Origin of the sequence: Rhodovulum sp. ES.010 (genome assembly GCF_900142935.1) — a bacterium.
Classification (GTDB): Bacteria; Pseudomonadota; Alphaproteobacteria; order Rhodobacterales; family Rhodobacteraceae; genus Rhodovulum.
On sequence record NZ_FSRS01000001.1, the window covers coordinates 1,669,368 to 1,721,865 of the forward strand.

67 protein-coding genes and 1 pseudogene (2 of these 68 only partly in view) are annotated in these 52,498 nt (G+C 70.3%); 14 read left to right on the plus strand and 54 right to left on the minus strand.

The annotated features are described in order from the left end of the window. The 39 genes and pseudogenes from BUR28_RS08245 to BUR28_RS08425 form a co-directional block, all read right to left on the minus strand. On the minus strand, positions 1–292 hold the beginning of the coding sequence (locus tag BUR28_RS08245) for a hypothetical protein (protein WP_074219686.1). Its footprint begins 581 nt before the window's first position; the window shows 292 of its 873 coding nt (coding positions 1–292); its start codon is at positions 290–292; its stop codon lies beyond the left edge, outside the window. 9 nt (positions 293–301) lie between these two features. Next, positions 302–433: a hypothetical protein gene (locus BUR28_RS20705; protein ID WP_256370880.1), complete on the minus strand. Its 132-nt coding sequence runs from the start codon at positions 431–433 to the stop codon at positions 302–304. Next, complete coding sequence (locus tag BUR28_RS08250) at positions 430–738, minus strand: hypothetical protein (RefSeq protein WP_074219687.1); 309 nt, start codon at positions 736–738, stop codon at positions 430–432. Before BUR28_RS08250 ends, BUR28_RS20705 begins: the two co-directional genes overlap by 4 nt. Further along, the gene (locus BUR28_RS08255) at positions 735–3,095 is read right to left on the minus strand and encodes a hypothetical protein (RefSeq protein WP_074219688.1); all 2,361 of its coding nucleotides are present in this window, start codon (positions 3,093–3,095) and stop codon (positions 735–737) included. Before BUR28_RS08255 ends, BUR28_RS08250 begins: the two co-directional genes overlap by 4 nt. Positions 3,096–3,110: 15 nt before the next feature. Beyond that, positions 3,111–4,967, minus strand: coding sequence for a hypothetical protein (locus BUR28_RS08260; RefSeq protein ID WP_074219689.1), 1,857 nt, complete (start codon positions 4,965–4,967; stop codon positions 3,111–3,113). Positions 4,968–4,975: 8 nt separating this feature from the next. Continuing rightward, the gene (locus BUR28_RS08265) at positions 4,976–5,413 is read right to left on the minus strand and encodes a DUF4376 domain-containing protein (RefSeq protein WP_083626535.1); all 438 of its coding nucleotides are present in this window, start codon (positions 5,411–5,413) and stop codon (positions 4,976–4,978) included. Next, complete coding sequence (locus tag BUR28_RS08270; RefSeq protein ID WP_074219690.1) at positions 5,400–6,248, minus strand: hypothetical protein; 849 nt, start codon at positions 6,246–6,248, stop codon at positions 5,400–5,402. Before BUR28_RS08270 ends, BUR28_RS08265 begins: the two co-directional genes overlap by 14 nt. A 7-nt stretch (positions 6,249–6,255) precedes the next feature. Then, positions 6,256–9,087 (minus strand): phage tail protein, encoded by a 2,832-nt coding sequence (locus BUR28_RS08275; protein ID WP_074219691.1) that lies wholly within the window; start codon positions 9,085–9,087, stop codon positions 6,256–6,258. Then, a complete protein-coding gene (locus tag BUR28_RS08280; protein ID WP_139307531.1) occupies positions 9,072–9,494 on the minus strand; it encodes a DUF6950 family protein in 423 nt (140 codons plus the stop codon). The genes BUR28_RS08275 and BUR28_RS08280 overlap by 16 nt, the downstream gene beginning before the upstream one ends. After that, on the minus strand, positions 9,479–10,006 hold the full coding sequence (locus BUR28_RS08285) for a hypothetical protein (RefSeq protein WP_074219693.1): 528 nt from the start codon (positions 10,004–10,006) through the stop codon (positions 9,479–9,481). Before BUR28_RS08285 ends, BUR28_RS08280 begins: the two co-directional genes overlap by 16 nt. Continuing rightward, positions 10,006–10,593, minus strand: coding sequence for a hypothetical protein (locus tag BUR28_RS08290; protein WP_074219694.1), 588 nt, complete (start codon positions 10,591–10,593; stop codon positions 10,006–10,008). The genes BUR28_RS08285 and BUR28_RS08290 overlap by 1 nt, the downstream gene beginning before the upstream one ends. After that, positions 10,593–12,503: a phage tail tape measure protein gene (locus tag BUR28_RS08295; protein ID WP_074219695.1), complete on the minus strand. Its 1,911-nt coding sequence runs from the start codon at positions 12,501–12,503 to the stop codon at positions 10,593–10,595. The genes BUR28_RS08290 and BUR28_RS08295 overlap by 1 nt, the downstream gene beginning before the upstream one ends. A gap of 7 nt (positions 12,504–12,510) precedes the next feature. After that, a complete protein-coding gene (locus BUR28_RS08300) occupies positions 12,511–12,705 on the minus strand; it encodes a hypothetical protein (protein WP_074219696.1) in 195 nt (64 codons plus the stop codon). Between the two features lie 86 nt (positions 12,706–12,791). Next, entirely contained in the window at positions 12,792–13,079 is a 288-nt protein-coding gene (locus BUR28_RS08305) for a hypothetical protein (protein ID WP_139307532.1), read from the minus strand. A 50-nt stretch (positions 13,080–13,129) separates the two neighbouring features. Beyond that, positions 13,130–13,600, minus strand: coding sequence for a phage tail protein (locus tag BUR28_RS08310; RefSeq protein ID WP_074219698.1), 471 nt, complete (start codon positions 13,598–13,600; stop codon positions 13,130–13,132). Next, positions 13,593–13,970, minus strand: a complete 378-nt coding sequence (locus BUR28_RS08315; protein ID WP_074219699.1) for a tail completion protein gp17 — start codon at positions 13,968–13,970, stop codon at positions 13,593–13,595. The genes BUR28_RS08310 and BUR28_RS08315 overlap by 8 nt, the downstream gene beginning before the upstream one ends. Then, complete coding sequence (locus tag BUR28_RS08320) at positions 13,970–14,482, minus strand: HK97-gp10 family putative phage morphogenesis protein (RefSeq protein WP_074219700.1); 513 nt, start codon at positions 14,480–14,482, stop codon at positions 13,970–13,972. The genes BUR28_RS08315 and BUR28_RS08320 overlap by 1 nt, the downstream gene beginning before the upstream one ends. Then, a complete protein-coding gene (locus BUR28_RS20590; protein WP_083626778.1) occupies positions 14,482–14,892 on the minus strand; it encodes a head-tail adaptor protein in 411 nt (136 codons plus the stop codon). The genes BUR28_RS08320 and BUR28_RS20590 overlap by 1 nt, the downstream gene beginning before the upstream one ends. Beyond that, a complete protein-coding gene (locus BUR28_RS08330; protein ID WP_074219701.1) occupies positions 14,892–15,461 on the minus strand; it encodes a head-tail connector protein in 570 nt (189 codons plus the stop codon). Before BUR28_RS08330 ends, BUR28_RS20590 begins: the two co-directional genes overlap by 1 nt. Positions 15,462–15,473: 12 nt before the next feature. Beyond that, the gene (locus BUR28_RS08335; protein ID WP_074219702.1) at positions 15,474–15,779 is read right to left on the minus strand and encodes a hypothetical protein; all 306 of its coding nucleotides are present in this window, start codon (positions 15,777–15,779) and stop codon (positions 15,474–15,476) included. A 64-nt stretch (positions 15,780–15,843) separates the two neighbouring features. Continuing rightward, positions 15,844–17,163: a phage major capsid protein gene (locus tag BUR28_RS08340; RefSeq protein ID WP_074219703.1), complete on the minus strand. Its 1,320-nt coding sequence runs from the start codon at positions 17,161–17,163 to the stop codon at positions 15,844–15,846. Between the two features lie 98 nt (positions 17,164–17,261). Beyond that, entirely contained in the window at positions 17,262–18,179 is a 918-nt protein-coding gene (locus tag BUR28_RS08345; protein ID WP_074219704.1) for a S49 family peptidase, read from the minus strand. Next, entirely contained in the window at positions 18,176–19,444 is a 1,269-nt protein-coding gene (locus BUR28_RS08350; protein WP_074221567.1) for a phage portal protein, read from the minus strand. The genes BUR28_RS08345 and BUR28_RS08350 overlap by 4 nt, the downstream gene beginning before the upstream one ends. Positions 19,445–19,449: 5 nt before the next feature. Then, on the minus strand, positions 19,450–21,108 hold the full coding sequence (locus tag BUR28_RS08355; RefSeq protein ID WP_074219705.1) for a terminase large subunit: 1,659 nt from the start codon (positions 21,106–21,108) through the stop codon (positions 19,450–19,452). After that, on the minus strand, positions 21,095–21,532 hold the full coding sequence (locus tag BUR28_RS08360) for a P27 family phage terminase small subunit (protein WP_074219706.1): 438 nt from the start codon (positions 21,530–21,532) through the stop codon (positions 21,095–21,097). The genes BUR28_RS08355 and BUR28_RS08360 overlap by 14 nt, the downstream gene beginning before the upstream one ends. A gap of 122 nt (positions 21,533–21,654) precedes the next feature. Beyond that, a complete protein-coding gene (locus BUR28_RS08365) occupies positions 21,655–22,059 on the minus strand; it encodes an HNH endonuclease (RefSeq protein ID WP_074219707.1) in 405 nt (134 codons plus the stop codon). Positions 22,060–22,183: 124 nt separating this feature from the next. Beyond that, complete coding sequence (locus BUR28_RS08370) at positions 22,184–22,900, minus strand: hypothetical protein (RefSeq protein ID WP_074219708.1); 717 nt, start codon at positions 22,898–22,900, stop codon at positions 22,184–22,186. Next, positions 22,897–23,475 carry a hypothetical protein gene (locus BUR28_RS08375; protein ID WP_074219709.1) on the minus strand — a complete coding sequence of 193 codons (579 nt, stop codon included), beginning with the start codon at positions 23,473–23,475 and terminating at the stop codon, positions 22,897–22,899. The genes BUR28_RS08370 and BUR28_RS08375 overlap by 4 nt, the downstream gene beginning before the upstream one ends. A 171-nt stretch (positions 23,476–23,646) precedes the next feature. Further along, positions 23,647–24,279, minus strand: a complete 633-nt coding sequence (locus BUR28_RS08380) for a hypothetical protein (protein ID WP_139307533.1) — start codon at positions 24,277–24,279, stop codon at positions 23,647–23,649. After that, positions 24,276–24,626: a hypothetical protein gene (locus BUR28_RS08385; RefSeq protein ID WP_074219710.1), complete on the minus strand. Its 351-nt coding sequence runs from the start codon at positions 24,624–24,626 to the stop codon at positions 24,276–24,278. The genes BUR28_RS08380 and BUR28_RS08385 overlap by 4 nt, the downstream gene beginning before the upstream one ends. Positions 24,627–24,628: 2 nt before the next feature. Next, a complete protein-coding gene (locus tag BUR28_RS20595; protein ID WP_074221569.1) occupies positions 24,629–24,901 on the minus strand; it encodes a DUF2312 domain-containing protein in 273 nt (90 codons plus the stop codon). A 93-nt stretch (positions 24,902–24,994) separates the two neighbouring features. Next, positions 24,995–25,270: pseudogene (locus tag BUR28_RS20600) on the minus strand (DNA translocase FtsK); the annotation flags it as partial. A gap of 1 nt (position 25,271) precedes the next feature. After that, positions 25,272–25,856, minus strand: a complete 585-nt coding sequence (locus tag BUR28_RS08400; RefSeq protein ID WP_074219711.1) for an MT-A70 family methyltransferase — start codon at positions 25,854–25,856, stop codon at positions 25,272–25,274. After that, the gene (locus tag BUR28_RS08405; RefSeq protein WP_074219712.1) at positions 25,856–26,152 is read right to left on the minus strand and encodes a hypothetical protein; all 297 of its coding nucleotides are present in this window, start codon (positions 26,150–26,152) and stop codon (positions 25,856–25,858) included. The genes BUR28_RS08400 and BUR28_RS08405 overlap by 1 nt, the downstream gene beginning before the upstream one ends. Then, positions 26,143–26,442 carry a LexA family protein gene (locus BUR28_RS08410; protein ID WP_074219713.1) on the minus strand — a complete coding sequence of 100 codons (300 nt, stop codon included), beginning with the start codon at positions 26,440–26,442 and terminating at the stop codon, positions 26,143–26,145. Before BUR28_RS08410 ends, BUR28_RS08405 begins: the two co-directional genes overlap by 10 nt. After that, entirely contained in the window at positions 26,439–27,398 is a 960-nt protein-coding gene (locus BUR28_RS08415) for a hypothetical protein (protein WP_074219714.1), read from the minus strand. Before BUR28_RS08415 ends, BUR28_RS08410 begins: the two co-directional genes overlap by 4 nt. Further along, positions 27,388–27,540, minus strand: coding sequence for a hypothetical protein (locus BUR28_RS20010; RefSeq protein ID WP_175566920.1), 153 nt, complete (start codon positions 27,538–27,540; stop codon positions 27,388–27,390). The genes BUR28_RS08415 and BUR28_RS20010 overlap by 11 nt, the downstream gene beginning before the upstream one ends. A 3-nt stretch (positions 27,541–27,543) precedes the next feature. Then, the gene (locus tag BUR28_RS08420; protein ID WP_254813713.1) at positions 27,544–27,861 is read right to left on the minus strand and encodes a hypothetical protein; all 318 of its coding nucleotides are present in this window, start codon (positions 27,859–27,861) and stop codon (positions 27,544–27,546) included. Further along, positions 27,858–28,067: a hypothetical protein gene (locus BUR28_RS08425; protein ID WP_074219716.1), complete on the minus strand. Its 210-nt coding sequence runs from the start codon at positions 28,065–28,067 to the stop codon at positions 27,858–27,860. The genes BUR28_RS08420 and BUR28_RS08425 overlap by 4 nt, the downstream gene beginning before the upstream one ends. A gap of 86 nt (positions 28,068–28,153) precedes the next feature. Between BUR28_RS08425 and BUR28_RS08430 the strand changes: the two genes are divergently transcribed. After that, entirely contained in the window at positions 28,154–28,807 is a 654-nt protein-coding gene (locus BUR28_RS08430) for a helix-turn-helix domain-containing protein (protein ID WP_074219717.1), read from the plus strand. Between the two features lie 41 nt (positions 28,808–28,848). On the opposite strand, the gene BUR28_RS20375 is transcribed toward BUR28_RS08430, so the two are convergent. Both BUR28_RS20375 and BUR28_RS08440 read right to left on the minus strand, forming a co-directional pair. Next, complete coding sequence (locus tag BUR28_RS20375; RefSeq protein ID WP_217693513.1) at positions 28,849–29,181, minus strand: hypothetical protein; 333 nt, start codon at positions 29,179–29,181, stop codon at positions 28,849–28,851. A 10-nt stretch (positions 29,182–29,191) separates the two neighbouring features. Beyond that, entirely contained in the window at positions 29,192–29,527 is a 336-nt protein-coding gene (locus BUR28_RS08440; RefSeq protein ID WP_074219718.1) for a zinc-ribbon domain-containing protein, read from the minus strand. A gap of 184 nt (positions 29,528–29,711) precedes the next feature. Between BUR28_RS08440 and BUR28_RS08445 the strand changes: the two genes are divergently transcribed. The 10 genes from BUR28_RS08445 to tcmP all read left to right on the plus strand — a co-directional run bounded on the left by BUR28_RS08445 (position 29,712) and on the right by tcmP (position 36,589). After that, complete coding sequence (locus tag BUR28_RS08445) at positions 29,712–29,942, plus strand: hypothetical protein (protein ID WP_074219719.1); 231 nt, start codon at positions 29,712–29,714, stop codon at positions 29,940–29,942. Then, a complete protein-coding gene (locus BUR28_RS08450; RefSeq protein ID WP_074219720.1) occupies positions 29,942–30,136 on the plus strand; it encodes a hypothetical protein in 195 nt (64 codons plus the stop codon). The genes BUR28_RS08445 and BUR28_RS08450 overlap by 1 nt, the downstream gene beginning before the upstream one ends. Continuing rightward, positions 30,133–30,402 carry a hypothetical protein gene (locus tag BUR28_RS08455; protein ID WP_074219721.1) on the plus strand — a complete coding sequence of 90 codons (270 nt, stop codon included), beginning with the start codon at positions 30,133–30,135 and terminating at the stop codon, positions 30,400–30,402. Before BUR28_RS08450 ends, BUR28_RS08455 begins: the two co-directional genes overlap by 4 nt. Next, positions 30,399–30,644, plus strand: a complete 246-nt coding sequence (locus BUR28_RS08460) for a hypothetical protein (protein WP_074219722.1) — start codon at positions 30,399–30,401, stop codon at positions 30,642–30,644. The genes BUR28_RS08455 and BUR28_RS08460 overlap by 4 nt, the downstream gene beginning before the upstream one ends. A gap of 99 nt (positions 30,645–30,743) precedes the next feature. Then, positions 30,744–30,938 (plus strand): hypothetical protein, encoded by a 195-nt coding sequence (locus BUR28_RS08465; protein WP_074219723.1) that lies wholly within the window; start codon positions 30,744–30,746, stop codon positions 30,936–30,938. Between the two features lie 161 nt (positions 30,939–31,099). Beyond that, on the plus strand, positions 31,100–32,722 hold the full coding sequence (locus tag BUR28_RS08470; protein WP_074219724.1) for a DNA cytosine methyltransferase: 1,623 nt from the start codon (positions 31,100–31,102) through the stop codon (positions 32,720–32,722). Positions 32,723–32,942: 220 nt separating this feature from the next. Further along, on the plus strand, positions 32,943–33,989 hold the full coding sequence (locus BUR28_RS08475) for a tyrosine-type recombinase/integrase (RefSeq protein WP_074219725.1): 1,047 nt from the start codon (positions 32,943–32,945) through the stop codon (positions 33,987–33,989). Beyond that, positions 33,970–34,410 carry a hypothetical protein gene (locus BUR28_RS08480; RefSeq protein ID WP_074219726.1) on the plus strand — a complete coding sequence of 147 codons (441 nt, stop codon included), beginning with the start codon at positions 33,970–33,972 and terminating at the stop codon, positions 34,408–34,410. Before BUR28_RS08475 ends, BUR28_RS08480 begins: the two co-directional genes overlap by 20 nt. 132 nt (positions 34,411–34,542) lie before the next feature. Further along, positions 34,543–35,367, plus strand: coding sequence for a DUF5131 family protein (locus BUR28_RS08485; protein ID WP_074219727.1), 825 nt, complete (start codon positions 34,543–34,545; stop codon positions 35,365–35,367). Positions 35,368–35,407: 40 nt separating this feature from the next. Then, entirely contained in the window at positions 35,408–36,589 is a 1,182-nt protein-coding gene (gene tcmP, locus BUR28_RS08490) for a three-Cys-motif partner protein TcmP (protein ID WP_074219728.1), read from the plus strand. Positions 36,590–36,759: 170 nt separating this feature from the next. On the opposite strand, the gene BUR28_RS08495 is transcribed toward tcmP, so the two are convergent. From BUR28_RS08495 to glpD, 11 genes are all read right to left on the minus strand, one after another. Next, positions 36,760–37,899, minus strand: coding sequence for an iron-containing alcohol dehydrogenase (locus tag BUR28_RS08495; protein WP_074221571.1), 1,140 nt, complete (start codon positions 37,897–37,899; stop codon positions 36,760–36,762). 4 nt (positions 37,900–37,903) lie between these two features. Continuing rightward, positions 37,904–39,388, minus strand: coding sequence for a glycerol kinase GlpK (glpK, locus tag BUR28_RS08500; RefSeq protein ID WP_074219729.1), 1,485 nt, complete (start codon positions 39,386–39,388; stop codon positions 37,904–37,906). A 4-nt stretch (positions 39,389–39,392) separates the two neighbouring features. Beyond that, positions 39,393–39,770 carry a hypothetical protein gene (locus BUR28_RS08505; protein WP_074219730.1) on the minus strand — a complete coding sequence of 126 codons (378 nt, stop codon included), beginning with the start codon at positions 39,768–39,770 and terminating at the stop codon, positions 39,393–39,395. Positions 39,771–39,777: 7 nt separating this feature from the next. Continuing rightward, positions 39,778–40,029: a hypothetical protein gene (locus tag BUR28_RS08510; RefSeq protein ID WP_139307534.1), complete on the minus strand. Its 252-nt coding sequence runs from the start codon at positions 40,027–40,029 to the stop codon at positions 39,778–39,780. A 126-nt stretch (positions 40,030–40,155) separates the two neighbouring features. Further along, positions 40,156–41,883 (minus strand): ABC transporter substrate-binding protein, encoded by a 1,728-nt coding sequence (locus BUR28_RS08515; protein WP_074219732.1) that lies wholly within the window; start codon positions 41,881–41,883, stop codon positions 40,156–40,158. Positions 41,884–41,974: 91 nt separating this feature from the next. Then, complete coding sequence (locus BUR28_RS08520; protein ID WP_074219733.1) at positions 41,975–42,247, minus strand: DUF2160 domain-containing protein; 273 nt, start codon at positions 42,245–42,247, stop codon at positions 41,975–41,977. Between the two features lie 484 nt (positions 42,248–42,731). Further along, positions 42,732–43,577, minus strand: a complete 846-nt coding sequence (locus BUR28_RS08525; protein WP_074219734.1) for a carbohydrate ABC transporter permease — start codon at positions 43,575–43,577, stop codon at positions 42,732–42,734. 3 nt (positions 43,578–43,580) lie between these two features. Beyond that, positions 43,581–44,450 carry a carbohydrate ABC transporter permease gene (locus BUR28_RS08530; RefSeq protein WP_074219735.1) on the minus strand — a complete coding sequence of 290 codons (870 nt, stop codon included), beginning with the start codon at positions 44,448–44,450 and terminating at the stop codon, positions 43,581–43,583. Continuing rightward, a complete protein-coding gene (locus BUR28_RS08535; RefSeq protein WP_074219736.1) occupies positions 44,450–45,538 on the minus strand; it encodes an ABC transporter ATP-binding protein in 1,089 nt (362 codons plus the stop codon). The genes BUR28_RS08530 and BUR28_RS08535 overlap by 1 nt, the downstream gene beginning before the upstream one ends. Before the next feature lie 11 nt (positions 45,539–45,549). Further along, positions 45,550–46,638 (minus strand): ABC transporter ATP-binding protein, encoded by a 1,089-nt coding sequence (locus tag BUR28_RS08540; RefSeq protein ID WP_074219737.1) that lies wholly within the window; start codon positions 46,636–46,638, stop codon positions 45,550–45,552. Between the two features lie 16 nt (positions 46,639–46,654). Beyond that, a complete protein-coding gene (glpD, locus tag BUR28_RS08545) occupies positions 46,655–48,253 on the minus strand; it encodes a glycerol-3-phosphate dehydrogenase (protein ID WP_074219738.1) in 1,599 nt (532 codons plus the stop codon). A gap of 279 nt (positions 48,254–48,532) precedes the next feature. Here glpD and BUR28_RS08550 point away from each other — a divergent pair, with 279 nt between their 5' ends. From BUR28_RS08550 to BUR28_RS08560, 3 genes are all read left to right on the plus strand, one after another. Continuing rightward, positions 48,533–49,294, plus strand: coding sequence for a DeoR/GlpR family DNA-binding transcription regulator (locus tag BUR28_RS08550; RefSeq protein WP_074219739.1), 762 nt, complete (start codon positions 48,533–48,535; stop codon positions 49,292–49,294). A gap of 70 nt (positions 49,295–49,364) precedes the next feature. Next, positions 49,365–50,660, plus strand: a complete 1,296-nt coding sequence (locus BUR28_RS08555; protein ID WP_074219740.1) for a 3-deoxy-D-manno-octulosonic acid transferase — start codon at positions 49,365–49,367, stop codon at positions 50,658–50,660. After that, the gene (locus BUR28_RS08560) at positions 50,653–51,633 is read left to right on the plus strand and encodes a threonine dehydratase (protein ID WP_074219741.1); all 981 of its coding nucleotides are present in this window, start codon (positions 50,653–50,655) and stop codon (positions 51,631–51,633) included. Before BUR28_RS08555 ends, BUR28_RS08560 begins: the two co-directional genes overlap by 8 nt. A 9-nt stretch (positions 51,634–51,642) precedes the next feature. On the opposite strand, the gene BUR28_RS08565 is transcribed toward BUR28_RS08560, so the two are convergent. Together BUR28_RS08565 and thpR are read right to left on the minus strand one after the other, a co-directional pair. Next, positions 51,643–52,125: a hypothetical protein gene (locus BUR28_RS08565; protein ID WP_074219742.1), complete on the minus strand. Its 483-nt coding sequence runs from the start codon at positions 52,123–52,125 to the stop codon at positions 51,643–51,645. Between the two features lie 42 nt (positions 52,126–52,167). After that, positions 52,168–52,498: the 3' portion of an RNA 2',3'-cyclic phosphodiesterase gene (gene thpR, locus BUR28_RS08570; protein WP_254813714.1), read on the minus strand. The gene runs 56 nt beyond the window's last position; only the last 331 of its 387 coding nucleotides appear in the window; its start codon lies beyond the right edge, outside the window — the gene reads right to left on this strand; it ends in the stop codon at positions 52,168–52,170.

The window sequence follows — 52,498 nt, forward strand, 5'->3', positions numbered from 1 at the left end:
GGTTGCGGACGAAGGGCCGAGCCGCGGCCTCGGTCGGGAATCTCGACGGCCACACCGCGCAGAGCCGCGCGGCCGTGGTGTAGCTTAAGTTCTCGCGCAGCGGCCGCATCCGCCCGCCGGTCTCGCCATGGGCGGTGGCCAGGATGTAGGCGGCCTGGGGCAGCGTGGCGCGGGCGCGCAGGCACTCGTCCAGCACGGCCTCCAGGCCGTCGACTTGGCGCTGGCTCAGCGACGTGCCGAACACGCCGCTCCCGCGACGCCTGAGCGCCGCGTAGAACGTCTTGCGGTCCATGGGACCCTCCTAGGGGGCGAGATACGTGAAGGTTTCGGGCGCGCCGCACCGGTCGAGCGCACCCGCGGCCAGCAGCGCGAGCCACAGCACGACGGCGCCGGGCAGGTAGAAGCGGTGCACGGCTTGCCGGACCCGCTTCACTTGCCTCTCCACTGGCGCAGCAGGTCGACGACGGCGGCAGGGTTCTTCTTGGCCAGCAGCAGGACGGTCGCGGCCACCTCCAGCACGAGCGGGCCCAGGACCGTCACGCCCACGAGCGTCAGCCGCTCGGGCGTGCCCAGCCACAGCGCCAGCTCGGACCCGAGGGCCAGGCCGGCCGCGGCCGAGGCGGTGATGACCCCGAGGCGGCCGATCACCGCCATTCCGTCGGTGCGGATCCAGACCAGGATCAGGCCGGCGAGGATGGCCAGCGCGGTCTTGGCCGCGGCCTCGGTCAGCTCGATCATGCCGCCTCCACCGGGCCCAGTGTCGGGCTCGCGGGCCGGGCGTCGCCGAGCATGTCGACCGGCAGCACCGATCCCGTCGCCGCGGCCTTCGCGGTCGAGGTCGAGCCGGGGCGCAGGATCACCGCCAGCGGCGAAGGCGTCGCCGCGCTGACCACCTTCGGCGGGTAGTGGTCCGGGTGCCGCATCAGGTAGGCGACCCAGGCCGTGCCGGCCGGCCAGTCCACGCCCGAGTTGTTCGTGATCGTCACGCCGGTCGCGCCGAAGGTCCACGTGGTTTCGCCCGCGTTGGTGCCGTAGACGCCGCCCGCGTAGTATTCGGCATTGCTCGACCCGTCCGCGACCCCGATCAGCTGGAGGCAATGCGCCCGCGTGTTGTCGCGGAAATAGCTGGCGTCGCCCTCGCTGTAGGGGATCGTGAACGTCCCGCCCGCGCCGCCGACCGTCGCCGCCAGCGTGCCGGTGTAGCGCTCCGCCACCGGCTGGACGCCGGCATTGTAAGGCGTGACCGTGTGCACCTCGGTGAAGGGCGCGAACTGCGTGTCGCCTCCGCTGGGGCCGGGCTCGTGCAGCAGATTGTGGGCCATCGCCACGGTGATCCCCCCGCCGGTGTTCTCGACCACTTGCGAGACCGGCACCAGTGCCGAGCCGCCGAACGTCTTGGCGTCGGTGCACTGGTTGACGAAGGCGCAATGGCGCATCGTGCCGTAGATATTCGCGGGGTCCGAGGCGGCCGAGGTCATCCCGATGAAGCGCGTGATGTCGGTGAAATCCGAATACCGCTGGATGTCGGGATGCACCAGGGAGAGGTTTCGCGCCGAGATGCCGCCCTGCCGCCAGGTGAAAATCTCGCCCGTGTGCGGCCCGGCCACGATGATGCCGTCCGCGCACAGGATATTGCCCTCGGCAATCGGCGTGACGCCGTTCTGCGTGCCGAAACCCAGCTGCCCCTCGACGTAGAACCGCTCCATGTTCAGGCGCGGGTCCACCTCGTCCTCGATGTCGCCCTCGGACCACAGCAGCGGGTCCGGGATCGCCCAGCGGATCGCGGGCTGGTAGAGACCCGTCACCCACGTCCTGCCGCCCGTCCAGCCGTCGGTGCCGACCGTCAGCGAGGCCAGCGTCGGGTGTCCCGAGCCGGAATAGAACGACGATCCGGCGACGTAACACGTCGCCGCGCCGCCGCGCCACGGGCCATGGTCGTTCGACTTGCCGTCCTTGACCCAGCCCGACCCCGCGTTCGGGTTCTGGGCGATGTCGGAGCCGAGGATCGCGAAGAACTGCCGGGTGCCGACATCGGAGCGCACGCCTGCCCCGCCGCCGAAAATGCCGTATTCCCGCCAGTCCCAGACCTCCGTCTCGTGCAGAACGCCGAGGATCGTGTTCGCGGCGGGGTTCGGGTTGCGGGTGACCGGGGAGACGCAGATCTTGAAGTTGCTGACCCGGCAGCCGGACAGGCACCAGTATTCGCAGGGCCCGTTCCGCGTGAACCCCGATGCAGGGACCTCCTCCGCGCCCCGGCCGAACTCAAAGCCGAGCGCCTGGACGCCTTCCATCCGCACCGCGTCCCACAGGCCACGGAAATGGATGCCGCGCGCCACGAAGGCCACGGTGCCCTCGGCGGTCGGCCGCATCATCTTGTTCATCTCGCGGATGATCGAGCCGTTCTCGCCGCTGACGGTGATCTCCGGCATGGTCTCCGCGCCCGGCTCGGTGTCGATGTAGATGGTCCTGAAACGGAAGCTGGTGGAAGCGCTGGCTCCCGAGACGCCCGAGCCGATGTCCTCGGTCCAGCCATCCTCCAGCATGATGCGGATATCGGTCTGGCCGTCGTCGGCCCGCATGTCGGCCCACGCCGCCGCGAAGCTGGCCTTGTCGATCGCACCGGCCACGGGGCACGCGCCGGGCGCGCCGACCCAGAAGGTTTCGGCCGGGCCGGTCGGGGCGAAATGCGTCTCGGCGCTGACAACCACGATGGGGTCGAAGGTGATCGTCACGGACTTGCCCGAGGACGGCTCCTCGACGGTTAGGCTGGGCGTCCACGACCCGGCGGTCTCGTAGACATGGGCCACTTCGGGGCCGTAGCCCTTCGTCGCGTCGCGCCACGCTTCGGGAAGGTTCTTGCCGGTGACGAACCGCCGGTTCGTGGTGCCGTCGCCGAAATCCCAGGTGAAGATAAGGTCGCGGCGGCGGGCATCGAACCGGGTGCCGCTCGGCGCGGGCGTGTCCCATCCCGAGAACTGCCAGGCCTCGAAGGATACCGAATAGGGAGCGACCGCCAGGTCGCTTTTCTGGATGCGCACGCCGACGGTGGGCGCGGACACGGCGTCGAGCGCGGTGATCCCGAGATCAAGCGGCATCGGACGTCTCCCTTCTCATGGCAGCAGCCCCTGCATGTGGGTGTAAAGCTCAGCCCGCTCCTGCGCGGTCGGGATGCCGGTGGACGCCAGCAGGAAGTAGGCTCGGCCGTCGAGATGGTCGCCGGCGTTCAGCGCGCCGAGGGTGTGCGGTGAGCCGGTGTTCGAGATCGTCCCGGCCGCATTGGCGGCGGACCCGACCTCGGCCAGGGCGACGGTCTTCCCGCCCCTGCAAATCTTGGCGAAGCTCGCATCGAGCCAGGCCATCACGATGACGTCCTCGCCCGCCACGATGGCCGTGGTATCCTGTGCGGTCACCCCCGCCTTCGCCCCGTCATAGCCGATGAACTGCAGCAGCCCGTCGCCGCCGAAGTTGATGTGGCGCAGCAGGAACAGCTTGCTCGGGCCGCCCGGCTGGCAGGCCAGGATGTGCTGGGTGGTCCCGGTCGTCGCTGGCCGGAACGCCGCGGCCAGGAAGAAGCCTCGGTTGTCGATCGAGGCGTCGAAGCCCCCGGCGGTGTCCAGCTTCTCGCCGGCGGCCCGGTCGAAGGTCACGAAGCCGGACCCGAGCTGCGGGCCGGCGGCGCCCGTGGCATCGTAGGACCCGACGCCGGACTGGCTGGCCCAGCCCTGGACGGTCTGGCCGACCGTGGCCGGGATGCTGAGGCCGGTATCGGTGTAGACCCCCGCGGCCGGATCGAAGACGTAGCCTGTGCGGCCGGCGAACAGGGCGGCCGGGTCGAAGCCCGCCGGGGGCACGTTGTTCGTCACCGCTTCGTCCGCCAGGTCCTGCAGCGCGTTGCCCCAGTCGTCGCGCAGGGTCCCGCCCGCGTAGTCGACCGCCAGGGTCTCGCCCGCCTGCACCGCGCCGCCGAAGGCCAGGACGACATCCGCCGACCCGTCGATGGTCACGCCGGTCACCGCGATCGCGCCGCTGGCCGAGCCGGTCACCGTCCAGTCGGCGGGGTCCTCGTCCCCGACGATGATGTCGTCGAAGGTCAGCGTGGCCTGCGTGCCGTCGAGGCTCGTCGCGGCCGAGACCAGGTCGGGTCCGTCCTCGTCCAGGTTGGTCACGGCCACCGTGGCGGTAGCCGCCTGGTTGTCGCCCCCATCCTCGCGCACGACCACCATCAGGCTGTCCGCGCCATTGCCCCCGAAGAAGTCCGACAGCGCCCCCGCGGCGCCCAGGGCGAAGTCGAAGCCCGGAAGGTTGCCGGCGTCGAGCACCGTGCCCCCGGTTCCGGCGACCGCCTGCGGCACGGTCGGCGCGCCGCTCGCGGACTGGTAGGAGACGACGAACAGCGTCAGCGGCTGGCTGCCGCCATAGGAGCCCGTGATCTCGATGCGCGGGATCGCGCCGTCCTGGCCCTCGACGAAGGTCAGCGCCGTGATTTCCAGCGTGTCGGGCACCACTGTGGCCCCCACCGTCACCGGGGCCGAGCTGGCCGAGAACGGGCCGGCCGGGTGGTCGGGGTCGGAAATGCGGATGGTCAGCACCTCGCCCTCGGCCGCCTCGTAAGGCGAGCCGAGCGAGGCATAGCCGCCGCCGTCCACGTCGATCTCCCAGGTCAGCGGGTCGTCCGGCACGCCCGCCGCGCCGCCCAGCACGGCCTCGACATCCGCGCCCGACCCCGGCTGGCCCACCGTCTGGCCGTCGACGACCGCGCCGAGGCTGACGGTCCGGCTCGGGGCCAGGCCGACCACGGTGATCGGCTCGCTCGTGAAGGTGGCGCTGTTGCCGTCGGTATCGGTGACGATCTCGCGGATCCGCCAGGTCTCGCCGTACTGCACGGTCCGCGCCGGGTCGAAGGCCTCCCAGGTCTGGCCGCCGTCGCTGCTCATCTCGCGCGTGGTGGGGGTGACGATTTCGGGCATGGTCTACCTCACGGCCAGTGATGGTCAGCGGTGAAATCGGCGGGGATGCCGCCCGGCGCGTCCTTCAGCGCCCAGGACGCCTCGTAGACGGCCTGCCAGTACGCGGCGGCCCGCTCCCAGAGGTCGGCGACCTGGTGCTGGGTGAACCGGTGGATCACGTCGTCCTCGTCGCGCCAGTCGGTCGTGGTGGCGCCCTCGCCCGCCGCGATCCGCGCCTGCGCGGTCGAGAATCGCGCCGCGAGGTTGAAGGTGGTCCGCTGGTCCCCGGCCAGCGTCACGTCACCATGCCCGGCCACCGGGAATGTGCGCGGCCCGTAGAGCCGGCGGTCGCGCTCGGCATTCACGTCGGCGCCCGTCGGGACCGGGGGCGGCGGCACCTCGCCGGGCCGCGGGGCGCGTATCACCTTCCGGCCGTCCTCCCAGACCACGACTCTATCCTGTGACATATTCGCGCCTCCGCAGCAGGGTGATCCGCCCCGCGTCGATCGACCCCGCGGCGAACCGGACACGGCCGCGGCCAATCTTCTGCGCGGCGGGGTGGGTCACGTCCGCCTCGGCCGCCGTCCACGCCCCCCCGCCGCCCGAGAACCCGTTGGAGAGTTGGGCGATCCGATGCACGAAGCCGATCTCGCGCGGCAGCACGAACTGCGCCGACCCGTAGAGCAGGACGGAACTGCTCGGTGCGCCCGTCTCCATCCTGATGCCGGAATAGGCGCCCGTGGTCTCCAGCCATGCCTCGATCAGCAGAGGGGTAGCGATGCTGTGGTTGTGGCTCAGAGCCTCGACTTTCACCGCGTATTCATAACCGTCTTCGAAGCTCGGCGTCTCGACCGACAGGACCGTGCCGTCGGTGGCGTGATCGTAGATCACCCCGCCCGCGCCGTCGCCGGGGCTGACCATGTCATAGGGGTGCCACGCCTCGATCGGCGCGGCGGGCGCGTGGGCCGCCACCGCCTGCGCCAGCCGCTGGCCGGAGACCTGCCCGAAGACCTGCGAGGTATCGTCGGCCGCCTGCGCCTCGCTCAGCTGCGCGAGGCCGGCGGGCGTGAAGGTGCCGGCGGCCTGGTCGAAACTGCCGATGGTGATCCAGCCGCTGTTCGCGGCGTTGCGCTGTTTCAGCGTGGCCGTCGCGGTATCGGCCCAGAACATGTGCGGATAGGTCTCGGCCGGGGCGGTCGCGCCGGAATTGTTGCTGGCGATCGCCTGCAGCACGGCCGAGAAGAAGCTGCGCGCCTGCGCCCTCGTCCGCGTCGGGTCGGTGATGTAGGTTGCCTGGCTCATCTGCCCCTCATGCTGCCTGCTGCGCGGTGACCGTCAGCGCCGAGACGCTGGCCACGTAGGCCGCGCTCTCGACGCTCAGGACCGCCCGGAACCGGAAGGCGCGCGCCTCGAAATCGGCCGCGTCGAAGCTCTGCCACGGGCCCCAGGAGGGGCTGCCCGCCGGGTCGTCGTCGGTGGCGCTGACCTGCATGTCGACATCGCCCGATGCCGCGTCGCCCAGCCACATCGGCGCGTCCCCCGGCAGCCACATCGCCGCGTCGTCGGGTTTCCAGAACAGGTCCTCGCGCTCGGTGAAGGTCACCGTCACGTCGCCGACCAGGCGCACCGGCTGGACCGCGCCCAGGTCGATCGAGCCCGCGAACCCGTAGACCGCCTCGGTCCCGCCCGGGTCGATCACCAGCGCGCCCAGCTCGACGCTGCAGCCCGCCTTGATCCCGGCGAATCCCGGCGCCTCGACAAGGCTCGCCACCGTCGCCGTCGGCAGGATCGAGGCGGCGCGCACCACCACCGCGGCCTCGGGGCCCGGCAGGCCCGTGGCGTCATAGGGGCGGGCAAGGTACGTGCCCGATTTCAGCGGCAGCGCCGCCTCGGTCGCGACGCCCGGCACCGCCCGGCCGATGCTGGTGGAGTTCTGCCAGCTCGCCCCGGCCATCGCCGAGGCGTGGCGAAACTCGATCCGGCCGCCCTGGCGCACGTCGAGGCTCGGGTGCTGCGTCCAGTGCAGCAGCGCCACGCCCGCGGCCTGCGCGGTCAGGCCCGAAAGCGCGGCGGGCGGCGCCGCCTCGCCCAGCACCGCGACCGCGCCCGACCAGGTCCAGTCCGACCAGAGGCCGCGCGCCGTCCGCCCGCGCACCCCGAAAACGTAGATGCCCGGCCGCACGTCCTCCAGCAGGTCCTGCCCAACATCGACCAGCGGCCGGACCACCGGCGCGTCGGTGCGCAGGTCGGTCTGCGCGACGCTGGAATAGGCGCCCCAGGCGGCCGCGTCGCCGACGGCCGCGCCCGCGGCCAGCGGCGCCAGAGACGGCGCGGTGCCGTCGATCTCGGCCGTCGCATAGGCGCCCCAGGCGGCCGCGTCGCCCAACGCCGCGCCCGCGGCCAGCGGCGCCAGCGCCGGCCCTTCGCCCAGGATCGCCGTGGCGATCCCGTCGACCCATTGCCAGGCGAACTGCCAGGTGGTGACAAACGGGTTGTCGGTGTCTGTCGACAGCTGCACCCGCGTCTTGACCCCGCCGCCGCCCCGCGTCTCGTAGAGCTCCTCGGCCATCGCCGGGGCCTGCATCATCGGCTTCGCCGTGGGGCTGGGCAGGCTCGGCACGCCGCCGGCGGGTTTCGGCGTCTCCTCGCTGGTGGTCCAGTCGAAGATCGCGGGGCCGGTCTCGATGCAGGTCAGGGTGATCCCGACGCCGTCGGGGGCGACCCGCACGCGGCGCGCCAGGACCTCGAAATTCTTCTGCGTCCAGCCCCGGCGCGGGATCGTCACCCTGACGTTATCGCCCAGCCGCACGTTCCACGCGGCCAGCGAGCAGGGCAGCTCCACCCGCTTCTGCCGGCGGCCCTTGAGCAGCGCCAGCTTCATCAGGCGCTGGCCGCGGGCGTGGCTGGTCTCGCCCGGCAGCTCCTCGAGGTCGCGCACCAGCTCCTCGCCATTGTCCTCGGCCCGGTAGGCCGCCGAGGACAGCACCGGCAGGTCGGTCGCGACATGCTCGGCCGCCGCATCGGCGAACTGCGCCTTGACGGTGTTGAACTGCTCCTCGAAAGGGCGGCGGGCGCGCACCCGGATGGGGGCTACCAGCATGTCCTCGGTGATCTCGACCGCCGGCTCCTCCCAGGCCGCGCCGCCCACGGTCAGGCGGCCGCGGTCATAGGCCCACCAGCCGCCCCAGGCTGCCGACAGCTGGTCCAGGTTGGCCCGCGGGCTGTCGGCGGTGTCCAGCGCGCCGCTGAACGCGTACCGCGCCTCGGTCCCGCCCCCGGCCAGCGGCACCGCCTCGTCGGCGATGTTGGCATGCGCGACGATCGCGGCGTCGTCGAGGTCGTCGGCCGTCCAGCCGATGCCACCGAAGAACTCCGGCGTCAGGGCATAGTCGCGCAGGGCGAGGAACGGGTTCGCCGTCCACTTCACCTGCCCGTCGCGCGGGTCGAGCACCCGCTTGCCACGGAGGCGCACCCGCAGCTCGGGCACGCCGCGCGGGAACAGGTCGCGGTCATAGTCGCTCTCGAAATAGACATACGCGATGCCGCGACCGCGGTGGTGCTCGGTCCACTCCCCGGCCTGGCTGACATATCGATCGACCGCCGCCTGGTCGGCCGCGCCGTCGCGCACCACCAGCCGCACCTTGCCCCGGTAGTCGCCCGCGACCTGCCCGGCCAGCGGGCCCTCGACGCCCGCGGCGATGTCCGTCTCGTACTGCGCGCGGGTCCAGACCAGCGTCTCGCCGATCCAGATTTCCTGCGCGCCCTCGATCTCGTGGCAGGCCAGCGTCAGCACGCTGTGATAGCGCTTGTGCGGCTTGCCTCCGACCGCCGTGGTCGACCGGGCGACGATCGAGCCGCCCACGGTGCGCTCGCCATAGACGATCAGGCCGGTGGTCACCGGCTGGATCTTGTTCAGCGTGATGTCGCTGCCGCGCGGGCCGGGCTTTTCCGGCTTCTTCTGCAGCGCCATCTGCACGCCGGCCAGCACGCCCGCAAAGATCGCTTGCGTCGCGATCGCGGCGGCCGTCGCCCCGCCCACCGCGGCGCCCACGCCCGCCACCAGTGCGGCACCGATGGGGGCGGCCTCGGCCGGCGCGGCCCAGCACAGGGCGGCCAGCAGCAGGATCAGCCGATGCGCCATGCCCGCTCCGCCCCGCTCACATCGCGCCAGACCAGCCCCTCCGGCCCCAGATGCGCGGCCCGCGCCCCGGCGACGACGCCGAAGGCCCCCGGCACCAGTCCGCCGCCCGGCACCATCACCCAGTCGCCGCGCATCGCCTGCGCCGGCGGGATCGATGCCAGCCGGTCGCTGACCATCGCCTCGACGCTGGCGAAGCCCAGCCGGCGCAGCCCGCGCGCCGCGCCCAGCTCGGTCGCGTAGGCCGGCAGGTGCGGGAACGGGTCCTCACCCGTCACCGCCACGGCCGCCGCCCGGCACATCGCCAGGCAGTCGTCTTGCGGCCCCCAAGCGAAGGCGCGCCCCTCCCAGTGCCGCAGCTCCTCGGTCAGCGCGCGCTCCCAGCCCGGCACCCTTACGCGTTGCCCCATGTGTCCTCGCGGTTCTGGATCGCCTGCACCAGGTCGAAGAAACGGTCGCCCGGGAACCGCTTCTGCTGGTCCTCGGGCAGGTAGTAGAACGGCCTGGGCCGCGCGAGATCGAGCGCACGCTGTTCGCAGGCCAGCGTGGTCTCGGCCGCCTCGGGGTCGTCGGTGCTGTCGAGGTCGTCGGCCAGCCCGTCGAACACCACGTCCGCGTCGACGATCTGCCCCTCGGCGTCGAAGAGCCCCAGCAGCACCGTCACCCGCCGGCGCTGGATCGGCTCCAGCTCGGCGAGCGCGAGGATCTCCGGGTCGAGCCCGGCCAGGGTGATTCCGAGACCCGGATTGCCCTCCTGGCTGGTGCTCTCGGACTCGCCGACGGACAGGGGCCGGGCGCCGGTGCCGATATAGGTCACCCCGTCCCACTCCACCGTGCCGGTCCCGGTGAACATCGCGAGGTCGCCGGAATCGAACCGGCAGCGGACCAGCAGCCCGACGCGCAGATCGCCGCTCGCGTCCATCAGATCGCCTCGACGATCTGCAGCGTGCGCGTGCGCACGCGGGACTGGCTGACCGCATAGCCGTTGGCGGGCCCGGCCAGCGCCCAGGTGCCGTAGGGCGCCAGCATCTCGACCGCCGCGCCCACGCCGGCATCGGCGCGCAGCCGCGGCCAGACCGTGACCGCCTGGACGCCGCCGCCGTCGGGCGCACCGGCCGAGGTGACGACATGCAGATGCCCGCCCAGCGTCAGCAGGTCGCCCGCGGCCGCGGCCTCGCCGGACTGCATCTGCAAGCGCAGCGTCTGCGCGCGCGCCGTGGCCGCCACGGCGACCGAGGGGTTCGCGCTCACCGTGCCGTAGGGGCCGTCATAGTCCGGCTCGCGCAGCTCGAAGGTGCCCGCGGGCCCGCCGAGCGAGGCGAGCCACGCCTCGATCGCGGCGTTGTCGGCGCGCTCGACATGGACGAGTTCGAGCTCGGCGCGCCACATGCCCCCCATGAAGTCATAGGCGGTGGACGCGAAGCTGTAGGGCGAGCGCGTGCGCAGGGCGCTGACCACCTGCTCGCGCCTGAGCGCGGCGATCTTCACGGCCGCCGGCGGGAACGCCATCAGAGCCCCTCGCGGCGGCGGCGGGCGTAGACCTCGCGCGCCTCGTTGCGCATCGCCGGGCGCAGCGCCTCCACGATGCGGCGCGGGTCGCTGCCGTCCTGCACGGTCACCGCGAAGCTTTGGTTGATGACCATGCTTCCCATGGCCCCGCCCCGCACATGGTCGATCACGGTCTCGTTGGGATGCAGGATCGCCGGAAACCCGCCCATGCCGTCGATCCCGCCCGAACGCGGCGCCAGCCCGGTGAACCCGCCGCCCGCGAAGGACGGGAACAAGGGCGTGACGGTCCCACCGCGGCCGGTGAACGAACCGCCGCCCATGCCCCCGAACAACCCGCTGGCGATGTTGCCGATGGCCTGGTCCAGCACCATGTCCAGCATCTGCCCGGCCAGGTCCGCCAGCGCCGAGCGCGCGTCCTGCGCCCCGGTGATGACCGACTTGAAGGCATTGCCCAGCGAAGACGACCACGATCCCGCCGCGTCGGTCGCGACGTACATCGCGTCGGTCGCGCCGTCCACCACGCCGCCCAGCTCGGCCCTGACCGCACCGGCACCGTCACCGATGCCGAGCCGCAGACCCTCCATCAGGTTGGCCCCAATCTCGCGAAACACCTTCGACGGCGACTGGATCCCCAGCTTGTCCTTGACTGTCCGGGTGATGCCCCCGCCGATCTCGGTGACCGAGTCCTTGACCGCCTGCCACCGCTCGGCGATCCCCGCGCGCAGCCCCTCGACGATGTCGCGCCCGACCTGCAGGAATGCCTGCGGCCAGGCCTGCGCCAGCGCCACGAGCTCGTCGAACTTGGTCTGGACAGTGGCCTTCACGTCGCCCCAGGCCTCGACGATGCCCTCGCGCACGGCCGCGATCATCCCGTAGAAGCCCTCGGCGAAGCGCAGGTATTCCTGCCAGACCGTGCCTGCGAACTCGACGACCCGGTCCTTCGCCTGCACGATCTCGGGCCAGAACGCGACCACCGCCGCGGTCAGCGCCCCGATCCCCGCCACCGCCGCCGCCACCGGCACCCCGACGGCGCCGATCGCTGCGGCCATCACGCCGAGGCCGACCAGCACGGGGCCCATGGCGGCGCCAAGCCCCGCGACCACGACCGCGAACCGCTTGGTCTCGGGGCTGGTCTGCTGCAGCCAGTCCACGACCGTCCGCAGGCCCTCGACCAGCGGCGGCAGGAACTCCGCGATCACCGCGCCGAACTCTTCCTTCAGGTCGCCCCAGGCATTCGCCAGCTGCTTCGCCTCGCCGCCGAAGGTCCTGACCGCGGCGGCGGCCTGCCCGCCATACTGCTTCGACAGCTCGTCGAGGATCACCGCCTGCGCCTCGGCCAGCCGCCCGGTCTCGGCCAGGGACTTGATCATCTCGCGCTGGTCCTCCGAGAACTGGATCCCCGACCGCGACAAGGCCGAGAGGTTCGCGACCGGGTCGTTCAGCGCCTTGCCCAGCTGGATCGAGGCCGATTTCAGGTCGCCGTCCAGCACCGTCGACAGGTCCAGCGCCGCCATCTGCGCCCGCTCGAAATTCTCGCCCGCGATGTTGGTGAAGGTCAGCAGCTGCGCGGTGGCGTTGGCCAGGATGTTCTCGTCGCCGAAGGTGGTGACGGCCTGCATTTCCGAGGCCAGCTTGCCCAGCTCGCCCGCGGTGTACCCCGCCGCGCCGCCGGTGCTTTCCACCGCCTGGCGCACCAGTGTCATGGCGCGCTCCTGCTCGTTGAAGAGGCCCACCATGTCGCGCGCGGCCAGCGCCAGCGGCGCGGTCACCCCGATCGACAGGCCCGCGCCGATTCGGCGCATCTGCCGCCCGACCTTCTGCAGCGAGGCGGTGGCGTCCTTCAGCCCGTTCTGGAACTGCGCGCTGTCGAGCCCAAGATTGACCCGCAGTACGCCGACGACGGTGCTCATCTGACGATTACCTCCTGTTACGTGCCAACGCCGCGCCCACCCTGTCCCAGGCGGCGGCCCAGCGATGCGCGGCGGCGGCCCGGTCGGGCGCGCCCGCGATCCATTCCTCGAAGGCGGGCAGCCGCTGCGCCCGGATCAGCGCGGCCGTGGCATAGGCCAGCTCGCGCACATCGCGCGCGCGTCGCTCGGCCGCGGCGCGCACGACCCTGTCAACTTCCCTAGGGGTCAGCCGCCAGAAAAGCTCGTATGGCTCGCCCGCGGACAGCCACGCATCGAGCCAAGGGCCGATCAGGCCTTTTCCAGCGGCCTCTTGGGGTTTTCGGTTTTTTCCGTGGCTTCGGGAAAAGCGGCGCGCACCGCCGCGCCCAGAAGTTCGCCGGCACGCTTCTGGCCGAGTTCGTCCATAAGGTCGCCGGCCTCGTCCTCGGTGAACTCGCCCTCCAGCAACAGCCGGAACAGGCCGCGGATCGTGCGGAAAACGCCCTTGGCGTCGGGCTTTTCTTCGAGACGGGAGAGCGTCTCGAACAGCCCCTCGTCCTCGGCCTCCTCCCACGCGACGATCTTGTTCGTGGTCAAGCGGAGCACATACTGCTTCCCGCCGACGTCGAACGGAACATTCCCACGCGTCACGAGATCACCCGGTCATTCGTCGCCTGCAGCTCGAAGATCTTCAGCGCGACGTTGACCATCGCCTTCTCGCCGACGGTGCCGCCGGGCGTGAAGTGGTTGACGTAACCGCGGAAGGTGCGCCGGATCGCCGGCGTGTCGCCGCCCGTGTTGAACTCGATCAGCACGTCCTCGGGCGTGCCCGCGGCGGACAGCGCGGCCAGCTCGTCCAGCAGCGTGTCGCCGGCATGCCCCGACCAGAACTGCTTGGCGAAGGAGGCATCCGCGGCGGCCAGCATGCCCGGCTTGGTCTCGCGGGTGCGGCCCGGCGACTGCTGGTGCGTCACGTCGATATCGTCGGGCACCTGCTCCGGGAACGGCAGGTCCTCGACCCCGAGAATCTGCGTCCAGGTCGTGGTCTCATCGACCGTGCGACCGATCCACATCTCGTATTGATAGGCGATATCCGCCTGGCTTGCGACTTCAGCCATCCTCGGCCCTCCAGTGTGTCATGAAATCGAGGCTGACCCGGAACAGCCGGTCGCCCCCGTTCGCGTCGTCGTCCCGCCCGTCCCGCGTCGCCACGCGGAACACGCCCCTGAACCCGCCCCCGCGGTGCCCGTCGAGCGCAGCCACCACCAGGCGGGAAAGTGCCTTGGCATCGCTGTAACGGCGCGCGTAGCAATCCGCCTGAACCCGTCCCGAGAACAGCCCGTCCGGCCCCTGCTGCGTCAGCCCCTCGGCTCCGCCGATCACGTTCAGCACCACGCCGGGCCAGCCCGCGCCCTGCGGATGCGCGCCCCAGTTGACCGGCACGCCCGCCAGCGCCGCCTGCAGCAGCGCGCGGAATTCCTCTTCCATCAGCGCAACCCCGCCCGGCTCAGCGCACGGCCGATCTCGTCGGCCAGCTCGACGCGCAGGCGGCCCAGCATGGCGTGCTTGTCCTGGTCCCAGGCGGGCCGCATGAAGGGCTGGGGCGGGTGGTTCACCGTGCCGAACTCCTGGAACAGCCCGTGGAAGACCTGGCGCCGCGGCCCGACATAGACCTCGACGAAGGCCGATTCCGCACGCGCCGCCTTCAGCGCCGCCACCGCCTCGCCGCGACTGCCGCCGCCCGACAGGGCCGCCGCGAAGGCCGCCTTGCCGGCATCCGCGCCCTTGGCCCTGGCCGAAACCTCGATCGACTCGCGCAGGTCGCGGTCCATGTTGAATGTCGCCGGATTGTCCGGCGCCAGCTGGCGTATCAGCCTGGCCATCGGCTCGGCGGCCGCAACCAGCGCCCGCCGGCCCGCACCCCGGGCCACGGCCTTCGACAGCTTGCCCAGCTCGCGGTCGAGCTCCTTGAACCCCGAGAGCTTGACGGTCTCGGCCATCAGTCCGCCCTCGCTCCCGCGGTGATCTCCAGCCACTGGCGGCGGCCGATCTCCTTGATCCCGGTGATCCCGTAGCTCACGCCCTCGCAGACCAGCCGGTCGGCCGGGGTGATGTTGCGGGTGAACGCGGTCGATCGCACCGTGAACCGCGTGGTCACATGCGCCGCGACCTCGCCCGCGCGCCAGCGCTCGCCATCGGCGATGTCGCGCTTGCCCGCCCAGACCGGCGCGCCGTAGGCCACGAACTCGCCGGCCGCGGTGGTGAACCCGTCATCGGCGGGCGCGTAACTCCCCCAGCTCGCCGCCCCGCCCAGGCTGTCGCCGGCCTCCAGCCCGACCAGCGCGGGGTCCTCGCCCTCGATATGCGACAGGCGCAGCACCTGCACGCGCCGGTCCAGCTGGCCGCCCATCAGGCCGCCGCCCACTCGCAGGGTCGGCGGTATCGCTGCTGCTGGATGATCCGGCGCGCACCGAACGCGACGCGCTTCTGGACCATGTCCTCGGTCGCGATGCCGGCATCGTACCAGTCCTTCGCGATCAGGATCACCGCCTCGGCCAGGTGGCGCGGTACCGCGGATGCGCCGACCGTCGCCGTCACCTTCAGGGCCGCCCCGTCGGCCACCCCGTCAAGGAACCCGGCGGGCAGCACGAGCTGCGGCTCGTCATGCCCGGCTTCCAGCCAGGCCAGCGCCGCGTCCAGGTCGGCCCACGCCCCGCCGACCTCCTGCCAGGCGATCGCCGAAACCGCGCTGACGGGCGCGACCGGGAACCACCAGCGCAGCCCGCCGACCGCGCGCGGATGGAACTCGACCTCGCGCGGGGTCATCGGGCGTCGCGTCGCCGCCTCCACCAGGTCCTGCGCCGCGGACAGGCAGGCCCCGATGCGAAGATCGTCTTCCACATCGTCCGGCCCCATATGCACCGCCCGCTTGAACTCGGCGGCGCTGACGGCCTGCGGGGCCTGCCCGATCACCTTCATCGCCCGGGCGCCTTACTTCGCGCCCTGCTTCGGCGGCGCGCCGGCGGCCTTGCCCTCCGCACCGTCGGCGGCCAGCGCGGCCTCGCGCTCGGCCAGGGCGGCCGCGCGGGCCTCGAGCGCGGCTTCCCGCGCCGAGAGTGCCGCGATGTCGTCGGGCGCCGCCGCGATCTTCTTCTCCGCCTCCGGATCGTAGGGCCGGGCAGGCGCGGCATCGCCCGCGGTCAGCTTCTTCGCCGTCACGGCGTCGAAACCCGCGATGTCGCCCTTGATGTAGCGTCCGTGGCTGCGCACGAACTTCACGATGACCTTCTCGCTCATCGGGTGGTCCTTTCTCGGTCAGGGAATGGGGGCCGCCCGGCACGCGCAGGGCGGCCGCGACGCGTCAGAGCGACCAGGCGACGGCGCGGAAGCCCGCGATCGCCTCGTCATGGGCCGGCGCCAGGTCGTGCTCCGAGGTGGCGCGCATCAGCGTCAGGTCGTTCTGGAACGCGCTGATCGTGTCGCCGTTCGTGTCGACATAGGCCGCCTCGGTCGAGACCGCGAGCGTGATGCGCATCGCGTCGCCGATCATGATCTCGTTGAAATCGGCGAAGTAGATCTCGGTCTCGTTCGACCCGGTCCCCAGGTTGTCGGGGATCTGCGAGGTGGTGCGGATCGGATAGCCCTTGAGCGTGCCGGAGGCCTCGATCGAGGGGAAGATGTAGTTGCCGTTCGCATCCCGCAGCGAGGCCAGGTAGTTCTTGGCGCTCGCCCGCATGATCCAGCCGGGCCGCACCATGCCGACATCGGAATCCTCCACCGCGTCGACACAGCGGCGGATCGCCGCCTCGGCCGCGGCCGCGTTGGCCGCGACATCCGCCGTCCAGTGCGCCGACGGCGCCCAGTTCAGCAGGCCGACCGGGTCGTTCGACAGCCCGTCGCCGCGCAGGAACGCCAGGTCCTCGCGCAGCCCCATCACCTTCAGCAGGTCGTCGCGCGCGACCCGCGCCATCTCGACGCTGGAATGGCGCAGCAGCGAGTTGGACATCGGCACCAGGGCGCGCAACAGCTTGAAGCTCTTGTCCACCTTGTCGAAGGTCAGCTCGCTCTCGGCCACGGCCGTGGTCTCGGCCCCGTAGGTGGCGGTCGCCGATCCGCTCTGGCGGGCATGGCGCAGCTCGCCCGCGGGCATCGGCATCGTCCGGGCGCCCGAGGCGCGCACCGCCACCCGCGGCCGCAGGAGCTCGATCAGCTCGGACGACTGCGCCTGCGGGATGGTCACCCCGCCCGCGCTGTCGCTGGCCCCCGACATGATCGCGGCGACGCCGGAATGGCCCGCCTCCTCCAGACGCTGGGCCGCGCGGTCGCGGTCGCCCTTGGCGCCCGCCAGCGCGTGCAGCATGAAGCCCACCTCGACGCCCTTGTCCTCGGGCTTCGCCGCGCGGGCGGGATGCGGGGCCTGCCCGGGTGCGGCCGGCGTCTCGTCGCCTCCGGACGCGGCCGCGGCCTGGGCCGCCTCCACCGCCTCGGCACGCTGGACGGCCGCGTTGGCGGACTCGAACGCCGCCTGCGCCGCGGCAAAGGCGGTTTCGGCCGCCGTCATCGCCTCGGCATCGGGCGCACCCTCGCCATCCTCGAGCGCGGCGATCGCGTCGGCGCACTCCTGCATCTTGTCGGCCGCGGCCTTGCGGTCGCGGCGCAGGTCGTCCAGGTCTTTCGGCATCTCTGCTCTCCTTTGATCCGTGACCGCCTCGCGCGGGCCACAACGAAAAGGCCCCGCCGATGGCAGGGCCGCTCAACGCGCCGCGAGGGCGTCGTGTCTCAGGTCCGGGCCGCCGCGCCCGCCGCCGCCGCCAGCGCCCTCCGCCCGCGCGACGCCTCTCGCCGGGGCTGCGGCGCATGGGCCGCGAAGACGCGGTCATAGAACGCCGCCCGGGTCTCGATCCGGTCGGCCAGGCCGCGGGCCACCGCCTCGTCCGGATCGAAACACGCGCCGCCGTCGGCTGGATCGTCGGTCACCGACAGCCGCGCGGCCAGCGCCCCGGGCTCGATCCCGCGGCCCGCCGCGATATCGGCGTGGAACCTGGCTTCCCAGGAATCCAGGTCGCGCTGGATCTCGGCGCGGCCCGCCTCGGTCTCGGGGTTCGGCACCTTGGCGCGGGCGTGGGACGATACGAAGATCGACCACTTGTCGCCCATGACGTCGGGCGCCACCGGCCAGACACCCATGCGCACCGTCCCGATCGAGCCGACCATGGAGCCCGGGGTCATCACGATCTCGCTCGCCTGGCTGGCCAGGTGATAGCCCATGCTCGCCGCGAGCGGGCTGACCAGGGCGTAGACCGGCTTCGCCGCGGCCAGCGCGCGGATCGCCCCGACCGCGGCCGCGCCGCCGAGGATCAGGCCGCCGGGCGTGTCGAACTCCAGCACCGCGGCCGCGACCTCGTCATTCGCCGCCAGCTCGGCACAGGCGGCTTCCACGCCCTGGTGCGTCGCCCAGCCCATCCAGCGCTCCAGCAGCTCCGAGTTCGGGGTCAGGATGCCACGCACCGGCATCACCGCCACGCCGCGGGCGACGGCGTAGCGCTCGCCCCGCGCGATCTCGACCGGCCCGGCCGAAACGGCGCCCGGCATCTCGGCTTCCGGAACCGGCATCGCCAGCAGGCCCCGGGCGTGCCGCTCGTCCAGCGCCGCGACCGTCCCGGCCAGCAGGGCACCGATGGTGCAGGGCGTCGTCATTCGTCGGTCTCCTCGTTCTGGGCCGCGCCGTCGTCGCGGGTCATGTTGGGCGCGGGGTTCAGCCGGTCGCCGCCGGGGATCGGGCCGCGGCCGTCCACCTCACGCGCCTCGTCGGGCGTCAGGAAAGGCCCGCCGACGGCTTTCTGCAGGGCCTCGTAGCGCTCCTTCGTCGTGGCCTGCATCAGCGCATCGTAATCGTGATGCAGGAACAGGCCCCGCCGGCGCTCGCCCGCCGTGAGGACCCCCAGCGTCAGCTGCGCGCCGACGAACTGCCCCCAGTGCAGCAGGCAGTCCGAGCGGTAGTCGATCGCCTGCTGCTCGCCGTTGGCCTTCACGCCGTGCTCCAGCATCTGCAGCTTGGACGGCGGCACCCGGTAGATCGCCGCGATCTGCTCGCGGTCGAACTTCCGGCTGTCCAGCAGCTCCCTGTCTGCCGGCGATATGTCCAGCGACTTGATGTCGTCGCCCGCACCGATAATCGGGACACCGTTGGCCTCGGGGTCCTCCAGCGCGTTGCGCACGCGCCGCGCGTTGCGCGTCCAGGCCTCGTCGTCCTCGTAGACATCCTCCATCTTCATGACGGCGCGCAACTGCACGCCCGATACCGCCCGCGCCGCCGCTTCCTGGCCGGCCAGCGCCAGCCCGACCGACTCGGCGGCCACCTGCAGCGGGCTGCGGCCGGTCCAGCCGTCCTCGGCCATGTAGCGCAGGTGCACCATGATGCGGCCGGGCGCCCGGCGCGCCACGCCGGCCCCGTCCTCGAAATCGTAGAACCGCTCGCGGCCATATGCCGTCTCGGCACAGCGGTCGGGGCGGATCACGTCCAGCAGCACGATCTCGCCGGCCCCGTCCCGCGGGGCGTAGGCATAGGCCCGCCCGCGCAGGCAGAACGCGTAGGCCAGCGCGAATCGGGCCACGTTGGCGGGCACGCCGGGCGAGGCCTCGACGTTCAGCAGGTAGTTCGCCGGATGCTCCCGCACCGGCTCGATCCGGCCGCCCGGCAGCCGCTGCGACACGGACAGAGGCAGTTTCGACAGGTCGCCCGCGATCACGTTGCAGCAGGCAAAGACGGTGGCGTGCCGCTGGGCGATCACCGGCGTGACCACCGGCAGCGACCGCACGCGCGACTGCGGACCGCCCCAGAAATCGCGGAACCAGGGCGCCGGGTCCACGGTCCCCGAGGCCTCTGCCGCCGTCATCGGCGGCTCGACCCGCACCGGCGCCGCGGCCGGGCGGCCGCCGCGGCCCATCAGTCTGCCGATCATGCCCGTCATACCGTCGCCACGTCCCTTGCCTTGCGCCTGCCCTCGGCCGCCACCGCCCGGCCCACCGCCATGATCGCCGCGACCGCGGGGTCGATCCGCCCGGTCGACCGCCGCTTGTTCGGCTTGATGTTCTCGGCCGGGTCCTCGTCCCGGAACACGTTGCCCACCGCCCAGGCCAGCACAGGGTTGCCGCCATGGCGCAGCCGGCCGTTCATGACCCGCCGCTCGAACTCCTTCATCGGCGCCGACATCGAGGCATAGCCCTGGCCGTGCTCGACCAGCGGAATCTTCCGCGCGACCAGCGCCTTGACGATCGAGCGCATGCCCCAGCGGTCATAGGCCAGCTCGCGCAGGTCGAAATACTCGGCGATCCAGGCGATCCGCTCGACGATGGCGTCCTCGTCGATCGACCCGCCCCGGTGCACCTCCAGCCAGCCGCCGTCGCGCCAGGCGACGAACTCGCGGTTCTCGGTCTGGGCGCGCGCGATGAACCCTTTCGGCCCCTCCGGCAGGAAGGTGTAGCAGACCAGGTGGATCAGACCGTCCACCGGCACCGCCACCACGATCGCCGTGGTGTCTGTCGTGTTCGACAGATCCAGCGCCGCCCAGGCGGGGCGTCCCCTGAGCATGGCCAGATCGAAGGGCTGACCGCCCCTGTCCCAGACGTCCCGCGCGATCCAGCCCTGGGCGCCCTCGGTCCACAGGTTCAGGTGCAGCCGCCGGAAGTTCGGCATCTTGCCCTGGATCGCCTCGGCTTGGGCGTAGAGCTGCGCGAAATCCTCCTCCCGGAACGCCACCCCGAAATTCGGATTCGCCATGCGCCACGCCACCGGGTCGGCCGGGTCGCAATCGGCCGGCGGCTCGGCGATGAAGGCGAAGAAGCTGTCATCGGCGACCTCGCCCTTGAGCACCTTCTCGCCGTAGCGCCTCAGTTCGCCGCAGACGCTCGCGATGTCGGCGCCGGCGGTGGTGATCGCCCAGTCGATCGGCTGCGACCGCGCGAGCATCGAGTTGACGATGACCTCGGCGAGCTCCCGGTCGGTCCAGCGGTGCACCTCGTCGCGCGCGGCGAAATGCGGGTTGATCCCGTCGGCCGACTGGCCGTCGCGGCTCAGCGCCTTGATGATCCCGTTGGTCGGCGGCGTCTCGATCGAGCCGCGCCAGACGTTCATCAGCTGCATCAGCGCCGGGCTCGCCCGGACCATCCGCTTCAGGTCCTCGAACAGCAGGCCCGCCTGGTCGCGGGTCACAGCCGCGCAGTAGCATTCCGGGGTCTGCTCCCCGTCGAAGAGCTGCGTGTAGAGCGCGGGCACCGCGGTGTCCGTGGTCTTGCCGTTCTTCTTGGCCACCTGGTGATAGGTGGACCGGAACCGGCGCCGCCCGTCCGCCTGCTTCCAGCCGAAGACCGATCCGTGGCGGAACGCCTGCCAGGGCTCCAGCGCCAGCGGCGCGCCCGCCATCGGCCCCTTTGTGTGGCGGATCATCTTCGCGAAGTTCAGCACCCGGTTCGCCGCCTCGACGTCGAACCACAGGCCCCGGTCGCCGCCCTCCTCGAGGTCGCGCAGGTGCCGCTCGCAGGCCAGCCGCACCAGCTCGGCCGCGACGATGCGGCCCTCCACCACGTCGATCGCATAGCGCGAAACCGGGTGGTCAAGCGGATCCATTGAGCGACTTCTCCAGCTCGGCCAGCAGGTCGAACTGGCCGTTGCTGGCCATCCGTTTCTCGTCCACGGGCGAGAACCCGAAAAGCGCCGACAGCCGCGCCATGGTCGCGATCGCTTCCTGCCGCTGGCCCCAGGCGGCGCGCTTCTTCTCCTGCTTGCCGTTGCGGGTCTTCGTCTCGAAATACTTGCCGAACGCGGCCAGGTCCCCGGTGGCCTCGACGAAGGCGGCGACGGCTTCGCAATAGGCCGCGAAGAGGTCTTCGAACTGGGGCTCCAGCCGGTCCTTCGCGATCAGGATCGGCGCCAGCCGATCCCAGGCCTTGCGACCCTCGTCCGACAGGAAGTCCGGCGCGTCCGGCACCGGCCGGCGCACGTCGCCCTTCATGGGCACCACGTTGTCCAGCCTCGGTTTCGCGCCTCGCATGTCCTGTCCTCTCTGCCACCGCCGCCCTGCCCGCGACCTCCTATCCACTTCAACCCAGTGGCTTTTTTCCCCAATTCCCCCCGCACAAAAACATAGGTTTGCGCGCCGGTCTCCCGTGGGGGTCAGGGATTTTGGGACACCCCCCGGTCCCCGTGGAACACCTCGCGGGCCGTCTTGCGGCTGTGGCATCTCTTGCACAGCGCCTGCCAGTTCGACCGATCCCAGAACTTGCGCACGTCGCCGCGATGCGGTTCGACATGGTCGACCTCCTCGGCCTCGACCACCAGGCCGAGGTCGCCGCAATCGACGCAGAGCGGGTGGCGCCGCAGATACGTCTCGCGCGCCCGCCGCCAGGCCGCCGTCTTGTAGAGCGCCGCACCCTTCCGGGCTACGGCCGAGTCCTTCGCCCGTGCCTTCCGCGCCCGCGCCCGCGCCGCGCGCTCCGCCGCGTGCTCGTCGCACAGCGCGCCGCCGGGCAGCGCGAGCTCGTCGCAGCCGGGCGCCCGGCAGAGCTTGCGAATGGTCATGACCTGTTCGGGAGCGGAAACGAAAATGCGCCGCGACGTTCCCGCCCGGCGCACTTTCCGATGATGTCACTATTCGCACCACAGACGAGGCAACCCGTCAAGGGGGGTCCCCCCGAAATTCCCCTCAGAGATGGATCACCGCGATGTCAGGCCGCCGCCTGGGCCCGGCCATCCGGTCCAGCGCCTCCGCAAGCGCCGAGCGCAGCAGGCCCCGCACGCGCGCGTCCGCAGCCCAGCCATGCCGCCGCAGAACATCGCTGAGCGTCGCATCCTCCAGGCAGACCATGTCGACCAGCGCCCGATCCGGGATCGCCACCCGCGCGCCCCGCTTCGACGGCCGGACCTTGCGCAGCGACAGCGCCTCGCCCTCGCCGATCCGCGCGCGCAGCCGGGCGATCGCATCCCGGTCGCGCAGCACCGCGTCGATGAACGACCCGCCACCGCCGGACGAGGCCCGCAACGCCTCGACCGAGGAACAGCGCAGGCCGGCAGCCGCGTGCCGTTCGACCAGCGTGCGGTACCACCGGCCCATCGCAACCTGGCCCGGCGTGAACGGCGCCGCCGCCTTGCGCCGCGCCGCCTGGGCGGCCATGACGTCGAAGGCATCGGCGACCTGCAGCGCGGCGCGGCCCATGTGGCCCGCGGGCTTCTGCTCCCAGTCGTTCTCGCCGTTGGGATACAGCGCCATCGGCCGGAACGCCCGCACCGGGCCGCGGGCGGGCGCCTCGGGGATCTCCGGGCCGCAGTCGGGCGGGACATGCCCGCGCGCACGCACCTCCGCGATGCGCGCCTCCTCGGCGGCCCTGCGCGCCAGCGCCTCGAACTCCTGCAGCCTTCTCATGCCGTGCGCTCCCCTGCCTGGACGATGTCGAGCACGCGCGCGCGGGTGGCGAGGTAGCCGTCCAGCCAGTCGCGATCGGACGGCGCCACCGCGCCGTCCTCGGCCAGCTCGGCGATCCGCCGCCGCCGCCGGGCGTTCTCTTCCGCCTCGCGGCGGATGGTGTGCCAGCCATAGTCGCCGATCGGCGGCTGGCCGAACTTCTTGAGGTAGAGGAACAGCTCGACGGCATAGCCGCCCTCGGCCGCCGCGCGCCCGGCGGCCGATTGCAGCATGCTGCGCACCAGGCGGCTTTCCGAGGCGGGCGGCGGCTCGATCCGGCGCGCCCAGTTGCAGATCGAGACCTCGGCGGGCCAGACGTTCCGCGCCTTGCCCTCGGCGTGGCGCTCGACCACCTCGGCCAACGCCGCCAGGCCGTCCTCGGTCATGTAGGCCAGCCGCGCCGCCAGCCGGTCGAGCGCACCCTCGTGCTCGGCCAGCGTGACCCGCGCCCGCCGGACCATGCCCCGCGCCTCCAGCGGCTCGACCAGCCACGCCCGTACCCGGGCCTTGCCCTCTCTCAGCGCCTCGCCTTCCATCTGCGCCTCCTTCTCTGCCAGACCCCGTCTCGGGGGTTATCCACAGGCCCCACCGGGCCGAACGGCGATGTTCCTGTCTATTTCCCTGTCCCTGTCCCTGTCGTGGCGGACAGTCTCAGACTGTCCGAAGACTGTCCCGGACTGTCCGGCGGACAGTTCCGGACAGTCCGCCTAGGTCTCGGCGGGGCCTCTCCTCCGGTGCAGGGAAAATGCGTGGTTCGACCAGGCCGCGATCGCGCGCTCGTGCCACTCGGCGCTGCGATAGGCGCAGCCCTGGTCGGTCAGCCAGTCATCCATCCACAGGATCGCCGCGTCGTTCTTGGCCAGCTCGGGATGGAAGCCCGCGACCCGCTCGCGCAGCCGGCGCAGGCGCTTGGCGGCGTTCGCGGCCTCGTTCTTGGCGCGGTTGTCCTCGCGCCGCGACACGGCATCGAGCACCATCTTCAGCACCCGCGGGTGGAACAGGCGCACCTCGTCGCCGCAGCGACAGCGCTGCCAGCGATGCAGCGGGCCGAATGCCCCGTCGCACATCCGCCTGAGCCGCGCGAGGTCCACCATCAACAGCTTGGCCAGCTGCTCGATATCGTCGGGCAGCGTGCCCACGGGCTTCTGGTCCTGGCTGATGCAGATCAGGTCGAAATAGAGCGCCCGCGCCTCCTCGGTGCCCTTGAGCCGCATCTCCGAGTTCAGCCATTCGCGATGGAACCAGGCGATGAAGTAATGCCCGTGCAGATCGTCGCCGACCGCCAGCGGATAGTCCGGCAGGTCGTCGACCTCGACGGGCTGGAGCAGCGCGGCGGTCATGCCGAACCCTCCCCGTCATCCAGGACGGCGTCGATCAGCCCGTCGGACGCCACCGCGTCCAGCAGGCGCGCGGACAGCTCCGACACGGACAGGCCCCGCGCCTCGGCCGCGCGCTCAAGCTTGCGCCGGGTCGCCACCGCAACCCGCACACGCAGCCAGCATTCACCCGGCCGGGGCCGCGGGGCGGTGTTGAACCGCGGGATCGCATGGCCACCGCGACGCGCATCCTTGAGGATCTGGTAGATCGCCGAGACCGGCGCGTCGAACTCGGCGGCGATCTCGCCGGGCCGCTTGCCGGCCTTGGCGGCGGCGATGGCGGCGTCTCGGAACGGGGCTGCCGGCGGCATCCTCACACCCCCAGCGCTTCGCGGTAGAGCTGCAGGACAGCCTCTTCCTCGGCGATGTCGTCGCGGTCGCGTTTTCTCAGCGCGATCACCTTGCGCAGCACCTTGGTGTCATAGCCCCGCGCCTTGGCCTCGGCCATCACCTCCTTCATCTGGTCGGCGATGTCCTTCTTCTCGGCCTCCAGCCGCTCGAAGCGCTCGCAGAAGCTGCGCAGCTCGTCGGCGGCGACCCGGTAGACGCCCTCGCGCACCTCGGCATCCTCGGCCGTCTCCTTCATCGGCGCCCGCCCGTTCGACGCGGCGGCCCCGACCATCGCGCCGATCCCCTCCGCCACGCGGAACGCGCCCGGCAGCTCGTCCACCGCGACCTCGCGCTTTCCGACATGGTTGGCGGCCGTCACCACGCCCTCGGCCTCCAGCGCCTCCATCAGCGCCGAGGCGCGAGCATACCCGATGCCGAACTGGCGCTGCAGCCCGGTGACCGAGGCCTTGCCGGTCTCGACGACATGGCGCGCGGCCGAGACCGTAAGCGCGTCCAGGAACCCCGCTGCCGCGCGCTCCAGGTCGCCGCCGGTGAACGCCACGCTCCGCCCGTCGGGACCGGTGATCTCCATCTGCACGTCCTTGGGCATGTCCTGCCTCCCCATGTCACGCCGCCTCCCCGAACTTGCCGGCCTCGTCGCCCCAGACCGCCCAGCCGGGCCGGTCGGTGCGGCTGAAGAGCTCGATCCGCCGCGCCCCGGGCATAAGCGCCTCGGCCGCCGCGTACGCCTCGTCGGGCTTGCGGGAATGCGCGCGCGCCGCGCCCTCGATCACCGAGCGGACGCTGCGCGTGGTCCTGGGCGCGCCGCGCACGCCGACCAGGTAGGGCTCGCCCGCATTGCGAAAGATGTAGCCGGTGCCGAAGGCAAGCTTGCCGGTCGCGGGGTTGCGCTTGGACCAGTGCCCGGCGGCCTTGTACTCGAACGCCCAGGCGTCGAGCACCGCGAAGGCCTCGCGCAGCATCGGGTTGGTGGCCCAGAGCCACAGCAGGCAGTTCTCGGCCGCCAGCACGCTGACCGGCAGCGCCTCGATCCAGCCGAGCGGCGTGCAGGCGTAGTGCGCCTTCGCGTTCTTCGCCTCGCCCGCGGCCGACCAGTTGTCGAAGGACCAGGGCGGATCGGCCATGATCAGGTTGAAGCCCCCGGTGGGCCTGAGCGCGATGAACTCCTGCACCAGCCCGCGCCCCGCCATCACGCCGCCCCCGCCGCGAATTCCGGCCGCTCCGCGACGCGCGCCGCGCCGATCCCGGCCTGCCACAGCGCCTGCAACGCCTCGCCGTCGATCCCGGCCAGCGCGCAGACCATGTGGAAATCGCGGCTCCCGATCCAGGCCGCCGCCTGCGCCCGGGCGACGGGGCCGAGGCCGGCGCCGCGGCCATGGGCGTTGCACCACCCCTCCCACAGCACCGCGCACCATAGCGCCCGGCAGGGCTCGACCCTGGCCGGCGGCGCCAGCTCGGCCGACAGCTCCGGCAGGCTCATCTGCATGCCCTGTCCTCCATCGGCACCAGCCGGTCGCCGCAGGGCGACCGCGCCACGCGAAAGGCCCGCGCCGGGCGCAGGTCGCGGGTCCGGCCGGGCACGCGCGGTTCGATCAGGCCCAGCCGCTCCAGCCGGGCGACCCGCCAGCCGATGGTGCCCCGCGAGGCGATGCCGCAGGCGCGGGCCAGCTCGGCATAGGTCGGGCCGGTGCCGGTCGCGCGCAGGTGCCGCGCGATCGCGGCGACCAGGCGCCAGTCGGCGGCGGTGGGGATGGCGTGGGGCGATCGTGCGGTCATGCGGCCTCCGTCGCGCGGCGGCGCAAGGCCGCGATCAGCGCCTGCTGTTCGTCCAGTCCCTTGATCGGGCACAGCGCGTTCCAGCGGTCGCGCGCCTCTTCCCGCGCGACGCCCAGCCGCTCGGCGGCCAGCGACAGCCCGTCGCCGCGCACCAGAGCGTAGGCGAGCGCCAGGTCGGCCTCCGGCGTCCAGGGCGCGGCATGCCCCAGCGCGTCCAGGTGCGCCTCGACCTGCCGCGCGGACAGCGGCGCCCGCGGCGCGCCGCCCTCCCCGCCCAGGGAGGAGGGGCGGGCGGCAGGCCGAGGCGGCGCCGCCCGAGGGACCGTCGCCGGTATCGGGGCGGGTTCGGATGCCGGCGGCGCCTCGGCCGCGCCTTCCATGCCGTTCTCGGCGATCCACTTGCGCAGCTTTGCGCACTTTACGCTGACCGACTTGCGCGAGCGGTGCGGCACCGCCTCGGCGACCTCGGCCTGCGTGCCCCCGCGGGACAGGATGCCCACGGCGGTCTGCAGCTCCTCGTCGGTCCAGTCGCCCGGACGGCCGCGCGACCGGGGCGCGCGGGGCCGAGGTGCCGCCGGGGCCTTGTCGGCCTTCTCGGCGGCACCCTCCTGCCCCTCGGACGCCCCCGCCGCCGGATCGACCGCGCCACCCGGGGGAAAGTCGGGCTGCACGTGCCGGGCGGCGGGGGCTTGTCCCGGCGCGGTGCTGCTACCTCCGGCCGGGATCTCGGGTTTCGCGGTCTCGACCGCCGCGGCCCCGGCCACGGGCCGGAACTGCGACAGACCTGCAAGCGGCAGGCGCAGCACCAGCGCGTCGCCGCAGCCCTCCAGCTCCACGGCATGGCCATCGGCACGCAGGGCCTCGGCGGTGCTGCCGACCAGACCCACCGCACGAACCCAGCGGTCGGCCTCGGCCCGGAGCCGATCGACAGCGGCCTGCAGCTCGTCATGGGTCATGCGGCGTATCCAGCTTTCTGGTCAAAAACTTTTGCAGCGCCGCCAGGCGCGCGGCGGCGCAATACGCCGCCGCCGAGACGCCAAGGCAGCCGACAATCGACACGGTCACCATGGCGCGCAGCGCCCGATATGCCTGCCTCACGGGTCATCCCTCCAGGTGCTCGCTCATTTCCGGGCCGTGCCGCAGGAAGGCGAGCGCCACCACGTCACCGCTGGGGCGGTTCAGCCCGTCCCACCAGTTCAGGGCGGTCTGGTAGCGAACGCCGAAATTGACGGCGACCTCTTCGGGGTTGCGGTAGTTCGCCCGCAGGAACTCTGAAAACCGGGCGGCGAAGACCGCGCGAAAGCCGCGCGGATCAAGAACTTTGGGCAATGACTTTTGCATCCCTTCTCCCTCATGCTGGGTGCGTGGAGAAGGCACCGGCTGAAACTGGGAGAAGGAGCAGGGGGGCGTCGCGGTCATGCGGCGTCCTCACGGCGTTCGGGGGGCGGGTTCGCGGCCATGAACTCGCGCAGCCGGTCGACGACCTTCATCGTCGGGCTCGACCGGCCATCCTTCCACGAATCCCACTGGCCCCAGCCCGCGCCGATGGCATCGCGCAGCACCTTCTGCGGGACCTTGTCCCAGGCGGCGGCGTAGGCTTCGACTTCGGCGATCAGCTTGTCCATGCGGCGCACTATGGGAATTTATTCCGCATTTGGCAAGGGAATTCATTCCGCTCGCACCAAGGACTCGCGTGGCGGACCTTGGGGCAATGGCGAAAGACCCTTTCATAGAGGGCCTGCGGCGCGTTTTCGACGCGGACCCGGACCTGAAGCCCGCGACCGTCTCGGCCCGCGCGGGCCTGGACAAGTCGACCATTCGCAAGATGCTCGACCGCCCCGAGCATTCGCCGCGCCACGCGACGGCCGAGCGGATCGCCAACGCCCTCGGCATGGCGGTGGCCGATATCACTGCCCTCGGCGGCGGGTTCGCGTCCGCGCCGACCGAAACGCACTCGCAGGGCTTTGGCGAGCCCGAAGTCGCAACGCTGACCGCTATTGGCCAGCATTCAGCGCGACTGAACGAGGTGGCCCGCGCCTTGGCGCCCGACCTGCGCACCCACGCCTTCTACGTCGTTGGCCGCCACCTGCCCGAGCTGCTGCTGAAAACCGGCGACGTGCTGGTCTGTGACCTGAACCCGCCGCCCGACCCCGCGCCGGGCACCATCGTCCTGGTCAACGTGGCCGACCCCGACACCGGCAGCGCCCAGACCCTCGTCCGCCGCCTCTACCCGCCCTTCCTGGCGGGCGACCCCTCGAACGGCGACACCCCCGCCCGCTTCGACCCCGAAACCATGGCGATCATGGGCGTCGTCGTGGCGTCCTTCCGGCTGAACACCCGACAGCAGGCACCGGCCGAGGCCTGACCCCTACTCGGCCGACAGGATGTTGAATCAGCCGCGGGCGCCTAGCGCAGCCCGAACTGTGCCTTTGAAACCAGCGCGTCGTTCTGGAACATCGCGTTCATGTTCGCGCCGAAGCCGCGCCCTTCCCACATGAACATCGTCGTCACGATACCCGCCATATCCATGTGCGACATCACCACCCCGTCGCAGCCCAGAACCGCGACGGCCTCGGCATAGCTCATGCCGGTTCTCAGGGCACCGAACTGCGCCAGGCTGACCTTGCAATCGCTCGCATGCAAAACGCCGGCGCTCGACGCCACCGCCACACCGACCGCCGCGGCCGTCAGAACACGCTTCACGCGGCCGGCCGCCTCGAACACACCTCTTTCACCCATCGCACTCTCCCTACTTGCTCGGCCGCGTCAGCAGAACCAGCAGGCCCAGAACCACGTCGCCCATCGCCCACAGGGCCAGCAGCATGCCCATGCCGATCGTCCCGCCCACGAAGGCGCCCGCGCGCTCGGCCTCGTCCGTCAGCCCGGCATTCATGTCGCTCAACACGCCGATATAGCCGATCAACCACAGCAACATCACGATGTTGAAGACGATCAGCAGCCCCTTGAAGATCGTTCCAAAGAGCCCGCGGCGCGGCTTGCGCAGCGGATGCCCGCAATGCGGGCAGTCATAGGCCTTTCGGGACACCTCTTTTCCGCAGGACGGGCAGGCAACGGTCTTGGGCACTGGTTACGCTCCTATGTCTTCGACGTGGTGAAATTCAACGCCCCGACGCCCCGCCTGGCAAGGTGATTCTGCGTCGCGCCCGGAATTCATTCCGCTCGAATGTGGGAATACTTTCCGTTTTTTCTTGACGTGGGAATTTCTTCCTATACTGTGCCTACCCATCGCAACCCGATGGGAGACCACCATGGATATCGGCCCCCGGCCCCAGCAGATCGCCCAGGCGCTGCGCATCGCGACCCGCGCGATCGACGCCGCCGACCAGCCCTCGATGCGCCTGCACGCCTGGGCGGTCCTGAAATCCGCCCGCGGCCAGTCCGTCCGCTACGATCGCCTGCGCCGCATGCAGGGCAACCCGCCCCGCAACCGCGCCCCGGCCGCGATCTCCGGCACCCCCGAACCGCAGGGGGCCGCGTGATGACCGGCATCAGCACCCGCCCCGTGCCGCAGGCCGACCTGGACGACGCCCAGCACGCTCTGGCGCTGGCCTCCTCCTCGGCCCAGGACGACCGCCTGCGCGCCGCCGCGAAACACGCCCGCCGGGCGGCCGACGCCTTCGAACGCCTCGCCAACGCACGCGACCGGGCCGAGATGGACCGAGGCGCGGCATGAACCCCGAACCGATCCAGGACGAACACCCCCGGTTGATGAACATGCTGGCCCACGCGATCGACGAGGCGTTGAACGGCCCGCGGCAGCCGGGCATCCCGCCCCGCATCGGCTTCGTGTTGCTGGTGTCCGAATTCGGCCAGATCGAGGGCGGCAGGGTCAACTACATCTCGAACGGCGAGCGCGACAGCATGCTGGCCATGTGCCGCGAATACCTCGCGCGGGCCGAGGGCCGTTATCACGAACCGAAAGAGGGGCTCGCCCAATGACCCGCCCGCTCGACGAGGTGGTCGCCCTGACCCCGCACGCAAGCGTGCCCCGGCTGACCACGCGCGGCACCCTCTACGCCGCGCTGCTGGCCGAGGGCTACGCCCCGGCCGTCGCCATGGGCTTCGCCATGCGCGCCCCCGCCGGCGAGGGCCGCGCCGAGCACGGCCCCGACGACGTGCGCGCCTGGTGGACGGGCGCGACACCCGGGAGTTCCGAAACGCCCCGGGCGCGCTGCGCCTGAGGCTGGCCGGGGGCCGCCCGCGCATCCCCACCGCGCGCCCCTTGCACCACTCACCCTCGCCGGCGGCGGCCCGGCCGGGACATCACACGAGGCACGAGCATGCTGACACTTTCCGACATCTTCGTCGCGCTGGGGATCCTCGGCGCCTGCAGCCTGGCGCTGTTCCTCGGCCTCGGCATCCGCCGCGAGGCGCGCGCCCTGCTGAAAGACGTCCGCCGGAACCGCGAGGCCACCCAGGACGACCCGCGCCTCGCTCAGTTCCGCCTGTGGGAGGGCGTCGACCGCGATGGGTGACCGCCGTGCCCCCGCATGGCTCCGCCGCCTCCGGCGCTGGCTGAGCGCCCCGCCCCGCTGCATGCGCTGCGGCCGCGCCGACATGCCGCTCTTCACCCCGCCCGACGGCGGCCCCGGCGGCCTTTGCCGCGATTGTCTCGACAGGATGGAGGGCTGACAGGATGGACGGCAGCGGGCTCGACCTCGGCCACATGCAGACCCCGCCCGACAGCAGCGCGCCGCTGATCGTCGACAGCTTCGCCGGCGGCGGCGCGGCCAGCACCGGGATCGAGGCGGCGCTGGGGCGCGGGCCCGACATCGCGATCAACCACGACGCCGCGGCGCTGGCGATGCACCGGGCGAACCACCCCGCCACCCTGCACCTGAATTCCAACGTCTGGAATGTCGACCCGGCCGAGCTTTGCCGCGGCCGCCGCGTCGCGCTGGCCTGGTTCAGCCCCGACTGCAAGCACCACTCCAAGGCCAAGGGCGGCAAGCCGGTCAAGCGGAACATCCGCGACCTCGCCTGGGTGGTGGTGCTCTGGGCGCGCCGCGCCCGGCCCGAGGTGATCCTGCTCGAGAATGTCGAGGAATTCCGCGATTGGGGCCCGCTGACCCCCGACAGCCGCCCCTGCCCCGAGCGGCGCGGCCAGACCTTCCGCCACTGGGTCGGACAGCTGAAGCGGCTGGGCTACCGGGTCGAGTGGCGCGAGCTGCGCGCCTGCGACTACGGCGCGCCGACGATCCGCAAGCGGCTGTTCCTGGTGGCCCGCTGCGACGGCCGCCCCATCGTCTGGCCCGAGCCGACCCACGGCGCCCCCGGCAGCCCGCAGGTGATCGCGGGCACCCGCAAGCCGTGGCGCACGGCGGCCGAGATCATCGACTGGTCGCTGCCCTGCCCCAGCATCTTCGACACGTCCGACGAGATCATGGCGAAGCACGGGTTGCGCGCCGTCCGCCCGCTGAAGGAGGCGACCCTGCGCCGGATCGCCCGCGGCGTGATGCGCTACGTGATCGAGGCGCAGGAACCGTTCCTGGTGACTTACGCCCAGCAAGGGGGCGCGGTGCGGTCAGGCTTCGACCCGCTGCACACGATCTGCGCCAGCATGAAGGACTACAACGGCATCGTCGTGCCGACGCTGGTGCAGACCGGCTATGGCGAACGCCCCGGCCAGGCCCCGCGCGTGCCCGGCCTCGACAAGCCGCTCGGCACCGTCGTCGCGGCCGGGGGCAAGCATGCGCTGGTGGCGGCCTTCCTCGCCCAGCACAACGCCGGCGCCCGGATGGAGCGGAACGCGGGCCGCCCGGCCGTCGCGCCGCTCTCGACGCTGACCACCCGCGGCACCCAGCAGCAGGTGGTGGCCGCGCACCTGATGAACCTGCACGGCACCACCCGCCGCGACCAGGACCTGCTCACGCCCCACCCGACGATCTGCGCCGGCGGCGGCCACGGCGCGCTGGTCGCCGCGTTCCTGCAGAAATACTACGGCCAGGGGCTGGGGCAGGATCCGCGCGGCCCACTGCACACGCTCGGCACCCGCGACACCTTCGGCCTGGTCACGGTCGAGATCGACGGCGCGACCTACGCGATCGCCGATATCGGCATGCGCATGCTGACCCCGCGCGAGATGTTCCGCGCCCAGGGCTTCCCCGAAAGCTACGAGATCGACACCGGCCCCGACGGCCGCCGCTTCACCAAGACCGAACAGACCCGCATGTGCGGCAACTCGGTCTGCCCGCCGCTGGCCGAGGCGCTGGCGCGGGCGAACTGCGCCCACATCGCGAAAGAGGAGATCGCCGCGTGACCACCCACGCCCTCGATATCCTCACCTCCGAGCTGCTGACCACCGACGAGGCGCTGGCCTGGCTGGCCGCGCGCGGCGTGCGCACCTCGCGCGGCGGGCTTGACAGGGCCTATGCGGCGGGCAGGCTGACGCGGGTGCGGGTCTCGGGCCGGGTGCGCATCCTCTACCGGCCGGCGGACCTGGCCGCCGCCTTCTTCCTGGGCGAGGAAAGGACCGAGCCATGCTCCGAAAGTTCCAGCGCAACGGCATCTGGTACCTGCGCGGCACCGTCGCGGGACAGCGCGTTTACGAAAGCACTCGCATTGGCGACGAGAAAGCCGCCGAAACCCTCCGCATCCGGCGCGAGGCCGAAATCCTCGAACGTGTCACGCTTGGCCGACGCGCGACGGTCACCTTCGCCGAGGCCGCGCTGACCTACCTGGAATCGGGCGGCGAGGGCCGGTTCCTCGCCCCGATCCTCGCCCATTTCGGCCCGCGCTTCCGCCTGGTTGACCTCGACAACGAGGCGCTGAACGCCGCCGCCCGAGCGCTCTACCCGACGGCCGCGCCCTCGACGATAAACCGCCAGCTCGTCACCCCCGTCTCGGCCGTCTACCAGATGGCCGCGGACGACGGGCTGGTGCCGCCGCGCCGGTTCCGCCGGCGCAAGGTCGACGACGCGCGCCTGCGCTGGCTGACGCCGGACGAGGCCGAGCGGCTGATCGCGGCGGCCGACGCGCGCACGGCGGTGCAGATCGAGTTCCTGCTGGGCACCGGCTGCCGGGTGGGCGAGATGATCGCGCTGCAGCGCGCCGATCTGCACCTCGACACGGGCGAGGCGTGGATCGGCCGGGCCAAGAACGGCCGGCCGCGCATGGTGCGCCTGCCGACCCGCACCCGCCGCCTGCTCGCCGCCACCGGCCTGCCCGAGGCCGGCGCCGTGTTCCGCACGCCGAAGGGCATGCCCTACGTCCAGCGCGCCAACATGGGCGGACAGATCCAGGCCGCCTTCAACGCGGCCCGCGACAAGGCCAAGCTCGAGGCCAAGGGCCCGCGCCGCGTCACCCCCCACACCCTGCGCCACACCTGGGCGACCTGGTACTACGCCCAGACCCGCGATTTCGGCGGGCTGATGGACCTGGGCGGCTGGGAAAAGGCCGACATGGCCAACCGCTACCGCAAGATTGCGCCGGCCTGGCTGGCGGACGAGCTGCGGGCGAAGGGGTGGGTGTTCGATAGCGACCATAACCAGCCGGAGGACACGACGAATGCCAAGCGGACGGGATGATCAGGAAACGGAACATGAGCGGGCCTGCAAGGCCGCCGACGAGGCCCTCAGGCGCCTCACAGCCAATTTGCTGCGCGTGACCCGAGGTGCGGGGAAACCCTGGGAGATCGTCGGGCATGCCGCCGAATTCGTGCTCGCGGTGGAAGCTGCGCAACGCACCTCGGAATTCGGCTACAGTCCCGAGCGCGCCTCCGCGGCGCTTCGCCTTGAGCACTTTGCCTTTGACCGAACCCGAGAAGACATCGAGATGCGCATGAAACTCGACGCGGAACATCGCATCGTCTGCGGCGCCCTGCAGATCGCGGCATCCGATCTCCTCGGGCAGAACACACATCTCCAGCGGGGAGCGACGGAGATGAGTGACGGGATTAGAGACCTGGAGGATGCCAGGGCCGCGATCCGGCAAAAGTACCTGCGCTAGATTTCGCAGATGCATCGGTCGGGCTGAGGAACACATTGCAAAGGGTTGGGCGTTCGGCGATTCTGGCGGCAGAGGCACCCCCGCCGGACAACAGGCGCGAACGTCGGCCGGCTGATCGAGCAGGAGGACGCCATGGGCGAGAATTCGAAGATCGAATGGACGACGCACACCTTCAACCCCTGGTGGGGCTGCGTGAAGGTGTCCGAGGCCTGCAAGCATTGCTACGCCGAGGCCTGGGCCAAACGGGTGGGCCAGAAGGTCTGGGGCCCGACGACGGATCGCCGCTTCTTCGGCGATGCGCACTGGAAACAGCCGGAGACATGGAACCGCCGACTCGAAGGTACCGGCCAGCGTGCGCGCGTATTCTGCGCGTCGATGGCCGATGTGTTCGAGGACCGGCGCGACCTTGACCCGCACCGCGTGCGGCTGTGGTCGCTGATCGAGGCGACCCCGAACCTCGACTGGCTGCTGCTGACGAAGCGTCCGGATGTGGCGGCGCGCCTGAACCCATGGGGAATGACCTGGCCCGCCAACGTCTGGCTGGGCACCACGGTCGAGAACCAGCAGCGCGCCGACGAGAACCTGCCCCACCTGGTCGGGATCGCTGCGCGCGTCCGGTTCATCTCGGCCGAGCCGCTGCTGGGCCCACTCGACCTGTCGACCTATCTCGACCGACTGGACTGGGTCATCACCGGCGGCGAAAGCGGGCCCAAGGCCCGACCGGCCAGCCCGTCCTGGTTCCGCCAGCTGCACCTCCAATGCATGGCGCATGAGGTGCCGTTCCATTTCAAGCAATGGGGGGACTGGGCGCCGGGCGACGGGATCAACCTGCCGCGCCGACGCACACAGCAGGCCCACGACGGCACCCTGATGGTACGGCTCGGCAAGAAAGCCGCCGGCCGCGAGCTGGACGGTGCGACGCACGACGGTTTGCCCGAATCGTCTCGCGCGATCTAGGCTCCATCCCCAACGGTGGCATCACCATGTGGGGTAGAGAGTGACCGATCCATACCATGGCCGGCCTCAAAGCTGGGCCAAGCACGAAATTCTTAAACGCTACCTAGGCCCATTCTCGCAGAAGGTGGTACGCGGGCTGAAGAACTTGGAAACGCCGATCGACGAACTGGTATTTGTCGACGGATTTTCCGGCCCATGGGACACGGCGACTGACGACTGCTCCGACAGTTCTTTCATGATCGCCATCGCAGAGCTGCGCCAGGCCCACGATGCACTCAGAGCCAGCGGCCTGAAAATTCGCACCCGAGCCCACCTGAACGAAGCCAACCGAAAAGCCTACAGGCGCCTGGTCGATCTAGTCGCAGAGTCATCGGATCCAGCCTCCGATTTCATAGTGGAAACGACAAACCTTCCATTCGATAAGCTGGCGGCGGAAATCGGTGCGGCCAGCGCCAGAGAGTTCCGCCTGGTATTCATCGACCCCAAGGGCTGGAGCGGCTACCCACTCGCGTGCCTCCGCAAGCTTGGCCAGGCGAATACCGAACTCCTGATCAATTTCATGCGCTACCACGTGCATCGTTTCGTCAAGAGCAGCGCAGAGGGCGACACGGAGAGCGAAGATCGCCAGTTCTCGGCATTGCTGGGCGAGGACTGGAGAGAGCGAATTGGACCAAATCCATCAGGCACGGCCGCGCGCGATCTATTGCGGGAACGCCTACGGGACGATATAGGCTTTCGCTTCGCGCCTGTGATGGAGATCGGTATGGCGCGACGCGAGCAAGTCCATTTCGACCTGATCCTTGCAACACGCTCACCAGTCGCGGTGGACCTTGCGCGGAGCGTCGAAAAGAAGGTGATGGAAGACTACGAAAAGCGCCGAATTCCATCCGACCAGATGGACTTGTTCGAGGGCGACCCCGACTATGCGAGAGACTGGTTCATTCGCCGGCGACGAGAAGCGCAGACAAGCTTTTTCGACAAGCTTCAGCAGACCTTGAAGGGCCGACGCCGCAGCATCGAGTTCAAGCCGGTGTGCGCAGACATTCAGGAAGACCTACCGCTGACAAAAAGCGCCATCGCGCGGCAACTCGTGCAACTGGCGAAGGAAGGGCGTGTCGAGGCGACCTGGACGGAACGCGGCGCCAAACGACCGGGAGACTCCGACCCGATCAGGATAGTGCAAAACTCGTGCAGACCGGACGGTCAGTCTACACTTTTCTAATACATTTCCGCTTGTTATCGGAGCTGCCAGAAACCCTTAGCAGGGGAGCGCCTTCGACCACTCGGCCACGTCTCCGCTGGCCTGTCTATGGGTCCCAGCCTGCGAAAACAAGTGGAAAATCCCCGCATGATCCGCCGGGCCCGGCCCGTCCGCTGCACGCGATGGGCGGCTCAGCCTGCCGCGACGATCTCCGCCAGGGTCGTGCGCGAAAGGGCGATGGGGTTGGCCTTCATCGACGAGGCCTGCTCGGCGTCGCGGGCAAGGAAGTCCGCCTCGAGCGGCCGATCCGCCATCTCGGCGAGCCGGGGCAGGCCCGCGGCGTCGATCCACGCGGCGAAGCGGTCGAGCCCGTCCTTGTGGGCGCCGCCGAAGGCGGCCGCGAGCCAGGCGATCACCTCGTCGATCCGCCCGGTCTGTCCGCCGGACCCGGCGAGCGCCGCGCGGTTCGCCCGGAGGACCGGCACCAGCAATCGGCCGCAGATCGCGCCGTGGGCAAGGCCGTGGCGCCCGCCGATCACCCCGGCCAGCCCGTGGACGGCGCCCAGCCCGGCATTGGCCAGCGCGATGCCGCCGACCAAGCTGACATGGGCCATCTCGTCGCGCGCGGACGCGTCCTCGGCCTGCATCAGCCGGAGCAGCGCGGCGATCCCGCGCGGAATCGCATCCCGGCAGAGCGCATCGGTGAAGGCATTGGCGCGGACGGAGATGTAGGGCTCGATCACCTGGGTCAGGGCATCGAGGCCCGAGGCCAACGTCACGTCCCGCGGGCAGCCATCGGTCAGCGCGGGGTCGACAAGGGCGAGCGCCGGCACCATGCGATCGTCGCGCAGGCTGACCTTGCGGCCATGCGCGGGCACCCCGATGACCGCGTTCTTCGTGGCCTCGGCGCCCGTGCCCGCGGTGGTGGGCAGCGCCGCGAAGGGCAAGGGCGGGGCGGCGAGCGGAAGGCCCTGCCCCACCACCTCCAGATGGTCGAGCGGCGGGCGGCCGGAGGGGATGAGCGCCGCCAGCGCCTTGCCCAGATCGATCACCGCGCCGCCGCCGATGGCAACCACCGCCTCGGGGACGAAGGCCCGCGCCTCGCCCAGCGCGGCCTCCAGTCCCGGCAGGTCCGGCTCCCCCCGCCCGCGGACCGGCAGCACCGCCGCGCCCTCGGCTTGCAGGTCCGATATCAGGCGGTCGGCGAAGGGCACCGATCCGCCCCGCACCAAAAGCACGCGCCGGCCCATCGCGGCGATCCGGGGGCCCGCGCCCGTGGCGGTGCCGCGGCCGAAGACGATCCGGCTCGGCATGAGGATCTCGAAGCGCATGGAATCAGAACGCCTGCGCCGCGGCGACGGCGCGCTGCCAGCGGGCATAGCGGTCTTCCCGCTCCTCCCCGTCCATCGCCGGCGCAAAACTCTTCTCCAGCGCCCAGGTGCGCGCGAAGCCCGCCATGTCGGGATAGACCCCGGCGCGCTGCCCCGCGAGCCAGGCCGCGCCCATCGCCGTGGTCTCCAGCACGTCGGGCCGGTCGACCTGCGCGCCAAGGATGTCGGCCAGGAACTGCATCGCCCAGTCCGACGCGCTCATGCCCCCGTCGACGCGCAGCGCGGTATCGCCGCCCGCGCCCCAGTCGGCCGTCATCGCCTCCAAGAGGTCGCGGGTCTGGTAGCCCACGCTTTCAAGCGCCGCGCGGGCGAATTCCTCGGGGCCGGAATTGCGCGTCAGCCCGAAGATCGCGCCGCGGCACTCGGCGTTCCAATAGGGCGCGCCGAGCCCTGTGAAGGCGGGCACGAGGACCACGCGCTGCGCCGGATCCGCGTTTTCGGCCAGCGGCTGGGTCTCGGCCGCGCTGCGGATCAGCCTGAGCCCGTCGCGCAGCCATTGCACCACGGCGCCGGCGATGAAGATCGACCCTTCCAGCGCATAGGTCGGCTTGCCATCGAGCTGATAGGCGATCGTCGTCAGCAGCCGGTTCTGCGAGGCGACCGGCTCCGCCCCGGTGTTCAGCAGCGCGAAGCAGCCGGTGCCATAGGTCGATTTCATCATGCCGGGGCGGAAACAGGCCTGCCCGATGGTCGCGGCCTGCTGGTCGCCGGCGATGCCGAGGATCGGGATCTCGCGCCCGAACAGGTCGGCCCGCGTCACCCCGAACTCGGCGGCGCAGTCGCGCACCTCGGGCAGCACCGCTCTCGGCACGTCGAGCATGGCGCACATTTCCTCCGACCAGTGCCCGGCGCGGATGTCGTAGAGCATGGTGCGCGAGGCGTTGGTCGCGTCGGTCACATGCACCGCGCCGCCGGTCAGGTTCCAGACCAGCCAGCTGTCCACCGTGCCGAAGGCCAGTTCGCCCCGCATCGCCCGTTCCCGCGCACCGGGAACGTGATCGAGCAGCCATTTCAGCTTGGTGCCCGAGAAATAGGGGTCGAGCAGCAGGCCCGTTCTCCGAGTCACCTCCGCCTCGTGGCCTTCTTCCTTCAGCGCGCGGCAGGTCTCGGCGGTGCGGCGGTCCTGCCAGACGATGGCGTTGTGCACGGGCTTGCCGGTGGCGCGGTCCCAGACCAGCGTGGTCTCGCGCTGGTTGGTGATGCCGATCGCGGCGATGTCGGTGGCGTGCAGCCCGGCCTTTTCGATCGCCGCCCGGCAGGTCGCCGCGGTGGTGGACCACAGGTCCGAGGCGTCGTGCTCGACCCAGCCGCTGGCCGGGTAATGCTGCGGGAATTCCTCTTGTGCGACGGAGACGACGTTCAGGTCGGGACCGAACAGGATCGCCCGGCTGGAGGTCGTGCCCTGGTCGATGGCGAGGATATGGGTCATGGGGTCAGTTCACCTGGTTCGATTGCGAGGACTCGGTGCCAAAATAGAACCCCAGCATCAGCGTCACGACGGGCACCACCGCGGTCACCACGAGATCGAACAGGAGCTTGGCCTGAGACTGCCAGGCCTGCAACGGGTCGCAGACCTGGCCCGCACTCCCGCAGAGGGGCATCGACAGGGCGACATAGGCGCCCATGCCGATCACCGCGACGCCGTAGGTGCCGATGATGGTCTTGGCGATCCAGCTGCGGTCGCGCCCGACGCGGCGGCCGTTCTCGACCGCGCTGCGGCGTTCGTAGCGGGACAGCGCGTCGGTGAACGCCCCGACCGCGGCGCCCGCGCTCTGGAAGTCGATCGACAGGTCGTCTGCACGGTCCGGCATGGCGGGGCTAGCGCGGCGCATCGGCCGGAATCGCGGCCCGCGCCGACCGGATGATGCCCTCGGTCACGCCCAGAAGCCGCCGGAGCGCGGCCCGAATGTCGCGCCGCGTCGACTCGCTTTCGATGCCCTCGGCGATGCGGTCGAGATCGCGCGCGATCCCGATCAGCTCCTCGGCCCGCCGGCCGACGTCGCGCATGGCCGAAAGCCGTGCGTCCGCCCCGGTTCCCTCACCGCCCTGGAATGGAGTGTTGACCGGCATGCCCGTGTCTCCCCTGTCGGAAATGCCCGGGACCATAGCCCGGAAAAGCTGAACCGGTTCGTTACGCTGCGTACGGGGTGCAACGCGGGCCCGGCACCGGGCCCGCGCAAGTTTCTTGGCGGCTGGTCAGTTCTGCCAGGACTGGATCAACTCGTCATAGGCGACGGTCTGGGGCTCCTCGTCCTCGTTCTCGACCGCGGCCTTGGGCGCGCCGGGCTGGTTCAGCCATTCCGAGGGGTCCATTTCCTCGTTCATCACGGGGCCCAGGTCGCCCTGAACGCCCGCGCGTTCCAGCCGCTCCAGCACCCGCTCCTGGTCCGCGCACAGCGCATCCAGCGCCTCTTGCGGGGTCTTGGCGCCCGACATCGCGTCGCCGATGTTCTGCCACCAGAGCTGGGCGAGCTTGGGGTAGTCCGGGACGTTGGTGCCGGTGGGCGACCACTGCACGCGGGCGGGCGAGCGGTAGAACTCGACCAGGCCGCCGAGCTTAGGCGCGCGGTCCGTGAAGTGGTCGGAATTGATCGTGGATTCGCGGATGAAGGTCAGGCCCACATCCGATTTCTTCAGGTCCACGGTCTTGGACGTCACGAACTGGGCATAGAGCCAGGCCGCCTTGGCGCGGTCCACGGGCGTGGACTTCATCAGCGTCCAGGACCCGGCGTCCTGATAGCCGATCTTCATGCCCTCTTCCCAGTAGACGCCGTGCGGGCTGGGCGCCATGCGCCACTTGGGCGTGCCGTCCTCGTTCAGCACGGCATCCGCGCCCTCGCCCACCATGTCGGCGGTGAAGGCGGTGTACCAGAACATCTGCTGCGCGACCTGGCCCTGCGCCGGCACCGGCCCGGCCTCCGAGAAGGTCATGCCCGCCGCGGTCGGCGGCGAATACTTCTCCAGCCACTCGATGGCCTTGGTCACGGCGTAGACCGCGGCGGGCGAGTTGGTGGCCCCGCCCCGCGCCACGCAGGACCCCACCGGCTGCGAGTTCTCGTTCACGCGGATGCCCCATTCGTCCACCGGCAACCCGTTGGGCTCGCCCGTGTCGCCCATGCCGGCCATCGACATCCACGCGTCGGTGTAGCGCCAGCCGAGGCTCGGGTCCTTCTTGCCGTAGTCCATGTTGCCGAAGACCTCGCCCTCGACGCCCATGTAGGACATGTCGCGGCCGGTGAAGAACTCGGCGATGTCCTCATAGGCCGACCAGGTGACCGGCACGCCGAGGTCGTAGCCGTATTCGGCCTTGAAATCCTCCATCGTCTTGGGATCGGTGAACCAGTCGTAGCGGAACCAGTAGAGGTTCGCGAATTGCTGGTCGGGCAGCTGATACAGCTTGCCGTCCGGCCCGGTGGTGAAGCTGAGCCCGATGAAGTCGTCGAGGTCGAGCGTCGGGCTGGTGACGTCCGCGCCCTCGTTCGCCATCCAGTCGGTCAGGTTGCGCACCTGCTGATAGCGCCAGTGGGTGCCGATCAGGTCGCTGTCGTTGACATAGGCGTCATAGACGTTCTGGCCCGACTGCATCTGGGTCTGCAGCTTCTCGACCACGTCGCCCTCGCCGATCAGGTCGTGGGTGACCTGGATGCCGGTGATCGCCGAGAACGCGGGCGCCAGCACCTGGGATTCGTATTCATGCGTGGTGATCGTTTCCGAGACCACGTTGATCTCCATGCCGGCAAAGGGCTCGGCGGCATCGACGAACCACTGCATCTCGGCCTCCTGCTCCTCGCGCGAGAGCACGGAAAGCCCGTCGATCTCGCTGTCGAGGAACTCCATGGCCTCCTCCATGCCCGCCCAGGACGGGCCGGACAGGAGCGCAAGGCTCACGCCGATCGCCGTGGTGGATTTCAATCTGAGGTTCATTTTCGGTTTCCTCCCTTTGGTGAACCGTTTGTCGAGGATTGGGGTTACGCGCGACCCGGGGCTCCTCGTGCCCCGGGTGCGGGTGACGGGCCTAGACCCAGCGGAACACCGCCGCGGCCCAGACCAGGCAGACGCCAAGCGCCCAGGGCTGGTTCTCGCCCACAAGCCCCAGCCAGGCGAGGTTGATGAAGGCCGAGCCCAGAAGCGTGATGAAGAGGCGATCCCCTCGGGTCGTCTCGATCCGCAGGATCCCGGTGCGCGGGGTTTCGGGGTAACGGATCGCGAGCACCGAAAAGACGATCAGAAGCCCGGCGATCACCATGAAGAAGACCGCGGTGGGCCAGGTCCATGCCATCCAGTCCATTCTCAGCCACCCTTCCTTTCGCGCGGTGCGGCCCAAGCGGAAAAGCGAGCGCTTCGACCGCGAGCAAATGCAGAGACACGTAGCCAGTGCTTGTCAGGTAGATACTGCCTGTCTACTCCAGCCTCGCCAAAGTACTCTTCACCTGGGTTCAGAACGTTAGGAACGCGTTTAAAAGTGTTCTCCTTTCCGGGCACCGGCTCTTGCCGAACGCTTGGGTCCATGATGTGAGAATGGTCGGCCTCGACATGCCAAACCCGTTTGGACTTCCAGAGCCTCCGCTTCTCGAAAGCTTCAAATACAACCCGTGTGACTGACGTCGGCCGGCTTCCAGAGTTAACGACCACAGCTCCACATGATCCGCTCCACGTCTCAAAGGGATGGAGCGCATACACTGTCAACCGAATGCGCACCAACCATTTTACAAAGGCGATAACGGCAAGAATTGTCGAAAGGATCGCGCCGTAAAGCGCTATCCACTCACTCATCACACCCTCCCCAGGGCGAAGCCCTTGGCGATGTAGTTGCGCACGAAATAGATGACCAAGGCGCCGGGCACGATGGTCAGCACACCGGCCGCCGCCAGCACGCCCCAGTCCAACCCGCTGGCCGACACGGTCCGGGTCATCGTCGCCGCGATGGGCTTGGCCTCGGTCGCGGTCAGGGTGCGTGAGAGCAGCAGTTCCACCCAGGAGAACATGAAGCAGAAGAACGCCGCCACGCCGATTCCGCTCGCGATCAGCGGCATGAAGATCTTCACGAAGAAGCGCGGGAAGGAATAGCCGTCGATATAGGCGGTCTCGTCGATCTCCTTGGGCACCCCGCGCATGAAGCCTTCGAGAATCCACACGGCGAGCGGCACGTTGAACAAACAATGCGCCAGCGCCACCGCGATATGCGTGTCGAAAAGCCCCACGGACGAGTAAAGCTGGAAGAACGGCAGCGCGAAGACCGCCGGCGGCGCCATCCGGTTCGTGAGCAGCCAGAAGAACAGGTGCTTGTCGCCCATGAAGCGGTAGCGCGAGAACGCATACGCCGCGGGCAGCGCCACGCTGACCGAGATCACCGTGTTCATCACCACGTAGATCAGCGAATTCACGTACCCCATGTACCAGCTCGGATCGGTCAGGATCGTCGCGTAGTTCTGCAGCGTCAGGTCCCGCGGCCACAGGGAAAACCCGCCGAGGATCTCGGCATTGGTCTTCAGGCTCATGTTCAACAGCCAGTAGATCGGCACCAGCAGGAACATCAGGTACAGCACCATCACCACCGCGCTGGTGTTCACCCGCGGCAGGCTGGCCGCGCGGGGCCGGGCAAAGGTCGCGTCGGCCATGGCTCAGCCCCCCTTCCGGTCGATATTGACCATCACCGTGTAGAACACCCAGGAGATCAGCAGGATCACCAGGAAATACATCAGCGAGAACGCCGCCGCGGGGCCGAGGTCGAACTGCCCCAGCGCCATCTTCACCAGGTCGATCGACAGGAAGGTGGTGGCGTTGCCGGGCCCGCCCCCGGTGACCACGAAGGGCTCGGTATAGATCATGAAGCTGTCCATGAACCGCAGGAGGATCGCGATCATCAACACGCCCGCCATCTTGGGCAGTTCGATATAGCGGAACACCTTCCAGCGGCTGGCCTGGTCGATCTTGGCGGCCTGGTAATAGGCGTCGGGGATGGATTGCAGACCCGCATAGGCCAGAAGGGCCACCAGCGACGTCCAGTGCCAGACATCCATCACGATGACGGTGATCCAGGCATCGACCGCGTCCTGCGTGTAGTTGTAGTCGATCCCGATCTTGTCGAGCGTATAGCCCAGCAGGCCGATATCGACGCGGCCGAAGATCTGCCAGATCGTGCCGACCACGTTCCACGGGATCAGCAAGGGCAACGACATCAGCACCAGGCAGACGCTGGCCCAGATGCCCTTCTTGGGCATGTTCAGCGCCACGAAGATGCCCAGCGGCACCTCGATCGCCAGGATCGTGGCCGAGAAGATCACCTGCCGGCCCAGCGCGTTCCACATGCGCTCGGACTCCAGCATCTCGCGGAACCATTCCAGCCCCGCCCAGAAGAACTGGTTCTGCCCGAACGTGTCCTGCACCGAGTAGTTGACCACGGTCATCAGCGGGATCACCGCCGAGAACGCGACCAGCACCAGCACCGGCAGCACCAGGAACCACGCCTTGTGATTGGTCGTCTTCTCCATCAGGCGGCCCTCCCCAGCGCGTCGGGCGCCACGCGCCAGTCGTCGGCATAGACGTTGACCCGGGCAGGATCGAAGGTCACGCGGGTCATGTCCGCGCCGATCTCGTCTTCTTCGCGCGCGATGATATTGATCTCGTGGGAAAAGAACTCGGCGCGCACGATCTTGTGCCGGCCCACGTCCTCCACCCGGCGCACCTTGACCGGCAGCCCGTCCCGCGCCGAGAGCCGGGCGAATTCGGGCCGCACCCCGATCTCGACCTTGCCCGAAAGCGCGCCGTAGCCATGCGCCAGCGGCACCTCGGCCCCGTCGATATAGGCGCGGTCGCCCTCGACCCGCGCGGGCAGCACGTTCATCCCCGGCGAGCCGATGAAATAGCCCACGAAGGTGTGCTCGGGCGTCTCGAACAGCTCTTCGGGCGTGCCGATCTGCACCACGCGGCCGTCATACATGACCACCACCTTGTCGGCGAAGGTCAGCGCCTCGGTCTGGTCGTGGGTGACGTAGATCATCGTGTGGCCGAAATCGCGGTGCAGCGATTTCAGCTGCGTGCGAAGCTCCCACTTCATGTGCGGGTCGATCACCGTCAGCGGCTCGTCGAAGAGGATGGCGTTGACGTCGCGCCGCACCATGCCGCGGCCGAGGCTGATCTTCTGCTTGGCATCCGCCGTCAGCCCCCGCGCCTTGCGGTCCAGCTCGTTCTCCATCCCGATCATCTTCGCGATGGCCTGAACCCGCTCGGCGATATAGGCCGGGTCGCGGCCCCGGTTGCGCAGCGGGAAGGCCAGGTTGTCGCGCACGGTCATGGTGTCGTAGACGACCGGAAACTGGAACACCTGCGCGATGTTGCGTTCGGTCGTGGGGGCGTGGGTCATGTCGGCGTCGTCGAACAGGATGCGGCCCCGGCTGGGCTCCAGAAGCCCCGAGATGATGTTCAAGAGCGTGGACTTGCCGCAGCCCGAGGGGCCCAAGAGCGCATAGGCCGCCCCGTCCTCCCAGACATGGGTCATTTTCTTCAGCGCCCAATCGTCATCGGATTTGGGCGCGGGCAGGTAGGAATGGGCAAGCGTGTCGAGCGTGATCCGGGCCATCCGTTCCTCCCTCAGGCCGCAAGCGCATAGGCGGCGGGGGCGACCAGCCGGCCGTCCTCGCCGAAGACGTAGACATGGGCGGGGTCGAGATGGACCTGGAGGTCCTCCCCGGCGCTGAGATCGTGGACCCCGTGGATCAGCCCCACCCAGCGTTCCCCGTGATGGTCAAGATGCACGAAGGTCTCGGACCCGGTCAGCTCGGTCACCACCAGCCGCGCGGTGAATTCCATCGCGTCCGCGGTGTGCTGCATGATCTCCAGGTGGTTGGGCCGGAACCCGGCGGTGTAGCGCCCGTCGGCCAGTTCGCCCAGCTTGCCGGTCGCCGGCGCGGACTGGCCGTCGCCGAACATCAGCTTGCCGCCGGTCTTCGAGACCGGGAGGAAATTCATCGGCGGGTCGCTGAACACCCGCGCGGTCGTCGCGTCCACCGGCTGGCGATAGACCTCGGGCGTGGGGCCGAACTGCGTCACCCGTCCCTCCCACAGCGTCGCGGTGTTCCCGCCCAGAAGCAGCGCCTCCTCGGGTTCGGTCGTGGCATAGACGAAGATCGCGCCCGACGCCTCGAAGATGCGCGGGATCTCCACGCGCAATTCCTCGCGCAGCTTGTAGTCGAGGTTCGCCAGCGGCTCGTCCAGCAGCACCAGCCCCGCATCCTTCACCAGCGCACGCGCCAGCGCACAGCGCTGCTGCTGCCCGCCCGACAGCTCCAGCGGTTTCCGCTCCAGCATCGGCGTCAGCTTCATCAACTCGGCGGTCTCGCGCACGCGGGCGTCGATCTCGCCCTTCGCCACCCCAATCAGCTTCATCGGCGAGGCGATGTTCTCGTACACGCTGAGGGTAGGGTAGTTGATGAACTGCTGGTAGACCATCGCCACCTTGCGGTCCTGCACCCGCATTCCGGTGACGTCCGCGCCGTTCCAGAAGATGCGCCCCTCGTTCGGCACGTCGAGCCCGGCCATGAGCCGCATCAGCGAGGTCTTGCCCGAAAGCGTCGGGCCCAAGAGCACGTTCATCGTGCCCTTCTCGAGCCTCAGGTCCGTCGGGTGGATATGCGTCTCGGCGCCGACCCGCTTGGTCACGCCCTTGAGTTCCAGCGTCATGCTCCTCCCCTACCCCTCACTCCGCGGCCGCCGGCGCCCGGTCGCGCCGCCGCCTGTCCATCCACTCCTGCAGCGTGGCGGCCTCCTCGCCGGACAGCCTGAGCCCCAGCTTGCCGCGCCGCCACAACACGTCCTCCGCGGTCCGCGCATATTCCCGCGCCATCAGCCAGTCGACCTCGCGGGCGGTCAGCGTCGCCCCGAAATCCTGGCCGAGCTCGGCTGCGCTGCGCGCCTCGCCCAGCATGTCGCGCGCCTCGGTGCCGTAGGCGCGCACCAGGCGATCCGCCCAGCCGCGGCTCAGGAACGGATAGTCGGCCATCAGGCCATCCACCAGCGCCGCGCCCCCCTCCACCGGGAAATCGCCGCCGGGCAGAGGCACGCCGGCGGTCCAGTGGCCGGGCAAGCCCTCGAAATAGGGCGCAAGCCGGTCGAGCGCCGCCTCCGCGAGACGGCGATACGTCGTGATCTTGCCGCCGAAGACGTTCAGCACCGGCGCGCCGCCCGCCTCCTCGACCTTCAGCGTGTAGTCGCGGGTGGCGGCGGTGGCGCTGGAGGCCCCGTCATCGTAAAGCGGGCGGACGCCGGAAAACGTCCAGACGATATCCTCGGGCCCGATCGGGTCGCGGAAATAGCGGTTGGCGAAGTCGAGCAGGTAGTCGCGCTCCTCCGGCGTGCATTCGGGGCGTGCGTCGGGGTCCTCGTGGTCGGCGTCCGTGGTGCCGATCAGGGTGAAATCGCGCTCGTAGGGGATCGCGAAGATGATCCGCCCGTCGGCGCCCTGGAAGAAATAGCACTTGTCGTGGTCGTAAAGGCGGCGGGTCACGATATGGCTGCCACGCACCAGGCGCACATTGTCCTGCGCGTTCAGCCCGATGACGCCATGGATCACCTTGCCCGCCCAGGGACCGCCGGCATTGACCAGGGCCCGGGCGCGGTGAACGCGGCGCGCGCCGCTTTCGGTATTTTGCGTTTCGACGACCCAAAGGCCGTTCTCGCGCCGGGCCGAGCATACCCGCGTGCGCGGCAGGATCTCGGCCCCGCGCGCTTCCGCGTCGCGGGCGTTCAGCACGACAAGGCGGGAATCCTCCACCCAGCAGTCGGAATACTCGAAGGCCTTGCGGAACCGGTCCTGCAGCGGCGCCCCCTCGGGGCTGTCCGCCAGATCGAGGGTGGTCGTGCCCGGCAGGATCTTGCGCGGCCCGAGGGTGTCGTAGAGCAACAGCGCCAGCCGGATCAGCCAGGCCGGGCGGCGCCCCTTCATCCAGGGCATGACCCGCGCCAGCAGCCGCGAGGTTGGCGTCGCGGATTCGAAACGCATATCCCTATGATAAGGCAAAACGAATCGCATCGGCCAACTGATATGCGGCATCGCGCGCAAAAGCGTTTCACGCTCGATCAGCGCCTCGCGCACCAGCCGAAACTCGAAATATTCAAGGTAGCGCAGCCCACCGTGGAAGAGCTTGGTCGAGGCCGACGAGGTCGCCCAGGCGAGGTCGTTCATCTCGGCGAGCCGCACGGTCAGCCCGCGCCCGGCGGCGTCGCGGGCGATCCCGCAGCCGTTGATCCCGCCGCCGATGACGAAGAGATCGACCGTTTGATCGGTGGCAGCCGTCACGCATCCCTCCCCTTGCGCAGCACCCCGACGTTATGCCGCACCCGCCCCCAAAAGGAAAGACTCTTGTTTTCGTTCGTTTTCGCTTTCGGGAAAGCACGCGATCTCAACTGCTTGCAGTCGCGCCCGGCACCGCCCCCGACGCCCGCCACTCGAATCGACGGCCCACTCACCTCCGAAATCCCCGGCAGGACGGCCCGGCCCGCATCGCCACGGCCGGGACAGCAGACCTGTTGAGCCGGCGGCCCACCCATGCGAACCTGCGCGAAAAGGAACGAACGCATGTCGCAAACCATCCGCCATCCCGGGATCCTCGAGATCGCGCGGCGCGAGGGCAAGGTCACGGTCGAGGGGCTGGCGGAGCATTTCGGCGTGACGCTTCAGACGATCCGGCGCGACCTCACCGAACTCGCCGAGGCCGGGCGGCTCGAACGCGTCCACGGCGGCGCGATCCTGCCGTCGGGGACCACGAATATCGGCTACGAGGAGCGCCGCTCGCTGAACCAGGAGGCGAAGCGCGCCATCGCGCGGGGCTGCGCGGCCCGCGTGCCCTCCGACATCTCGCTGTTTCTCAACATCGGCACCACGACCGAGGCGGTGGCGCAGGAACTGATGCACCACCTCAATCTCATGGTGGTGACCAACAACATGAACGTCGCCAACATCCTGGTCGCCAACCGCGACTGCCAGATCATCGTCACCGGCGGCACGTTGCGCCGCTCCGACGGCGGGCTGATCGGCAATCTCGCCTCGGAAACGATCCGGCAGTTCAAGTTCGACCTCGCGGTGATCGGCTGCTCGGCGCTGGACGCCGATGGCGACCTCTTGGATTTCGACATCCAGGAGGTGGGCGTCAGCCAGGCGATCCTGCGCCAGTCGCGGCGCACCTTCCTCGTCGCCGACCACTCCAAGTTCCAGCGCTCGGCGCCCGCGCGCATCGCCTCGCTCGCCGCGATCGACGCCTTCTTCACCGACCGCCCGCTCGCACCCGACCTCGCCCGGCGCTGCACCGACTGGGGGACCGAGATCGTGGTCTGCGCCTGAGCCCGCGCCTTGTCAGCGCGGAAGCGCTTGCGTAAGCCTTGGCCGTCGCTCTCCCGCCCGGACCGCCCCCATGCCGCCCTACCGCCTCCTGCTCACGCTTGCCGCGCCCGTGGTCGCGCTGCGCCTCTTGCGGGAGCCGGACGCGCGGGCCGAACGGCTGGGCGGCAACGGGCCGGCGGACCGGCCGCCCGGCCCCCTCTTCTGGCTTCACGGCGCCTCGAACGGGGAACTCGCCTCGGCCAGGGGGCTGATCGAGCGCATCCTCGCGCGGCTTCCCGACGCGCGCCTGGTCGTGACGTGCAACACCGAAACCGGCCGCGCGCTGGTCGCGGGCTGGGGGCTCGACCGCGTCGCCGTCCGCCTCGCGCCGCTCGATTACCGCCCCACGTTGCGCCGCTTCCTCGCCGCCTGGCGGCCCGACGCGTTGATCCTGGTGGAAAGCGAGCTCTGGCCCAACCGCATCGCCGAGATGGCCCGGCTGGGCCGGCCGGTGCTGGTCGTCGGGGCGCGCCTTTCCCGAAAAAGCGCCGCCCGCTGGGCCCGCCTGCCCGGCCTGATCCGCCCGATGCTGGCAAGGGTCGCGTTTCTCTCCGCCCAGGATGCCGCCTCGCGGGACCGTTTCATCGCCCTGGGGCTCGACGCCCCCCGCGCCGGGCCGGTCGTCGACCTCAAATCCGCCGACCTCCCCGCGACCGACGCGGACCCCGCCGCGCTTGCCCGCCTCGCGCCCCTGTTTCCGCGTGCCAAGACCGTGCTCGCGGCCTCCACCCACGAGGGCGAAGAGCGCGTCGTGCTGGCCGGTTTTGCCAGGGCGCACGCGACGGACCCCGACCTGCGGCTGATCCTGGCCCCCCGCCACCCGCGCCGCGCCCCCGAGATCGCGGACGAGATCGCCCGGTCGGGGCTGGCCCACGCCCCCCGCTCAACCGGCGAACTGCCGGGGCCGGACACGCCGGTCTACCTCGCCGACACGATGGGCGAGATGGCGCTGTGGTATCGGCGCGCGGGCCTCACCTTCGTCGGCGGCTCGCTGGTCGACAAGGGCGGACATACGCCGTTCGAACCGGCCGCCCACGGCTCGGCGCTGCTGCACGGGCCCCATGTCGCGAATTTCGCCCGCGTGTTCGCCGCGCTCGATGCCGCCGGCGCCGCCCGAGAGGTGGACGGCGCGGACGCGATCGCCGCGGCGCTTTCGTCGCTCGATGCCGAGGCCCAGGCCGCGATGGCAGGGCGGGCGCGCGAGGTGATCGCCGAGTTGCGCGCCGCCGGCACCGGGCTCGACCCGATCCTTCAGGAACTGGCTAGGCTGACCGGCGAACCGGCCCTCGCCACGCCCGCCTCCGACGAAAGCAGCGCCCATGGCTGACCCCTGTTTCACCCTCGACGAGTTGCAGGCGGCGGCAGCGTTCGTCCAAGCCCGCATGCCCGCCACCCCGCAATATGCCTGGCCGCTGCTTGCGGAAGAAATCGGCGCCGAGGTCTGGGTCAAGCACGAGAACCACACCCCCACCGGCGCGTTCAAGGTGCGCGGCGCCTTCACCTTCATCGACTGGCTGAAACGCACGCAGCCCGACTGCCCCGGCATCGTCACCGCGACCCGCGGCAATCACGGGCAGGGCCAGGCGCTGGCGGCGCGCGCTGCGGGCATGGTCGCCAGGGTCTACGTGCCCGAGGGCAATTCCGTCGAGAAGAACGCGGCGATGCGCGCCTTCGGGGCCGATCTCGTTGTGCACGGCGCCGATTTCGACACCGCCCGCGAAGAGGCGCACCGCGTGGCCGAAACCGAGGGGCTGCATTTCGTGCCGCCCTTCCACCGCGAACTGGTCCGCGGCGTGGCGACCTACGCGCTCGAATTCTTCACCGCGCAGCCCGACCTGCACACCGTCTACGTGCCCATCGGCTGCGGCTCGGGCATCTGCGGCGTGATCGCGGCGCGCGACGCGCTGGGGCTGGATACGCGCGTCGTCGGCGTGGTCTCGGAAAACGCCGATTGCGTGCTGCGCTCGATGGCGGCGAACGATCTCGTGGACACCGAAACCGCCCGAACCTTCGCCGACGGGATCGCGGTGCGGGTGCCAGTGGCCGAGGCGTTCGAGATCTACGCCCGCGGCGCCGAGCGCATCGTCGCGGTGTCCGACGACGAAGTGGCCGAGGCGATCCGGCTCTACTTCCGCGCCACCCACAACGTGGCCGAGGGCGCGGGCGCCGCGCCCCTCGCCGCGCTGATGGCCGAACGCGGGATGATGGCGGGCAAGCGCGCGGGCGTCATCCTCTGCGGCGGCAACATCGACACCGACTGGTTCCTGCGCGTGATGTCCGGCGGCCTGCCCGACCTGTAACCGACCGGCTCAGAGAAAGCTGAGCGGCTCGCCCTCCCGGCAATCGCCCGGACAGGCGCCGGGGGCATACAGCGTCACGCAGCGTTCGTCGTGATACTCGATCTCGGGGGCGAAGAAGTCGTGGTCGTTCGCGTCGTAGAAGCCGCCCAGCGAAATCCCGCCCTTCAGAAAGCACAGCTGCTCGTTGCACAGCGCCGCCGGCCCCAGCGCCGATTCCAGCCGCCTGGTGACCTGTTCGGGGTCGCCGTCGAACAGGTCGATGCCCTCGAAGCGGACGCCCGCGACATGGCGCCCCGTCACGATCCGGGTGAGAACCCCGGTCTCGTATTCACAGATCGGCAGGCGCAGCCCGCGATATTCCATCTGCTGGCCGCCCGACCCGCGATAGACGTGCTGGGGCTTGCCCATCATCGGCAGCGCGGCCACCGCGTCCTGCGTCATGCCCAACCGCAGCGGGCCAAGCCCCTCGCCGGGTGAAATGCTCCACATCATGTCTCCCCCCTCCTTCGCAGGATATGGGAGACACGGGCGCTTTTACGAGGGGTAAAGCGCGTATCGCTCCAGTTCCCGGTAATGCGCCCCGCCGCGCCCCAGGTCGGAGCGGAACAATCCGAACCCGGTGACGGCAAACGGACCGGCGCGGAACGCCGATCCGGCGGCGACCGCGCGCTCCAGCCGGGGCCGGTCGACCGCGCCGGGCCTGAGCCGCGCCAGCGTCACATGCGGGGTGAACCGGCGCCGCTCGACCGCGACGCCGGCATTCCGCGCGGCCTGTTCCAGCTTGGCCTGCAGGTGGCGCAGCGCCGGGTTTTCGGCCACGCCCGCATGCACGTTCCTGGGCGTGCCGTGGCCGAACATCGCCAGC

Excerpts from the sequence above, each read along its gene's own strand:
- BUR28_RS08330 (WP_074219701.1), bottom strand. The coding sequence starts at position 15,461 with ATGAAGGTGATCGGGCAGGCCCCGCAGGCCGTCAGCGCCGCCGAGTTC.
- BUR28_RS08275 (WP_074219691.1), bottom strand. The coding sequence starts at position 9,087 with ATGGCGCATCGGCTGATCCTGCTGCTGGCCGCCCTGTGCTGGGCCGCG.
- BUR28_RS08250 (WP_074219687.1), bottom strand. The coding sequence starts at position 738 with ATGATCGAGCTGACCGAGGCCGCGGCCAAGACCGCGCTGGCCATCCTC.
- BUR28_RS08280 (WP_139307531.1), bottom strand. The coding sequence starts at position 9,494 with ATGGGGCAACGCGTAAGGGTGCCGGGCTGGGAGCGCGCGCTGACCGAG.
- BUR28_RS08465 (WP_074219723.1), top strand. The coding sequence starts at position 30,744 with ATGCTGACACTTTCCGACATCTTCGTCGCGCTGGGGATCCTCGGCGCC.
- BUR28_RS08425 (WP_074219716.1), bottom strand. The coding sequence starts at position 28,067 with ATGGACAAGCTGATCGCCGAAGTCGAAGCCTACGCCGCCGCCTGGGAC.
- BUR28_RS08365 (WP_074219707.1), bottom strand. The coding sequence starts at position 22,059 with ATGACCATTCGCAAGCTCTGCCGGGCGCCCGGCTGCGACGAGCTCGCG.
- BUR28_RS08360 (WP_074219706.1), bottom strand. The coding sequence starts at position 21,532 with ATGCGAGGCGCGAAACCGAGGCTGGACAACGTGGTGCCCATGAAGGGC.
- BUR28_RS08560 (WP_074219741.1), top strand. The coding sequence starts at position 50,653 with ATGGCTGACCCCTGTTTCACCCTCGACGAGTTGCAGGCGGCGGCAGCG.
- BUR28_RS08520 (WP_074219733.1), bottom strand. The coding sequence starts at position 42,247 with ATGGACTGGATGGCATGGACCTGGCCCACCGCGGTCTTCTTCATGGTG.
- BUR28_RS08260 (WP_074219689.1), bottom strand. The coding sequence starts at position 4,967 with ATGCCCGAAATCGTCACCCCCACCACGCGCGAGATGAGCAGCGACGGC.
- BUR28_RS08525 (WP_074219734.1), bottom strand. The coding sequence starts at position 43,577 with ATGGCCGACGCGACCTTTGCCCGGCCCCGCGCGGCCAGCCTGCCGCGG.
- BUR28_RS08505 (WP_074219730.1), bottom strand. The coding sequence starts at position 39,770 with ATGCCGGACCGTGCAGACGACCTGTCGATCGACTTCCAGAGCGCGGGC.
- BUR28_RS08470 (WP_074219724.1), top strand. The coding sequence starts at position 31,100 with ATGGACGGCAGCGGGCTCGACCTCGGCCACATGCAGACCCCGCCCGAC.
- BUR28_RS08290 (WP_074219694.1), bottom strand. The coding sequence starts at position 10,593 with ATGGCGTTCCCGCCGGCGGCCGTGAAGATCGCCGCGCTCAGGCGCGAG.
- BUR28_RS08430 (WP_074219717.1), top strand. The coding sequence starts at position 28,154 with ATGGCGAAAGACCCTTTCATAGAGGGCCTGCGGCGCGTTTTCGACGCG.
- BUR28_RS08460 (WP_074219722.1), top strand. The coding sequence starts at position 30,399 with ATGACCCGCCCGCTCGACGAGGTGGTCGCCCTGACCCCGCACGCAAGC.
- BUR28_RS08480 (WP_074219726.1), top strand. The coding sequence starts at position 33,970 with ATGCCAAGCGGACGGGATGATCAGGAAACGGAACATGAGCGGGCCTGC.
- BUR28_RS08285 (WP_074219693.1), bottom strand. The coding sequence starts at position 10,006 with ATGGACGCGAGCGGCGATCTGCGCGTCGGGCTGCTGGTCCGCTGCCGG.
- BUR28_RS08400 (WP_074219711.1), bottom strand. The coding sequence starts at position 25,856 with ATGGCGGGGCGCGGGCTGGTGCAGGAGTTCATCGCGCTCAGGCCCACC.
- BUR28_RS08555 (WP_074219740.1), top strand. The coding sequence starts at position 49,365 with ATGCCGCCCTACCGCCTCCTGCTCACGCTTGCCGCGCCCGTGGTCGCG.
- BUR28_RS08540 (WP_074219737.1), bottom strand. The coding sequence starts at position 46,638 with ATGACGCTGGAACTCAAGGGCGTGACCAAGCGGGTCGGCGCCGAGACG.
- BUR28_RS08265 (WP_083626535.1), bottom strand. The coding sequence starts at position 5,413 with ATGTCACAGGATAGAGTCGTGGTCTGGGAGGACGGCCGGAAGGTGATA.
- BUR28_RS08530 (WP_074219735.1), bottom strand. The coding sequence starts at position 44,450 with ATGGAGAAGACGACCAATCACAAGGCGTGGTTCCTGGTGCTGCCGGTG.
- BUR28_RS08370 (WP_074219708.1), bottom strand. The coding sequence starts at position 22,900 with ATGAGAAGGCTGCAGGAGTTCGAGGCGCTGGCGCGCAGGGCCGCCGAG.
- BUR28_RS08350 (WP_074221567.1), bottom strand. The coding sequence starts at position 19,444 with ATGATCGGCAGACTGATGGGCCGCGGCGGCCGCCCGGCCGCGGCGCCG.
- BUR28_RS08445 (WP_074219719.1), top strand. The coding sequence starts at position 29,712 with ATGGATATCGGCCCCCGGCCCCAGCAGATCGCCCAGGCGCTGCGCATC.
- BUR28_RS08340 (WP_074219703.1), bottom strand. The coding sequence starts at position 17,163 with ATGCCGAAAGACCTGGACGACCTGCGCCGCGACCGCAAGGCCGCGGCC.
- BUR28_RS08385 (WP_074219710.1), bottom strand. The coding sequence starts at position 24,626 with ATGCCGCCGGCAGCCCCGTTCCGAGACGCCGCCATCGCCGCCGCCAAG.
- BUR28_RS08565 (WP_074219742.1), bottom strand. The coding sequence starts at position 52,125 with ATGATGTGGAGCATTTCACCCGGCGAGGGGCTTGGCCCGCTGCGGTTG.
- BUR28_RS08515 (WP_074219732.1), bottom strand. The coding sequence starts at position 41,883 with ATGAACCTCAGATTGAAATCCACCACGGCGATCGGCGTGAGCCTTGCG.
- BUR28_RS08475 (WP_074219725.1), top strand. The coding sequence starts at position 32,943 with ATGCTCCGAAAGTTCCAGCGCAACGGCATCTGGTACCTGCGCGGCACC.
- BUR28_RS08510 (WP_139307534.1), bottom strand. The coding sequence starts at position 40,029 with ATGCCGGTCAACACTCCATTCCAGGGCGGTGAGGGAACCGGGGCGGAC.
- BUR28_RS08310 (WP_074219698.1), bottom strand. The coding sequence starts at position 13,600 with ATGGCTGAAGTCGCAAGCCAGGCGGATATCGCCTATCAATACGAGATG.
- BUR28_RS20595 (WP_074221569.1), bottom strand. The coding sequence starts at position 24,901 with ATGAAGGAGACGGCCGAGGATGCCGAGGTGCGCGAGGGCGTCTACCGG.
- BUR28_RS08315 (WP_074219699.1), bottom strand. The coding sequence starts at position 13,970 with ATGGAAGAGGAATTCCGCGCGCTGCTGCAGGCGGCGCTGGCGGGCGTG.
- BUR28_RS08255 (WP_074219688.1), bottom strand. The coding sequence starts at position 3,095 with ATGCCGCTTGATCTCGGGATCACCGCGCTCGACGCCGTGTCCGCGCCC.
- BUR28_RS20590 (WP_083626778.1), bottom strand. The coding sequence starts at position 14,892 with ATGGGCGGCCAGCTGGACCGGCGCGTGCAGGTGCTGCGCCTGTCGCAT.
- BUR28_RS08495 (WP_074221571.1), bottom strand. The coding sequence starts at position 37,899 with ATGCGCTTCGAGATCCTCATGCCGAGCCGGATCGTCTTCGGCCGCGGC.
- BUR28_RS08355 (WP_074219705.1), bottom strand. The coding sequence starts at position 21,108 with ATGGATCCGCTTGACCACCCGGTTTCGCGCTATGCGATCGACGTGGTG.
- BUR28_RS08415 (WP_074219714.1), bottom strand. The coding sequence starts at position 27,398 with ATGACCCATGACGAGCTGCAGGCCGCTGTCGATCGGCTCCGGGCCGAG.
- BUR28_RS08450 (WP_074219720.1), top strand. The coding sequence starts at position 29,942 with ATGACCGGCATCAGCACCCGCCCCGTGCCGCAGGCCGACCTGGACGAC.
- BUR28_RS08405 (WP_074219712.1), bottom strand. The coding sequence starts at position 26,152 with ATGCAGATGAGCCTGCCGGAGCTGTCGGCCGAGCTGGCGCCGCCGGCC.
- BUR28_RS08380 (WP_139307533.1), bottom strand. The coding sequence starts at position 24,279 with ATGACCGCCGCGCTGCTCCAGCCCGTCGAGGTCGACGACCTGCCGGAC.
- glpK (WP_074219729.1), bottom strand. The coding sequence starts at position 39,388 with ATGACCCATATCCTCGCCATCGACCAGGGCACGACCTCCAGCCGGGCG.
- BUR28_RS08535 (WP_074219736.1), bottom strand. The coding sequence starts at position 45,538 with ATGGCCCGGATCACGCTCGACACGCTTGCCCATTCCTACCTGCCCGCG.
- BUR28_RS08270 (WP_074219690.1), bottom strand. The coding sequence starts at position 6,248 with ATGAGCCAGGCAACCTACATCACCGACCCGACGCGGACGAGGGCGCAG.
- BUR28_RS08335 (WP_074219702.1), bottom strand. The coding sequence starts at position 15,779 with ATGAGCGAGAAGGTCATCGTGAAGTTCGTGCGCAGCCACGGACGCTAC.
- BUR28_RS08320 (WP_074219700.1), bottom strand. The coding sequence starts at position 14,482 with ATGGCCGAGACCGTCAAGCTCTCGGGGTTCAAGGAGCTCGACCGCGAG.
- BUR28_RS08410 (WP_074219713.1), bottom strand. The coding sequence starts at position 26,442 with ATGACCGCACGATCGCCCCACGCCATCCCCACCGCCGCCGACTGGCGC.
- BUR28_RS08420 (WP_254813713.1), bottom strand. The coding sequence starts at position 27,861 with ATGACCGCGACGCCCCCCTGCTCCTTCTCCCAGTTTCAGCCGGTGCCT.
- BUR28_RS08375 (WP_074219709.1), bottom strand. The coding sequence starts at position 23,475 with ATGGAAGGCGAGGCGCTGAGAGAGGGCAAGGCCCGGGTACGGGCGTGG.
- BUR28_RS08485 (WP_074219727.1), top strand. The coding sequence starts at position 34,543 with ATGGGCGAGAATTCGAAGATCGAATGGACGACGCACACCTTCAACCCC.
- BUR28_RS08455 (WP_074219721.1), top strand. The coding sequence starts at position 30,133 with ATGAACCCCGAACCGATCCAGGACGAACACCCCCGGTTGATGAACATG.
- BUR28_RS08295 (WP_074219695.1), bottom strand. The coding sequence starts at position 12,503 with ATGAGCACCGTCGTCGGCGTACTGCGGGTCAATCTTGGGCTCGACAGC.
- BUR28_RS08345 (WP_074219704.1), bottom strand. The coding sequence starts at position 18,179 with ATGACGACGCCCTGCACCATCGGTGCCCTGCTGGCCGGGACGGTCGCG.
- BUR28_RS08550 (WP_074219739.1), top strand. The coding sequence starts at position 48,533 with ATGTCGCAAACCATCCGCCATCCCGGGATCCTCGAGATCGCGCGGCGC.
- BUR28_RS20375 (WP_217693513.1), bottom strand. The coding sequence starts at position 29,181 with ATGGGTGAAAGAGGTGTGTTCGAGGCGGCCGGCCGCGTGAAGCGTGTT.